The sequence below is a fragment of the Tatumella terrea genome (assembly GCF_039523755.1).
Taxonomy (GTDB): Bacteria; Pseudomonadota; Gammaproteobacteria; order Enterobacterales; family Enterobacteriaceae; genus Tatumella; species Tatumella terrea.
Genome location: NZ_BAAAFX010000010.1, coordinates 115344 through 173014, shown reverse-complemented (window position 1 = coordinate 173014; position 57671 = coordinate 115344). Strand labels below are relative to the sequence as shown.

Below are 57671 nucleotides of genomic sequence, written 5' to 3'. Positions count from 1 at the left end.
CCGCCAGAATAAACTGCCATTCCTGCGGGGTAAAAAAGGCGGGCTGATAATGGTTAAGGTCCGGCGCAGCCATCTCCGCGGCCTGTGCCGCGGTTAAGCCTTTCAGGACCAGTTCCGTCAGGGGCAGCGCCATCAGCGAGCCGAGCAGAAACTTGCGGCGGGTGGTATTTTTTTGCAAAAGCATAAGCGATGACTCTCACTGGCTCACGATTTTTATAAGCCTGCGCAGGCAGGCACCCGCCAGAGGTTTAAATAACAGCGCTGCTATCAACGCTATCAATGTCATCGACACAAAGAGTGCAACAGAGTCATCTTTCAGGGCTTTTCTGCGGCCGCCGGTCACAGAATGACCCGGTGACCGTGACAGCCGCTTTTTTTTAAGCGTAGACCGCCACCGAAGAAGATGCCATTTCCATGGTAAAAACAGGGGTATATTTTTCAGGCGTCTCTGACTATAGTTTGAGAAACACCGGCCCGCAGAGCCTTGTGACGGCTGCCTTTCCGGAACCGCCGGTGTGAAAGATAACACCGATTGGATCATCACCGCCGACAGTGAGATGATAAAAAACTCACGCTAACTCCAGAGATTAACATCGAATGACTGCACCTTTACTCATCGCCCGCACCCGGGAACTGACCCTGAACCTGCTTCCGGCCCTTGCCAACCGCCACGGACTGATCACCGGCGCGACGGGTACCGGAAAAACGGTCACCCTGCAGAAACTGGCGGAATCTTTTTCTGCTATCGGCGTCCCGGTTTTTATGGCCGATGTAAAAGGTGACCTCAGTGGGATAGCAAAAGCCGGTGTCAGCAGTGAAAAGCTCCAGGCCCGGCTGGATAACATCGGCGTCACCGACTGGCAGCCGCAGGACAACCCGGTGGTGCTGTGGGATATCTTCGGTGAACAAGGGCATCCGGTCCGCGCAACGGTATCGGATCTCGGGCCGTTGTTACTCGCCAGGCTGCTGAACCTGAATGAAATTCAGTCCGGCGTGTTACAGATCATCTTCCGGATTGCCGACGATCGCGGCATGTTATTGCTGGACTTCAAAGACCTGCGTTCGATGGTGCAGTACATCGGTGATAACGCAAAATCTTTCACCACCGAATACGGTAATATCAGCACGGCATCGGTCGGAGCCATCCAGCGTGGCCTGCTGGCCCTGGAACAACAGGGGGCGGAATATTTCTTTGGTGAGCCGATGCTGGATATACATGACTGGATGCGTACCGATGCAGAGGGACGCGGCATCATTAATATCCTCAGCGCCGAAAAGCTTTACCGGATGCCAAAACTGTATGCCACCAGCCTGCTGTGGATGCTGTCTGAACTGTATGAGCAGTTACCGGAAGTCGGGGATCCAGAGAAACCGAAGCTGGTATTTTTCTTTGATGAGGCCCATCTGCTGTTTGACGATGTCCCGGCGGTGCTGCTGGAAAAAATCCAGCAGGTAATGCGGCTTATCCGCTCCAAAGGGGTCGGCGTCTGGTTTGTGACCCAGAACCCGTCGGATATTCCGGAAACCGTACTGGGGCAGCTGGGTAACCGTGTGCAGCATGCCCTGCGCGCATTTACCCCGAAAGATCAGAAAGCCGTAAAAGCGGCGGCCACAACCATGCGCCCTAACCCGGCCTTTGATACCGAAGAGGCCATCCGTAACCTCGGCACCGGTGAAGCCCTGATCTCCTTCCTGGATGAAAAAGGCAGCCCGTCCGTCACCGAACGGGCGATGGTGATCGCGCCCGGTTCCCGGATGGGGCCGCTGACTGCCGACGAACGAAACGGCCTGATCAACCACTCTCCGTTGTACGGTAAATACGATGAGGTGGTAGACAGAGAATCTGCCTATGAACTACTGAAAAAAGGGGTACAGGCGGCAGGAGAGCAGAATGCTGCGCCAGCGGCAAAAGGCAGTGCTGCGGGTGAGGAAAATCCGGTCATCGACGGCCTGAAGAAAATTCTGTTCGGCTACACCGGGCCGCGTGGCGGTCAGCACGATGGTGTGGTTCAGACGATGGCAAAAACCGCCACCCGCCAGGTCACCAACCAGATCCTGCGTGGCGTGCTGGGCAGCCTGTTTGGCGGCAGAAAGTAACCCGCACAAAAAATATCCTCCGGCATCGCCGGAGGTTTTTCAAATGCGCCTGTCAGACGCTCTTACCAGCCGCGCCTGACAGGCACATCGCAATCTGAAATTTGCATTATGGATGACTTACGGCCCGTAAACGGGCTTCCCGGATAAGGGATCGACAACGGCTCTCCCATGTTATCCGCTGCGGGCTGGTGCCTGATATAGTCCTGTATCTTTGCTGTGTTCTTGCCTGCCGTGTCTGCGTAGTATCCCCGGCACCGGAACTCCCTGTTTCTGTACTTAAACTTAAAATCCCCGAACTGCTCATAAAGCATCAGGCTGCTTTTGACCTTCAGATAACCTATAACCCCGGATACGCTCATCTTTGGCGGGGTCTCCGGAAGCCTATGAATATGGTTAGTACAACCTTCTGCTTCCGGGCTATTCACATTTTTCCATTCACACAGCTTTCTTAAAATGCTCCGATTGCCCTTCGCCGTGCGCCATAAAAGGCCTGCCTTCGGTGGTTAGGTGCGAAAACGCTGTGATAGTTACAGTTCCATCGGGCAGGCGCTAAGCTTTTTTCGGCCCTCACCGGGACCCCCTTTTGATTTCCTGTTAAACCTTTGCCGTTGCCAGACCGCCAGATGTTTTAACAAATCAAAAGGGGTTTTTATCTGCGGCCCAACGCTGAAAGCGTTACGGAACCCCCGGCCTGAGCGGGGGTTTTCCGGATACAAAAAAAGGGGCCATCGATGGCCCCTCTGCTTTTCTGATTCTCAGCTGTGCTGGTAACGTCGGGTGAACGCCAGCGCAACACTGCTCATGACCGCCAGTACCATCAGATAGTACCCGGGGGCCATCGATGGCCCCCGCTGCTTTTCTGATTCTCAGCTGTGCTGATAACGTCGGGTGAACGCCAGCGCAACACTGCTCATGACCGCCAGTACCATCAGATAGTACCCGGGGGCCAGGCTGGTCCCGGTGGCACTGATCAGCAGGCTACAGATCAGCGGCGCAAAGCCCCCGAACACCGTCACCGCAATGTTATAGCTGATTGCCATCCCACTGGCCCGGGTGCTGACCGGGAACAGGTCGGCCATCATCGAAGGCACGGTCGCAAAATAGACCGACTTCAGCAATGCCAGCCAGCCCACCAGCAGGATCAGCATATTGGCATCCGGATGGTTCACCACCAGGCTGAAGGCCGGATAAATGGTGATCAGCAGCAAGACCAGCGATGTCCACATCAGCGGACGGCGTCCGGCTTTCTCTGCCCACAACCCGGCCAGCGGAGTGACAACGGTCAGGATCACCCCGGCCAGCAGGGTGGCGGTAAAGGCCGTTTTACCGGCCAGATGCAGGTTTTTGGTCGCATAGGTCGGTACGTAGTTCAGCATGTAGTTGATCCCGGTTGAGATCACCATCAGGCCGATCGCCAGCACTAACAGATGACGCTGGCTGCCCATCAGTTGCTTCAGCGGCGAATGGTCGTGCTGCTGACTGACAAAGCTTTCCGGCTCCTGCACGTGGCGACGGATATACCAGCCCACCGGCCCTATCAGCAGACCGAAGATAAACGGGATGCGCCAGCCCCATTGCTGAATTTCAGTTTCACTGAGCCACTGGGTCAGCCCCAGGCCGAAGGCCGAGGCCAGCAGCGTACTCGCCCCCTGGGTCGCGAACTGCCAGCTGGCAATAAAGGCTTTACGGTGCGGAAAATGCTCTACCAGAAACGCGGTCGAACTGCCGAACTCACCGCCGGCGGAAAACCCCTGGATCAGCCGCGCCAGCAGGATCAGTACCGGGGCCGCCAGTCCGATAGTGGCATAGCCCGGCATAAAGACAATCATCGCGCCGCCGAAGGTCATCAGCGTGATCGAGAGCATCAGGGCTTTTTTCCGGCCATGACGGTCCGCATACGCACCGAGCACAATCGCCCCCAGCGGGCGGATCAGGAACGAGACACCGAAGCTGCCAAAGGTCAGCAACAATGACACGGACGGGTTTTCGGTCGGGAAAAACGCATGGGCAATATAGCGGGCGAAAAAGCCATAGACCGCGATATCAAACCATTCCAGCGCATTACCGACACAGGTGGAGAACAGCGTTTTATACAGGTTGGGTGCCTGCCGGGCGGAGACTGAACTCATGATGCCTGCCCCTTCTGCTGGTAGGCCTTATGCGCGGCCACCAGCTGTTCGCCGTTTTCACCGAATTCCCACAGCAGGTGGGTCATCATGATCAGGCCTTCACGGGCGATGGATTTGAGCATATGTTCATCTGCCGCATGCTGACCGCAGGCCGGATACGAGTGCGGCATCCACAGCGTCGGCAGTTGCAGGATATTGGCAAACACATCGTTCGGTAAGGATCCGCCCAGGTTAGGCAGTAACGCCGGTTTTTTACCGCTGCTTTTCTGCATCGACGCCAGCGCCCAGCCCACTAGCGGATCTTCAGGATCCAGCCGGGTCGCCGGGCTGCCCCGTAACAGTTCTGCTTTTACATCCGCAAAACCCGCGGCCGCCAGGTGATTTTCCAGATGCTGCGCGATATTTTCCCAGTCGGTACCCACCACAAAGCGTAGCTGGCAGACCGCCGTGGCCTTCCCGGGGATGGCGTTCATCGGCCGCTGCGGATTACCGCTGGTCATCGCCAGCACTTCCAGCGTGTTCCAGCCGTACAGACGCTCGACCGGAGTCAGACCGGCTTCACCCCACTCAGGGTCGATCTGCGGGCTATCCGCACCCGGCCGGAGTTCAATTTCACTTAAGATTTTACGGACACTGTCCGTGATGGCCGGGGGTTTCAGCGCCGCAACCTGTAGCTGCCCGTGCTGATTCACCAGGCTGCCAATGGCATTACAAAGACGGGTCGCGGGGTTGGTCAGCAAGCCCCCCCAGTTACCGGAATGATAATCACGATCACGGGCATGCAGCGTAAGACGGACATTCACCGCCCCGCGGGAGCCGAGAAACAGCGTCGGGCTTTCCGCATCCAGCCTGGGTCCGTCAGACGCAATAAAGACATCGGCCCGTAACAGTTCGCGATGCTGTTCACACACTTCCGCCAGCCCCGGTGAACTGATCTCTTCCCCCATCTCAAACAGGAACTTACAGTTAAATCCCAGGCTGCCGCCACGCAGCGCATAAATCTGTTCCAGCGCCGCGATATTTACCGAGTGCTGACCTTTATTATCCGCACTGCCGCGGCCATACCAGCGGTCACCCTCTTCGGTCAGCGACCAGGGATCTAAACCGCTGCGCCAGTTTTCATCGTCACCGAACACCACATCGCCATGCCCGTAACACAGCACCACCGGCAGAGCGGGGTCTTCGATGCGCGTGGCCAGCAACATCGGACGTTCAGGGGCCTGCGGGTTCGCCAGCGGCGTCAGGGTAAAGCCCATCGCTTCCATCGCAGGGGTAATTTCCTGCGTCAGATAAGCGTGGATGGCCTCATCCCGATCGTCGCGCTGACTTTCGGAACGGATTGCCACCCGGCGTGCCAGAACACGTTTGAATTCCCCGCTGTCAAACCAGGCACTGGCGCTGGCTACTGCTTTTTCTGCTGTCATTTGTCTGTCCGCTTTTATTATGAGAATTATTTTATTGTTCAGACAATCTAAGCTACTCTCCACCTTTGCCACAATTATCAAAATATCAAACAAGCCTTGCTTTCACGGCAACGCTGAACTGCACAAAAAGACGGCATGCACCGTTATAAGGCAAGCTGATGTTAAGTACCGAACTGCGTTATTTCCTGGCCGTGGCCGAGAGTGGGTCATTAAGTGCCGCCAGCCGGCAACTGTTTGTGGCTACCTCCGCCATCAGCCGGCAGATACGGCGTCTGGAACGGGACGCGGGGGTGACCTTATTTGACAGGCATGCCCGGGGAATGGTGCTGAATGATGCCGGTAAACTCTTAGAGCACCGCCTGCGTCAGAGCCAGCGTGATATGGAAGTCACCCTGTCAGAGATAAAAGGGCTGACCGCCATCCGTCGCACGGCGATCCGTATCGCCTGTACCGAAGGGGTCGCCTTTGACCTGCTGCCGGCGATATGTTCACGGTTCCGGGAACACTACCCGTCGGTCAGTTTCTATCTGCAAACCGGGAATACCCGCCAGGTGTCCGAAAGTCTGCATCGCGGCGAGTGTGACCTGGCCCTGCAGTTTTGTCTGCATCCCGAGCGTGGGGTACAGATCGCCGGTAGCTGGCCCGCGCCGGTGCTGGTGGTGATGTCTGCCCGTCATCCGCTGGCCAGCCAGAACTTTCATCTGCAGGATCTGAGCAGCTATCCGGTGGCCCTGACGGATCAGACCACCACCGTGCGTCAGTTATTTGATCTTTCCTGTCAGATGAACGGCGTGTTTATTGAGCCGACACTGACCTGTAACAGTTTTGCGACCCTGTACCACTTTCTGCGCCAGACACCACTGGCCGTCACCCTGTGCAGCCGGTTTACCGTGCCATATGATCATCACGATCATCCGCTGGTGTTACGTCATCTGGAGATAAATCATCTCACCCAGCGCACCCTGCAGATCCATCTGTTACCGGGACGTCAGCAGTCCGCTGCGATCACCCTGTTTCTGGAGTTCCTGACCGCCCAATTACAGCAACGCAGTGATCATTTCAGTGAAGCGGAATAGATCTGCGGCACGATCCCGGCAGGAAAAATTCTGATCCGCTTGCTATGCTGAAGGCCGGCTGCCGTCAGCGACTGGCTCTCCCTCTTTTTTTATTTTTCAGGCAACTGTATGGATAAAATTTCCGCTCTGACCCGAACCAAACGGCTGGCACTCTGCCTGCTCACCCTGGTGAGCTGCGTATTTGTGGCGACCCTCTTTCTGCCGCAAACGCTGGCCGTACAGGCCATCAAATCGGTAGCAGAAGCGGCCATGGTCGGGGCGCTCGCCGACTGGTTTGCTGTGACCGCCCTGTTCCGCCGCATCCCGTTACCGTTTATCGGTCGCCATACCGCGATTATTCCGCGCAATAAACAACGGATCGCCGACAACCTGGGCCGGTTTGTCGAGGATAAATTCCTGTCCACCGACAGTATGATCACCCTGATCCGCCGTCACGATCCGGCGCAGAAAATGGCGCAGTGGCTCAGTGCACCGGACAATGCCGCCAGACTCAGCACCCTTATCCGCCAGCTGATTGCCGGGTTTCTGCGGGCGGGAAATGACCAGAATATCCGTCGCTTTCTGCAACAGGGGATCCACCGGGCCATTGAAACTGTCGATTTCCGTCAGGCCGCTGTTTTATTGCTGGAGAGCCTGACGCGGGAAAATCGCCATCAGGAACTGCTGGATACCCTGATCAAAAAAATCACAGAAATGCTGGCGAACCCGGAGTCACGGCAGTTTATTGCCGGACAAATCAGCCAGTGGTTCAGCAAAGAGTATCCGACGATGGCCAGGCTGGTGCCGGTAGAGTGGCTGGGCGAGAAAGGGGCCGGTAAGGTTACCGCGATGATCGATACCTTACTGCTGGATGTGGCGCAGGATCAGCACCACCAGCTGCGGGACAGCGCTAACCGGATGGTTATGCGGTTTATTGAGTCACTGAAAACCGATCCGCAAATGCAGGACCGGGCCGAACGGCTGAAAGTCTGGCTGAAAGAAGACGAAACCTTTAACCGCTATACCACAGGGCTATGGGATGACCTGCGTGACTGGCTGCAGCAGGATTTGTCCCGGGAGGATTCGGTAACCGGCGCACACCTGACCCGGGCCACGCTATGGTTTGGTCGTACCCTGGGCGATGACCCGCAATTACGGGCCTCCTTTACGCACCATCTGGAGCAGGCCATCGTTCAGGGTGGCCCGGACGTTGCGCGGTTCCTGACACGGCATATCAGCGATACGATCAAAAGCTGGGATGACCGCCAGTTGTCGGCCCAGATAGAGCAGAATATCGGCCGCGATTTACAGTTTATCCGTATTAATGGCACGCTGGTGGGCGGAGTATTAGGATTATTACTTTTTTTATTGTCACAACTCCCGCTGTTTATTCAGATAATACGTCATACCTTTTTCTGATCTGACGGAAAATATTTCCTGCTGATCATCTTCCGGCCGTTAAATGGCCGGAAGATTTCACTGCAGGGATATTTCACGGCCTGCTTCTCATAATAAAAATATTCTCAGCCACCGTGTCTGGACAAGGTCAGGTGAATCCGTTATAAACGCGGAAGGGTCAGGAAGACCCTGCAAATAATAAGGATATCCCCATTGAACAGACCCCTTTCAGTGACTCTTTTCTGTTGTTTTTCTCTCAGCCCGTTGCCGGGAAACGCCGGTGTCATGCGCGAAGATGTCCCGGTTCAGGAATATCGGGATTTTGCAGAAAATTCCGGGAAATACCGCCCCGGCGTGACCAACATTTCTGTTTTTAAAACAGATGGCAGCGTAGCCGGTGTTTTATCTTACCCGATGCCGGATTTTGCTGCAGTTAACTCGGCGGGATATGCCACCCTCATCTCTCCGTCTTATGTTACCGGCGTTCGACATAATAGCGGATATAAAACCGTTGATTTCGGAAATAATGCGAAATTTAAAACAATTTATAAATTAATTAACCGGAACAATTCAACAACCCATGACTTTCATGTCCCGCGATTAAATAAAGTAGTGACCGAAGCCGCTCCGCTGCCCACGGTCAAAGGCTCCACGCTGGCAGCGAATAAAGACCGTTATACCTGGTACACCCGGGTGGGAACCGGTACGCAGTATCAGGTCGATGCGGCCACCCAAACCCTGATCCGTCTCAGCGGCGCATATAAATGGAAAAGCGGTGGCACTATCCTGAACCCTTCCTTCGAAAGCTGGCGGTTACGCTGGTATAACCACTCACCCGATGACCCGGCCGTACAGCCTCTTGATTCCATGTCCAGAGCCGGAGACAGCGGCAGCCCGATGCTGGTTTACGATAATGTCGATAAAGTCTGGCGCCTGGCGGGTGTTCTGACCAGTGGTGCCGGTACCGCTCCCTATAATCTGCGCGGATATATTCTGTTTCTGCGTGATCAGGAAATTGCCGACGTGCTGCAGAAGAATACCGATCCGTCCGTGACTGATACGGCCGGGGCCGGCGATATTCTCTGGTCTGCCGATGCCCTTCGGCAGGGAGATACCCGGTGGGAATGGCACGGCACAGACAGCGTTATTCCGGCGGATGCCAGTAATGAGGCGCTGGATGCCTCCAAAGACCTCCGGTTTGAGGGCGCGGGCGGTACGATTGTCTTGCAGCAATCCGTCAATCACGGTGCGGCAAAGCTGCAGTTTTCCGGGAATTACCGGGTCGTCAGCCCGCAGGACGAAGACTATCGCTGGGTCGGCGGCGGTATTGAAGTCGATGAAGGCATGACCGTCGACTGGCAGGTGAACGGGCAGGCGGGCGATGTGCTGCATAAAATCGGGGCCGGGACACTACAGGTGAATGCCACCGGCGTTAACCCCGGAGAACTCAATACCGGTGACGGCACGGTTATCCTCAACCAGCAGGCCGACAGTCACGGACAGCGACAGGCATTTTCGAAAATCACGCTGGTCAGTGGCCGGCCGGTGGTGGTCCTCGGCAGCGCCGGGCAAGTCGACAGCGAAAATATCCAGTTCGGCTACCGGGGGGGCACGCTGGATATGAACGGACAATCGCTGACATTCAGCGAGATCAAACATAACGATGACGGTGCCCGTCTGCTGAATAATAATGCCGCGCAGGCCTCTGAGCTGATTCTGTCAGGTAATCAGCAGACGTTTTCCGGGTCCCTGGGATCTGCGGAGGCCGGTGGCCTGCTGAACCTGACCACCCGGGGAGAGTGGTTGCTCAGCGGCGGAGCCACACTGGGCACGCTGCAGGTCAGTAGCGGTGAACTGCAGTTATCCGGGCAGCAGGTGCTGCATGCGGGCGGTGTACGCTTTGCCGATGACTGGTTACCGCAACAGTACAGCGCAGAGCGCATTGATCTGGCTGCAAACAGTTCGCTGACACTGGCAGAGCACGCCACGGCAGAGGCCAGCCTGCGGGTGGCTGATCATGCCACGCTCCGCGTATTGGCGCGCAGCACGCTGAAAGGCAGCACCGTGCTGGACGGGCCTGACGCACAACTGATTGCCGATATCAGCCCGAATATCAGTACTGCCGGTGAAATGGCCTCGCGGATTGAGGCCAGCCTCAGTGGTGAGGGTTCTTTACTGAAAACCGGTGAGGGACGCCTGACCCTGGCCGGACACAGCGACAACCGTGGCGGGATCACGGTCAGCCAGGGCGAGCTGGAGGTGCTCTCCGGGGTGACCGGGGCACTGACACTGCAGTCAGGTACGCGGCTCACCGGGGCGGGCAGTTTCGCAGATGTCACGGGGGAGACGGATGTGACCTATTACCCCGGCCTGCACAATGCGTCCGGCGCCAGTTCAGTGATGAGGATGAACTCCCTGACGACCGGTACGAATAACCGGGTGATCCTCAGGGCAGGTGCTTCTCCAGCCGCCAGTGACCACTTACTTATTTCCGGTGACCTGAATGCGACTGAAGACGCCCCCCTGCTGCTCAGCATCCTCTCACCGGCTGGCTGGCAGGATACCGACAGCAACGGTAATCATCGCGCAGATAACAATGAAGGGATCACGGTGTTACAGGTCGGAGGCCGGTCCGATGAGAAACGCGTCAAACTGGCCGGAGAATACGTGGCAAGAGGTGCCTGGGCTTATGGCCTGTATGCATTTGCTCCCGGTAAGTCCGCTGTCAGTGAACGCTTACTTGAGGGGGAAGGCAACCAGTACTGGGATTATCGTTTGCAGAATATCCTGCTCGACAGTGACGGGAACACGGTGCCGGTCGCCCCGGAGCCGCTGCCTGTCCCGGAACCCACTCCTGACCCTGTCCCGGAACCTCAGCCCCAGCCTGAACCTGGTCCGTTACCGGTGCCTGACCCCGCTCCGGTGCCTGACCCCGCACCTGTTCCTGTGCCGGAACCTCTGCCGATCAGGCCCGCGACGACACCTCAGGTCCCCGTTTACATCTCTCTGCCAGGCGCATTTACCCGGCTGAGTGAAGATTTGCAGCAGATGTTTTCTGACAGCGTACGTGACCCCCGTTCGGCCTTTTTCCTGTACGGATACCATAGCAATGAGCGTTATCACTCGGCCGGGAATTTTGCGAACTACGGCTATGACTCCACCGGAAAGGCCAATGGCTGGATGATGGGCAGTCGCTGGTCCTCTCCGGAAGCCGGGCAACAGCAAATCACACTCGGGTTTGCCGTCAGTAAAGGCTCACTTTCTGTCAAACCCTCCGCGGCAGATGGCGACGGCCGCAGCAGTGCCGATACCTTCAGCATCAATACACTGCTCCGCTGGCAGAACGATAATGGCTGGCTGCTGGAAATCCCGCTCGCCTATACCCGCTTTCGCAGCCATGTCAGCACCGGGCTGCGGGGTGAAGTCGCGGCACCGGCCGCCGTTAGCTGGCTGACAGGGATAGATGCCGGTAAAGGCTGGCAGTACGGCCCTCACCGCCTGACGCCGAAACTGGGTATGCACTGGCAGCAACTGCGGATACGCTCATTTACCGATGGGGATAATGCCAGGGTCAGCTATCAACACCCGACGGCCCCTGATTTCAGTGCCGGGCTGGACTACCGGATGATGCTGGGTGGCGTGAGCCTGGGAGCCGATGCCCGTGTCATACTGCGGCCGGGCGCATCCCGTCAGGTTGCCATCAGTGACGGGCAGACGCGCAGTCTGTTCAGTACCGGCCGGGGTGGAGACAGCCTGCAACTGAATACCCATGCCGCCGTCAGTCTCACCGATCATCTGCGGATAACCACGCGGGTCGGTTATCAGAAACGACTGGAAAGAGAAGGTATCGATGACTGGAACATTGCCAGCGGCATGGAGTTTACGTTCTGATAGCGGGTTCAGTAAAGCTCCTTGCCCAGCTTGTCTTTGAGGATCCTGAATCGATATTTTGGTGTCCAGACTATGTGGTATTTGCAACGCCAATATACATGTGATGAACTCCTGTAAAGCCCCATGTTGGTTTGTCTCCTTTTACTTGTGGTGAGTAAGCAGAGATATTCCGGCATGGGCATTCTTCAGGCTATAGCCTTACAGGATCAATCACCACCTCCCTAGGAGGTGGTTTAGGGGTGACAATAAAAAAGGGGTCACCGGCAGGTGACCCCTTTTTTTACCCACATCAGCGCCGTTTAATCAGCAGATAGAGGCTGACAGAGAAGAAGGCGGCACTCGGCAAAATCGCCCCGAGGAACGGAGGCAAACCGTAGACCAGGCTTAACGGGCCGAAGATCTTATCCAGCACATAGAACAGGAAACCGAAACTTATCCCGGTGACCACTCGCGTCCCCATCGACACGCTACGCAGCGGACCAAAGATAAAGGATAACGCCATCAGCATCATGACCGCGACCGACAGTGGCTGAATCGCTTTACTCCACAGGTTCAGCTGATAACGTCCGGCTTTCTGACCACTCTGTTTCAGGTACTTGATGTAATCCGTCAGGCCACGGATCGATAATGAATCCGGGTCCAGCGCGACGACCCCCAGTTTTTCGGGCGTCAGGGTGGTTTTCCATACATCGCTGACCCGCTGAGAACCGGTAATCTGATTCGGGTCGGTAAGATTAGATTCATCCACCCGGGTCAGGTCCCACTGGCGTTCGCTCTTATCCCAGACGGCGCTGGCCGCATAGCGGACATCGGTCAGCCGGCGCTGGTCATTAAAGCGGTAAATGCTGACACCACTGAGTTCGCTTTCGTTGCGGATATGATCGATAAAGATAAAGTTATTACCGTCTTTAGCCCACAACCCGCCCTGAGTCGATAACAGGGACCCGCCGAGCATTTGCTGTGCGCGGTAATTGTGTGCCATCTGGTCACCGGCAGGGGCGACAAACTCACCGATAGCCATCGCCAGTAATACCAGCGGGATGGCCGTCTTCATTACCGAGTAAGCAATCTGCAACCGGGTAAATCCGGCGGCCTGCATCACCACCAGTTCACTGCGCTGAGCCAGATTCCCCAGCCCCAGCAGAGCCCCCAGCAGGGCCGCCATCGGGAAGAACAGTTCCAGGTCGGTAGGGACACCCAGCAGGGTGAAGTAACCGGCATCGAGTGCGGTGTAGGCCCCCTGGCCGGTTTTACGCAACTGTTCAACAAACTTGATGATGCCCGATAATGACACCAGCATGAACAGCGTCATCATGATGGTGTTAAAGATCGTTTTACCGATATAGCGGTCAAGAACTCCAAACATCAGGCTACCTCACTGCGGCTGAAACGCGCTCTGAACCGCCGCATAGGCAGCGTATCCCAAAGATTCAGCACAATCGCCAGCACGAAATATCCTGCGTTCACTGACCACATCCAGACCGCCGGGTCGAGGCGTCCCTTGGTGGCATTCGAGCGGAAAGAGCTCTGAACCAGGAAGAAGATCAGGTACAGCAGCATCGCCGGCAGCATGGAAAGTACCCGGCCCTGGCGAGGGTTAACCACGCTGAGCGGCACCACCATCAGCGCCATCACCAGTACCGAGAAAATCAGGGTCAGACGCCAGTTCAGCTCCGCCCGGAAGGCCGGGGTATGGTTATGCCACAGTGTCGACAGGGTGGCCTGATCTGAATCATTCGGGTCCAGGGTCGCTTCTTTATACCCCATCACCGCCTGGTACTGAGTAAAGTCCGTAATACGGAAATCACGGAGCATCGCGGTGCCTTCAAAGCGGGTCCCTTTATCCAGGATCACCGTCTGCGAACCGTCCGCTTTTTGTTCCATGTGCCCGTGATCGGCCAGCACCACGGAAGGCCGTGCATTGCCTTTCGGACGCAACTGGGCCAGGAAAACGTTACCGAACTGGTTGCCTTTCACGTTTTCGATAAACAACACCATATTGCCGTCGCTGGAGGTACGGAACTGCCCGGCGGCAAGCGCCGCGGCGCCCGGGTTAGCGCGGGCATTTTGTGTGACCTGATCCTGGTATCGGGCCGACCAGGGCCCCAGCCAGATGACGTTGACCGCGGCCATGGCCGAGGTGATCAGCATCAGGATCAGGGCGGCTTTGACCAGCACATCTTTGCCCAGACCACAGGCATGCATGACCGTGATTTCACTTTCCGTGTAGAGTCTCCCCAGCGTCATCAGGATCGCCAGGAATAAACTTAATGGTAAGATAAGCTGTGCCATCTCCGGCACACCTAACCCCAGCAGGGTAAGTACTAAATTTGTCGGGATATCACCGTCGACCGCCGCTCCGAGGATCCTGACCAGCTTCTGACAGAAGAAGATCAGTAACAGGACAAACAGAATGGCGAATTGACTTTTGAGCGTCTCCCGAACCAGATATCTAATGATAATCACGCTAAATACGCCTGTGAAAACTTGTCTTTTTGCAGGAAAGTCGATAGTTTCAACGCTTATTAGCCATTTTACTTCATCAATGGCTGCTATCGTGGCTAAAATTGTATGACCACCTTCTCAGGATACTGAGGCATCGTCCTCAGAATCTTAACTTATTATGACGCCAATCCACTGTTTGTCATGGCATAACTGTTTCATAATAAGAATAAGAGTTATACATTCTAGCGATAGCAAACGCTGTTGTCTTTAAGATTCAGGAGAATACATGGAGTTCAGTGTAAAAAGCGGTAGCCCGGAAAAACAACGCAGCGCCTGTATAGTTGTCGGGGTGTTTGAACCTCGTCGTTTGTCGCCGATTGCCGAGCAGCTGGATAAGATCAGCGATGGCTACATCAGCGCATTGCTGCGTCGTGGCGAACTGGAAGGAAAAGTGGGCCAGACCCTGTTACTGCACCATGTGCCGAACATTCTTTCTGAACGCATCCTGCTGATTGGTTGTGGTAAAGAGCGGGAACTGGACGAGCGTCAGTATAAGCAGATTATTCAGAAGACCATTAACACGCTGAATGACACCGGTTCGATGGAAGCCGTCTGCTTCCTGACCGAACTGCATGTCAAAAGCCGTAACAATTACTGGAAAGTCCGCCAGGCGGTGGAAACCGCAAAAGAGTCTCTGTACAGCTTTGATCAGCTGAAAAGCAACAAAGCCGAGCCTCGTCGCCCGTTACGTAAAATGGTGTTTAACGTCCCTACCCGTCGTGAACTGACCAGTGGTGAGCGTGCAATCCAGCATGGACTGGCAGTTTCTGCCGGGGTGAAAGCGGCCAAAGATCTCGGTAACATGCCGCCAAATATCTGTAACCCGGCCTACCTGGCCTCTCAGGCCCGGCAGCTGGCAGACGCGTACAGCCAGAACATCACCACCCGAGTCATCGGCGAACAGCAGATGAAAGAGCTGGGGATGAACGCTTATCTGGCGGTCGGTGCCGGTTCACAGAATGAATCGCTGATGTCGGTTATCGAATATAAAGGACACCCTGACGCCGATGCGCGACCGATTGTTCTGGTCGGTAAAGGACTGACCTTCGATGCCGGGGGCATCTCGCTCAAGCCTGCAGAAGGCATGGACGAAATGAAGTATGATATGTGCGGTGCCGCCACCGTTTACGGTGTGATGCGCATGGTCGCTGAGCTTAAACTGCCACTGAATGTGGTCGGCGTACTGGCCGGGTGTGAAAACATGCCTGACGGCCGTGCATTACGTCCGGGCGATGTCCTGACCACCATGTCCGGCCAGACGGTGGAAGTGCTGAACACCGATGCCGAAGGACGTCTGGTGCTGTGCGATACCCTGACCTATGTCGAGCGTTTTGATCCGGAAGTCGTGGTGGATGTTGCCACCCTGACCGGCGCATGTGTGATAGCATTAGGCCATCATATCAGCGGTCTGTTGTCTAACCATAACCCGCTGGCCCATGAGCTGATCAGCGCTTCCGAGCAGTCCGGTGACCGCGCATGGCGTCTGCCGATGAGCGATGAGTACCAGGATCAGCTGGAATCCAACTTCGCCGATATGGCGAACATCGGTGGCCGGCCGGGCGGAGCGATCACTGCCGGATGTTATCTGGCCCGCTTTACCCGTAAATATAACTGGGCGCACCTGGATATTGCAGGTACCGCATGGCGTTCAGGTAAAGCTAAAGGCGCAACCGGTCGTCCGGTACCTCTGCTGTCACAGTTCCTGCTGAACCGTGCCGGTCTGGGCACCGACGAGTAAGGTTGTGTACCGGCAGTCCCCGGCTGAACCGGGGACTGCCCTGCTGTCACCTTCACGGCAGAAACAGGATTACCCTGAGTGACCTTGGTCACTCTTTTTACTTCATGGAATACAGGCAATCGCATGAAAAATGCCACCTTTTACCTTCCCGGCCCCGATACACCTCACCAGACCCTGTCTGCGGTTGAAGCCCTGGCCTGTGAACTGGCCGCGGCGCGCTGGCGCGAGGGTAAACGTATTCTGGTGGCCTGTGAGAACGAAGCGCAGGCAGTCCGTCTGGACGAAGCGCTCTGGCAGCGACCTGCAGATTCCTTTGTGCCGCATAATCTGGCCGGTGAAGGGCCGCGTTACGGTGCGCCGGTTGAGCTGGCCTGGCCGGAAAAACGGGGCAATGCCTCCCGTGATCTGCTGATCACCCTGCTGCCGTGGTTTGCAGATTTTGCTACCGCTTTCCATGAAGTGATAGACTTTGTCCCTGATGAAGAATCTTTGAAGCAGCTGGCGCGTGACCGCTATAAAGCGTATCGCAGCGTCGGTTTCCAATTGAATACGGCAACCCTACCGGCGCCCAAAACGACATAGCAGAAATGGAAAAAACATATAATCCGCAAGAGATAGAACAGCCGCTTTACGATCACTGGGAAAAGCAAGGCTACTTCAAACCAAATGGTGATGAGAGCCAGGAAAGCTATTGCATCATGATCCCGCCGCCGAACGTCACCGGCAGCCTGCATATGGGTCACGCATTCCAGCAGACTATCATGGATACCATGGTCCGTTATCAGCGGATGCAGGGCAAAAACACCTTGTGGCAGGCAGGTACCGACCACGCCGGTATCGCGACCCAGATGGTGGTTGAGCGTAAAATTGCGGCCGAAGAAGGTAAAACCCGTCAGGACTACGGCCGTGATGCGTTTATCGATAAAATCTGGCAGTGGAAAGCCGAATCCGGCGGTACCATCACCCGTCAGATGCGCCGGCTGGGGAACTCTGTGGACTGGGAGCGCGAGCGCTTCACCATGGATGACGGGCTATCGAATGCGGTAAAAGAAGTCTTTGTCCGTCTGTATAAAGAAAATCTGATTTATCGTGGCAAACGTCTGGTGAACTGGGATCCGAAACTGCGTACCGCGATTTCAGACCTGGAAGTGGAAAACCGCGAGTCTAAAGGCTCGATGTGGCATATCCGCTACCCGCTGGCCGACGGTGCCACTACCGCCGAAGGTAAAGATTACCTTGTGGTTGCGACCACCCGTCCGGAAACCCTGCTGGGGGATACCGGCGTCGCCGTTAACCCTGAAGATCCGCGCTATAAAGACCTGATTGGCAAATACCTGGTATTACCGCTGATCAACCGCCGCATTCCAATCGTCGGTGATGAACATGCCGATATGGAAAAAGGCACCGGTTGCGTAAAAATCACTCCGGCCCACGATTTCAATGACTACGAAGTCGGTCGTCGCCACCAACTGCCGATGATCAACATTCTGACCTTTGATGGCGATATCCGCACTCAGGCGCAGGTGTATGATACTAACGGCGAAGAGAGCGACGTTTATGACGGCGCTATCCCTGCCGAATTTGCCGGCCTGGAACGTTTTGCCGCCCGTAAAGCCATTGTTGCTGCGGTGGAAGCGGCCGGTCTGCTGGAAGAAATTAAGCCTCATGATCTGACCGTGCCTTACGGTGACCGTGGTGGCGTGGTGATCGAACCGATGCTGACCGACCAGTGGTATGTGCGTACCGCCCCGCTGGCGAAAGTGGCGGTAGAAGCCGTCGAAAACGGTGAGATCCAGTTCGTTCCTAAGCAGTACGAGAATATGTATTTCTCATGGATGCGTGACATCCAGGACTGGTGTATCTCGCGTCAGTTATGGTGGGGTCACCGGATCCCGGCCTGGTACGATAACGACGGTAATGTCTACGTCGGTCGTACCGAAGCGGAAGTTCGTGCCGAAAATAACCTGCCGGAAGCGACGGAACTGCGTCAGGACGAAGATGTGCTGGATACCTGGTTCTCTTCAGGCCTGTGGACCTTCTCTACCCTGGGCTGGCCGGAAAACACGGAAGCGCTGCGTACCTTCCACCCGACCAGCGTGGTGGTCAGTGGCTTCGACATTATTTTCTTCTGGATTGCGCGCATGATCATGCTGACCATGCACTTTATGAAAGATGAAAATGGCAAGCCTCAGGTGCCGTTTAAAACGGTCTATATGACCGGGCTTATCCGTGATGACGAAGGACAGAAGATGTCCAAGTCGAAGGGGAACGTTATCGATCCACTGGATATGGTGGATGGAATTTCCCTGCCGGAGCTGATCGAAAAACGTACCGGCAACATGATGCAGCCGCAGCTGGCGGAAAAAATCCGTAAGCGTACCGAGAAGCAGTTCCCGGAGGGGATTGAGCCTTCAGGGACCGATGCTCTGCGTTTCACCCTGGCAGCACTGGCCTCGACCGGCCGTGATATCAACTGGGATATGAAGCGTCTTGAAGGCTATCGTAACTTCTGTAACAAGCTGTGGAACGCCAGCCGTTTCGTGCTGATGAACACGGAAGAGCAGGACTGCGGCTTTAACGGTGGCGAGAAAGTGCTGTCACTGGCTGACCGCTGGATCCTGAGCGAATTTAACCGTACCGTTAAAGCCTACCGCGAGGCACTGGACAGCTATCGTTTCGATATCGCCGCCAGCCTGCTGTATGACTTTACCTGGAACCAATTCTGCGACTGGTACCTGGAGCTGACCAAGCCGGTGATGAACAATGGCAGCGAAGCCGAGCTTCGCGGTACACGTCATACCCTGGTCACCGTACTGGAAGAATTACTGCGTCTGGCACATCCGATCATTCCGTTTATCACCGAGACCATCTGGCAACGTGTGAAGGTCCTGACCGGTAACAGCGATGACACCATCATGCTGCAGCCGTTCCCGGCCTGGGATGCGGATAAAGAAGATGCACAGGCACAGGCGGATATCGAGTGGATCAAACAAGCCATCGTCGCTGTCCGTAATATTCGTGCAGAGATGAATATTGCCCTGAGCAAGCCGCTGGATCTGTTATTACGTGGTGCCACCGAAGACGTGATCCGTCGTGTGGGCGAAAACCGTAACTTCCTGCAGCGTCTGGCCCGTCTGGAGAGCCTGACACTGTTGTCCGCCGGGGATAAAGGGCCGGTCTCGGTCACCAAACTGGTGGAAGGTGCAGAGTTGCTGATCCCGATGGCCGGTCTGGTCAACAAGGAAGCGGAACTGGAGCGTCTGGCAAAAGAGCAGACCAAAGTGGACGTGGAGATTGAAAAAATCAATGCGAAGCTGTCCAACGAAGGTTTTGTTGCCCGTGCCCCGGCCGCCGTTGTCGAAAAAGAGCGTGAGCGCTTAGCCGACCTGCAGCAAGCCAAAGCCAAACTGACCGAACAGCAGGCAGTGATCGCTGCGCTATAAGTCTGTTTAGCGACCTGAGAAAGCCGGGCTTGTCCCGGCTTTTTTGTGCCCGAAAGCCACGGATAAGCCCCGAAGACACAGGCCTTAACACACCCCGTCCGGCGCAGATCTGCGCTGTTCCTTCACTTATCACTTAGGCCTGATGGCCAGCGCGAATTCGCCACTGTCTTCGGTTTTAAAACAAAAGCATAATCCGCTTTACCGCGGATATCAGCACCGTTGTCAGGGCGACATCGCACCGCTGAGCGAGCGAATATGTCCAGGACGAGCCGCAGGGATGCGGCGAGAGGTCACGCTGAGCAGGAGCGAATCGTGACCGGTCCGTTAAGGACAAATGAGTGAGCGAAGGTACCGCGCCAGCGGCGGGCAGGCTTGTCGCCAGGCCCGGAGTGCAGAGGGCGCGGCCAGGCGCCCTTTGCCCGGTCGCCTGTGGCGGAAGCCAGGCAGCCCCCCTGATTAAAAGCGAACGGAACAGGCACGGACTGAAATAAATACAGCAGATAAACTCAATACCCACAGACCGGCGAAAAATAATTTTATTGGTGTTTCCGGGACCAACCCCCAGCGAATGACCGCGACATCGCACCGCTGAGCGAGCGAATATGTCCAGGACGAGCCGCAGGGACGCGGCGAGAGGTCACGCTGAGCAGGAGCGAATCGTGACCGGTCCGTTAAGGACAAATGAGTGAGCGAAGGTACCGCGCCAGCGGCGGGCAGGCTTGTCGCCAGGCCCGGAGTGCAGAGGGCGCGGCCCTGCGCCCTTTGCCCGGTCGCCTGTGGCGGAAGCCAGGCAGCCCCCCTGATTAAAAGCGAACGGAACAGGCACGGACTGAAATAAATACAGCAGATAAACTCAATACCCACAGACCGGCGAAAAATAATTTTATTGGTGTTTCCGGGACCAACCCCCGGCGAATGACCGCGACATCGCACCGCTGAGCGAGCGAATATGTCCAGGACGAGCCGCAGGGACGCGGCGAGAGGTCATGCTGAGCAGGAGCGAATCGTGACCGGTCCGTAAAGGACAAATGAGTGAGCGAAGGTACCGCGCCAGCGGCGGGCAGGCTTGTCGCAAGGCCCGGAGTGCAGAGGGCGCGGCCTGGCGCCCTTTGCCCGGTCGCCTGTGGCGGAAGCCAGGCAGCCCCCCTGATTAAAAGCGAACGGAACAGGCACGGACTGAAATAAATACAACAGATAAACTCAATACCCACAGACCGGCGAAAAATAATTTTATTGGTGTTTCCGGGACCAAACCCCGGCGAATGACCGCGACATCGCACCGCTGAGCGAACGAATATGTCCAGGACGAGCCGCAGGGATGCGGCGAGAGGTCATGCTGAGCAGGAGCGAATCGTGACCGGTCCGTCAAGGACAAATGAGTGAGCGAAGGTACCGCGCCAGCGGCGGGCAGGCTTGTCGCAAGGCCCGGAGTGCAGAGGGCGCGGCCAGGCGCCCTTTGCCCGGTCGCCCCCGGCGGGGCTAAGGCAGCCTGCCTTATTATAAAGCGAACGGAATACTCACGGTCTGATCATAAAAAAACGTATCCGGTTTTCCCCGGTCCCTCCCCCTGATAATAAAAAACCTGATCCGGTTTTCCCCGGATCCCCATTCAGCGACTTCCCCTTAACCTGCGGGGCAAGGTATCATCCCTGCCGATCCCGACACTCCGGAGAAAGGCCGACATGGACCCGCGAAAAATTATTGTTGAACTCTACCCCGAACTGACTCCGGAACTGCAGAAAGCCGCGGAGTTTGTCCTGGAACACAGTAGTGAGTTAGTGGTGCTGTCAATGCGCGCCTTCGCCGGGAATGCGGATGTTAAACCCGCTACCCTGCTGCGGCTGGCCCAACGCCTGGGCTACCAGGGCTGGGGCGAACTCAAATCCGCCTTTATACAATCGCTGGGACTGGCAGATGATAGTTATGCTTCCCGGGCCTCCGGATTGCAGGACAAAGCACAGCACCCGGCGCTGTATGATGAAGTCTTCTCTGCCTTCGGCACGAACCTGCAACAAACCCGGGAGAATAACCGGGAAGCGCTGGATCACGCCGTCACCCTGCTGGATAATGCCTCACAGGTCTATATCTGCGGGTTCCGCGCCAGTTTCTCTGTCGCCTGGTCACTGCATTATATTTATCGCCTCTTTCACCGGCACGTCTCGCTGATTGACGGGCTGGCGAATAATCAGGAGATGTTCACCCGCGAGATCGGTGCCGATGATGTGGTCGTGATCTGCGGATTTGCGCCTTATTCCCGCGAAACGCTGCAAATTATCGCTTACGCTCAGGCCGCAGGAGCCACCCTGATTGCGGTCACAGATTCGGCGGTTTCCCCGCTGGCGCAGGCGGCCGCCTGTACCCTGCTTTTTTCCTCCGGTAGCCCGTCCTTTTTCCCCTCCGTCGTTTCTGCCATGGGGCTTGCCGAATGCCTGATGGCGGCTCTGGTCGCCAGACACGGCGAAGACGCTATCCGTCGTATCGAGAGTGCTGAACGCTATCTGATTGATTCCGGGACCTATATTCTGCCCGGGAAATAGAACACGGCGCCAATGATTCATTTGAATCATTTATATATTGAATGATCCAAATGAATCTGAGACTATGATCCCTGTCCGGGGGGAGTTCCCCTGCTTATCGCCGTCACAGGATCACCATGAGCCATATTATTCACCGCAGTCTGAAGGTTACTCCCCCTGTTGCCGCCTCTGCACAAGGGGTGTGGATCACCGATCGTTCCGGAAAACGTTACCTTGATGCCAGCGGCGGAGCAGCAGTTTCCTGCCTGGGCCATGGTCATCCCGATGTACTGGCCGCCCTGCATCAGCAGATTGATACGCTGGCTTATGCACATACAGGATTTTTCACCAGCGATGCCGCAGAGCAACTGGCCGACCAGCTGGTGCGTACCGCGCCCGGCGATCTGAATTCTGTCTATTTCGTGTCCGGGGGATCCGAAGCGGTAGAGACGGCGCTGAAACTGGCCAGACAATATTGTGTGGAAACCGGACAGCCGGAAAAGACCACCTTTATCGGCCGTCGTCAGAGCTATCACGGGAATACGCTGGGTGCTCTGGCGGTCGGAGGCAATGAGTGGCGTCGTAAGCAATTTGCACCACTGCTGATGGATGTGGCGCGGGTCTCTGCCTGTAATGCCTACCGTGATCGTCTGCCGGATGAAAGTGAACAACAGTACACCGAACGCCTGCTCAACGAGCTGGAGCAGACCATTCTTGATACCGGTGCAGAAAAAATTATCGGTTTTGTCGCCGAAACCGTCAGCGGTGCCACGACCGGCGCCGTTCCGCCGACCCGGGGCTATTTCGCCGGGGTAAGAAAGCTCTGTGACAAATATGGTCTGCTGTATATCGCCGATGAAGTGATGTGCGGCATGGGCCGGACCGGTACATTGCACGCCTTTGAACAGGACGATGTGGTCCCGGATATCGTGACAGTGGCGAAAGGACTGGGCGGCGGCTATCAGCCGATTGGCGCGGTACTGGTCAGCGATAAAGTCATGGAGCCACTGCGTAACGGTAGCGGAATGTTCCAGCATGGTCATACCTATATCTGCCACCCAACTGCGGCGGCGGCGGCACTGGCAGTCCAGCAGGTGATCGAGCGGGATAACTTGTTGAGTCGTGTGCAACACCAGGGGAATTATTTACTGCAGCAATTACATGCCGAACTGGCCGGGCTGGACTTTGTCGGAGATACCCGCGGACGCGGATTATTCGCCGGCGTCGAGCTGGTCAGGGATAAAACAACAAAAACGGCATTCGATCCTGCCCATAAACTGCATGCTGCCATCAAAAGTGCCTGCCTGGAAAAAGGACTGATGGTCTACCCGATGGGCGGGACCATTGACGGACAGCAAGGGGACCATATCCTTATTGCTCCGCCTTTTATTATTGAGCCGTCGCAGCTCAATTTTGTGGTGGAGACACTGAAACAGGTCATCATCCGGGAAACCGCTAAAGCGGCGGGACAGTCATGAGGGCCCGGACTCATCGCCTGCCTGACCTGACCCCGGATGCGTGGACGCCCGGACAACGTCTGCTGGCAGAAGAAGTGATCAATGGCCCGCGGGGGGCATTGCTGCCCCCGTTTCAGGCATTACTGCGCAGCCCGGAACTGATGTCACATGTCCAGCATTTGGGCGAGTACCTGCGCTACCGGAGTGCCATCGGTCAACGGCTTTCCGAGCTGGCCATTCTGCTCACCGCCCGGCACTGGTCCCAGTCGGTAGAGTGGGAGATCCATGCGCCGATAGCAGAACAACAGGGCATTTCTGCGGCCGCTATTGTGGCGATCCGTCAGCAACAGCAGCCAGCCCCCGATGACTTAGCCGCCGATGAATGGCTGGTGTACCACTTCTGCCGGCAATTACATCAGCAGCAGGGAGTCAGTGACAGCCTGTGGCAGGAGGCAGTGAGCCATTTTGGTGAAACGGCCGTGATGGATCTGATTGGCGTCAATGGCTATTACTCTCTGCTCGCCATGGTGATGAACTGCGCCGGCACCCCCTCATCGTCAATGCCTGACGGTTTTTAGATATCCCCGGGGGCACCAAAAAGATCCCCCCTTCCAAAATGGGGCACCAAAAAGGTGCCTCCTGAACCTATAAGCTTATAAGAAAAAGTTATTACCGCTTTTTTCTGAAGAGCATCAGACGTTAACACCAGGGAAACATAAAAAAACAATAAAAATCATAATTTTACTGTTTACCTTCTTTTTTTGTCTGAAGGTAAAAATAGTGGCACACATATTGCTTTTATCACTGTGACTGACACACATCATCCGATCTATATAAAGGAATCGCTATGCTGAAAACAATAAATACTGTCGGGATTTCATTAGCCTTACTGGCCGGTGCATTCAGTTTCAATGCGATGGCAAAAGATAAGTTAACCGTCGGCGTGGATACGGCGTTCGTTCCGTTTGAATTTAAACAAGGCGATAAGTACGTCGGATTTGATATCGATTTGTGGAATGCCATTGCGAAAAAAATGGACGTCGATTACACCCTGCAACCGATGGACTTTGGTGGTCTGATCCCGGGCCTGCAGTCTCGTAATATCGATGTTGCGATGGCCGGTATCACCATTACGCCGGTTCGTGCTCAGGTGGTGGACTTCAGTTCCCCTTACTATAACGCTGATCTGCTGATGGCCGTGAAAAGCTCAGCGACCGGGATCACTAAATTCAGTGACCTGGCCGGGAAACGCGTAGGTCTGAAACAAGGGACTGCGGCAGCAACCTTTATGAAAGCGCACGTTAAAGCCGATTACGTTGAGTTCCCGAACATCGACAATGCCTACCTGGATCTGCAGGCCGGAAATATCGACGCCGTTGTTCACGACTCTCCTAACGTTCTTTATTACGTGAAAACTGCCGGTGACGGAAAAATTAAAGCGACCGGTGAAACCGACAGCGTGCTGCCACAGCAGTATGGTTTTGCTCTGCAGAAAAACAGCCCTTACACCGCCCGTGTCGATGCGGCGCTTAAAGCATTACGTGCTGATGGTACCTATAACAAAATCTATCTGAAATGGTTCGACAAAGAACCTAAGTAAGTTTTTGGGCCAGCACTGGCTGGCCCCGTTTTTTTTTACACAGTACGGGTAACACTATGAATTTTGACATCAGTTATGTCTGGCAAGCCGTGCCAATACTCTTGCAAGGGTTAAAGCTCACCCTCTTTATTTCTATTGTCGGCCTGATGGGCGGCTTTGTTATCGGCCTGGCTGCCGGTGTTTGTCGCGCACTGGGCGGCAGGGTGTCAAAAGCATTATCACTGGTTTTTGTCGAACTTATCCGCGGCACCCCCATTATGGTGCAGGTGATGTTTATTTACTTCGCCCTGCCGTTAGCGCTGCCGGTTCATATTGAACCGATCACCGCGGCTGTCGTCACGATTATGATTAACTCGGGCGCGTATATCGCTGAGATCACCCGTGGCGCGATTTTATCGATCAATAAAGGGTTTAAAGAAGCCGGACTGGCCATGGGACTCTCTTCCCGCGCCACCACATGGCATATCATTATGCCTCTGGCTCTGCGTCGTATGATCCCGGCGCTCGGTAACCAATGGATCATCAGTATTAAAGACACCTCACTGTTTATCGTGATTGGGGTGGCTGAACTGACCCGTCAGGGCCAGGAAATTATTGCCGGAAACTTCCGCGCACTCGAAGTATGGACAGCGGTAGCAGCACTTTATCTGATTGTGACTCTGTGTCTGAGCTTCCTGCTTAAAAGACTGGAAAAAAGGATGCATATCTTATGAGTATGGTTGAATTTCAAAATGTCTCGAAAAATTTTGGCTCAACACAGGTGCTGCACGATATCAATTTGAAGATTGATGCCGGCGAAGTGGTGGTGATCATTGGCCCGTCCGGATCCGGTAAATCAACGTTATTACGCTGTATCAACAAACTGGAAGAGATCTCTTCCGGCGCACTTATCGTCGCCGGGATGCATATGACCGATCCGCACGTGAATGAATGTGATATTCGTCGTGAAGCCGGTATGGTCTTCCAGCAGTTTCACCTGTTCCCGCACCTGACGGCACTGGAAAACGTGATGTTTGGCCCTCTTCGTGTCCGGCACAGCAGTAAGGCAGAAGCCCGTGAACAGGCGATGGCACTGCTGACGCGTGTCGGTCTGGCCAGTCGTGCGGATCACTACCCTTCTGAGCTTTCCGGCGGCCAGCAGCAACGTGTTGCCATCGCCAGAGCCCTGGCGGTGAAACCCCAGATGATGCTGTTTGATGAACCGACCTCGGCACTGGACCCGGAATTGCGTCATGAAGTGCTGCAGGTAATGCGTTCTCTGGCGGAAGAAGGGATGACCATGGTGATTGTGACCCATGAAATCGGCTTTGCCCGCGATGTGGCCTCACGTCTGATCTTTATCGACGGCGGCACGATTGCCGAAGACGGCGAGCCGGCAGAACTGATCGAAAGCGGTAAAGGTTGCGCGCGTTTGCAGGAATTCCTGCAGCACGTCTCCTAATCTTTCCGGACAGGCACCCGCTTATGAAAAAACTGACCTTCCGTGGCGATACCTTCGCTCTCGGAAAACAACTGGGCCAGGCCGGGCACGCGGCCTGGCACCAGGAACTGACGCTGACACCACTGTGGCAGACAGTGACAGCCCTGAAAGATTCCGCACAGGCAAAGGCCATGGCGGCGGCGGTAAAACAACACTATCCGGATATCTGGCTGGAAATCGAGGGGCTGGCTTGCGGGCTGGAGGCGGAGACTGACGAGGTCTTTGCCTGGAACTGTCGTGGTGATCTGGTACGTTCGACCTCAGATGGCTGCACTACCCTGGCCGGTCGTGATGCACAGGATGACATCATCGTTGCGCACAATGAAGATGGATTCCCGCAGTTACGCGATGCGTGTTTCCTGGCGGAGGTGATACCGGATCAGGGGGTATCCTACCTGAGTTTCGCCTATCCTGGCTCGCTCTGCGGACATACGTTTTCTGTAAACCAGTACGGGATTGTTAATACCGTTAATAATATCCGTGCGGTTGAGCGGCCTGAAGGGTTGCCTCGTCAGGTACTGGCCAGAGCGGCACTGAACGCTGCCAGCCTGGACCAGGCGGTGGCCGTACTGACGTCTCCGGGCCGGGCGGGTGCATTCCATCATACACTGGCCAGCGCCGGGGATTCACGGATCTTCAGTATTGAAGCAACCGGTACCGGGTGCAGTGTTCTGCCGTTAAAAGGCAGTGCCGGACATGCGAATCATCTGGTCCATCCGCAGCAACAGGCGGCTGAACAGGTGATCACCGACAGTTCTGCCGCGCGTCAGCAGGTGATTGAAGCATTACTGGCGACCGGTGAGACACTGTCAGCTGAGCGCAGCCTGATGATCCTTTCTGACCAGAGTCAGGAAGAACTCCCGGTTTACCGCCTGGCGGCGGATGACCCGGATCAGGAAAATACCCTGGCGACAGCATTGTTTGAAGTCAGTGATGAGGGCGTCAGCTGGTCTGTCTATGGTAAAGATCGTCAGCATGCGGCACTGGAAGGTAAGGTGTTACGCGGCTCAGCGACGGTCTGATACCCCGTGATCCTGTAAGAGGCTGCGATTGCAGCCTTTTTTATGGCCGGGGCACCGGTCCCGCCGATCTGTAACGCCCACCGTCCCTGGTTTTCACGCCGTCACCGGCCCGCATTCGCGGCATGAATTTTATCCGGCAAAGCATCGGTGCAGAGGGTAATTCAGACTCAACGATGATATCGGTCATTTCTGCCGGCAGGCACTATTCTCCCCGGAACGGGTTACCCCGCACCGCAGTTATCCCCTGCCGGTCTGCATATTCGCTTTCTGAACACTGTCTTGCTAAGCACTCGCTTTCTGAATACTTGCTCTCTAAGCATGACACTTCTGAGCACCGGAGAAGGGTTATCGCCAGATAGCTGGATCCGCCAGGCGTGGATGTATCGTCAGTGACTTGCCGGAGAAGTGCTGAGGAAAGTTTCGCAGTAAAAGGGATGCTTCGGGGAGACAGAGAGGCGGCTACCAGTGCGGTGGTTACCAGACTGATCCGCAGTTATCCCCTGCCGGTCTGCATATTCGCTTTCTGAACACTGTCTTGCTAAGCACTCGCTTTCTGAATACTTGCTCTCTGTGCATGACACTTCTGAGCACCGGAGAAGGGTTATCGCCAGATAGCTGGATCCGCCGGACGTGGATGTATCGTCAGTGACTTGCCGGAGAAATACTGAGGAAAGTTTCGCAGTAAAAGGGATGCTTCGGGGAGACAGAGAGGCGGCTACCAGGCTGCCGGTGGGCAGCCCGTGGTTGCAGGACAGAGGCTTATTTATTCAGTTCCGCCGTCATATGCACACAGTTTTTAGTGGTCGCTTCGGTAATCCGGTAAGAGTCACCGCTCTTATGGGCCTGCGCCGCGATTTGTGCTTCAGCATCATCCAGTGTCCCGGCGGTTGCGGTGATCGTCTGAGCAAAGCTACCGAAAGAAATCAGAGAGAGTGTGGCAACTGCAACGAAAGTTTTGATGGAGTTCATAAGGATTACCTTCATTCATTTTCAGGGTAAGGGCCGGTATGGCCCCGATGCGATGCATGATAGACCGGCAGAAGGACGCTTAAAAGCTGAACGATTTGCTGATCTTATTCAAATAAAATGAAGGTGTTTCGCGAGAACCATAAAAGGCCGGCAGGCCATCAGTGGCTTTTCCCCGCGCCGGGCGCACGTCAGACCAGGATCAACGGACCGCTATGGAAACGCAATTCACTGTCGGCGTCAGTGATCAGCCGGGCTTCCGTTTCACCGATCGTCCGGATGCGGTCCGTAATATCATAGGGCGAGATCTGCCAGGCCAGTGCGAGGTAATCCTGAAAGTGACGGGCTTCGGAACGCAGCAGTGAACGGTAAAAGCTGGCCAGTCCGGGTTCCAGATAAGGAGCCAGTGCATAAAAGCGTTCGCAGGAGCGCGCTTCGATATAGGCGCCGCAGATAAGTTTATCGATCAGCGTGTCGGGTTCATGCGTGGTCACTTCACGCAATAATCCCTTCGCGTAGCGACTGGCGGTGATTTTATGATATTCGATCCCCCGGGACTGCATGATCTCCAGTACCTGATAAAAGTGATGTAATTCTTCTTTAATTAACAACACCATTTTATCAATCAGGTCATCAGCGCCGGGAAAAGCGTCATGCCGGGTAATGTTTTTCCCCAGGTGACGATGGGCATGAATGAAATCACTGTCCGGATGTTCACGATAGACAAAATCCTCGTACGGGGCCAGCCAGCGCATCAGTGTTTCCGCGCCGGGTTTATCGGCAACGTATTTACGGATAAGCCACGCGGCGGTCTGGGCCGCTTTCAGTTCACAGGTCAGGTGATCGGTCAATAACAGTGGCAGGTTTTCCGGCCTGGACGCTTCATCAATCCAGGCCTGCGGGGTCCGGCAATGTAAAAACTGTAACAGAGGTTCAACGAGGGCGGCGTAGTTCATGGTTCAGTGACTTTGAAAATCAGGGCGAATAAAACGCCCTGGCCTCACGGAGCCGTCAGACCAGGGGGAAATGCCGTCAGAAGCGATCGGTTAGTGACGGACGGGAGAATCCTCTGCGGAAGTCTCTTCGTCATCGCCATCTTCATCTTCTTCGTCTTCAGCATCCGGATCTTCGAAGTAGGTGCCCCAGCCATCATAATCAACGTTATATTTTCCTGCGACTTTGACCAGCTGTTCGATCTGGGCATTGATCAGCTCATCCTTCAGTGCAATTTCACTGATGATATCCACACACATCACGGTGGTGCCATCTTCCAGCTCCAGTTCTTCCGGGTCTGTCACTTCGTAGCCCAGTTTGAACGCATCAACGGCGGCTTTTTCCAGTGCGTCAAAGCTGTCGCAGGATAAATGATGTTCTACGGTATAGAGCGCATCCGGATCACTGCCATCTTCCAGTAATTCTTCAATAATTTCGCGTGTTTCTTCACGCTGTTCTTCCATAAATGCTTCGAATGTCATAGGGAATTCCTCAGTACGTTCAGGGGTAATATTCCCCGGATAGACGGGCATTTTCCCACAGCATCCCGCGTGGCACTACACTAAAGCACACGATTCCTGAAAATAAGGTTGAAAATGAATATTCATACATATAGATTGAATATTAATTCATTGTATTAATCGCCACCCGGAGTGATGTATGAGTAAGCTGTATCAACGCCATTTCCTGAGATTGCTGGATTTTACCCCTGCCGAACTGAATGAACTGGTGCAACTGGCCGCCCGCCTGAAGCAGGACAAAAAACAGGGCAAAGAGTCCCCGTCTCTGCAAGGCAAAAATATCGCGCTCATCTTCGAAAAAGATTCGACCCGTACCCGTTGCTCTTTCGAAGTTGCCGCATACGATCAGGGAGCCCGTGTCACCTGGCTGGGTGCCAGCGGTAACCAGATTGGCCATAAAGAATCGATTAAAGATACTGCCCGTGTACTGGGCCGCATGTATGACGGCATCCAGTATCGCGGGTATGAGCAGGAGATTGTCGAAACGCTGGCGGAATACGCAGGCGTACCGGTATGGAACGGACTGACCACCGAATTTCACCCGACCCAGTTACTTGCCGATCTGCTGACGATGCAGGAACACCTGCCAGGCAAAGCCTGGACAGAGATGACGCTGGTGTACGTCGGTGATGCCCGTAACAATATGGGGAACAGTATGCTGGAAGCGGCAGCGCTGACCGGTCTGGACCTGCGCCTGGTGGCCCCTAAAGCCTGCTGGCCGGAAGAGGCCCTGGTCGAGGAGTGCCGGCATGCTGCACAAAAGACCGGCGGTAAAATCACGCTGACAGAATCTATCGAAGACGGGGTCAAAGGCGCTGACTTTATCTATACCGATGTCTGGGTGTCGATGGGCGAAGCCAAAGAGACCTGGGCCGAACGGATCGCCCTGCTGCGTCCTTATCAGGTTAATGCACAGATGCTGTCGCTGACCGGTAATCCTGAGGTCAAATTCCTGCACTGCCTGCCTGCGTTCCATGATGATCAGACCAGTATGGGTAAACAAATGGCGGAACAATACGGCTTCAGTTCAGGCATCGAAGTCACTAACGATGTTTTCGAATCAGAGCACAGCATTGTCTTTGACCAGGCGGAAAACCGGATGCATACCATCAAAGCGGTGATGGTTGCCACTCTGGGCCGGCAATAACCCGCTGCACAGACGGACAACGGGATTTCACGGGGTCCGTTCCTTTTTCTTTTCTGCTGACGTCAGCTCCGCATAATTATTTTCCGCTTCTCTTTTTTTTACTCAACATTCCGGGAAAACTATTCATTCCCTCTGCATAATCTGAATTTAACCCACGATTCCGGCGCGGATAACGGATTGTTTATGAAAAAAATAATTTAAAACTCCCCCTGCGATCGTAAATATAAAAAAATAATTTCTCCCCGGGAAAAGGAATAACTATCCGGCATCATCTCCCTCCGGCATAAATAATTACCACCCAGAATGGGTTATTATTCATTTACAATAAATAAACCCATAGTATTCATAGTGATAAAAAATCACTACCCCCCCCAACCCATTCCCTGCAGAATATTAAAATCGATATCTTTCACTGTTTAATGAATATAATTTCACTTTATAAAAACAGAAAAAAACCTGATTAATGACGTTAATCATAAATATGTTCACCACTATTCGGCAGATGTTTTTATTTGATTTTCATCACATCCCCTCCTTCTCTTCCTGATTATTTTTGAAATGTTTTCAGTATCAGCGCCGGATAATTTCGTCCGGTCAGGCTGGAATATTTCCACCGGGAAGGAGTGTTTATGAAAAGGCATTATGTCGGTTCAGAGATTGGTACATTACGCAGTGTTTTGCTGCATCGTCCGAACCTTAGCCTGCAACGGCTGACGCCGGAAAATTGCCAGGATCTATTATTCGATGATGTGTTAGACGTCGAACGGGCAGGAAAAGAACATGACCGCTTTGCCGGGGTCCTGCGGGAACAGGGGGTGGAAGTGTTACTTCTGTCCGATTTACTGACGCGGACCCTGGATGTCCCTGAGGCAAAACGCTGGTTATTACAGCAACAGATTTCGGATCACCGCCTGGGCCCGGGCTTTGCTTCAGATATCCGTGACTGGCTGGGTCAGATGTCTCACCGGGAGCTTGCCCGCCATCTGACCGGGGGACTGACCCGGGATGAAGTCCCGCCGGAAATCAGCAGTATTACCGGCCGCAGCAGCCAGCCGGATGACTTTATTACGCGCCCCCTGCCCAACCACCTGTTTACCCGCGATACCTCGTGCTGGATTTATCAGGGGGTCAGCATTAACCCGATGGCAAAAATTGCCAGACAACGTGAAACCCATAATCTGCGGGCGATCTATCGCTGGCACCCGGCGTTTGCGGGCGGTGATTTTATTAAATATTACGGTGACGAAGATCGTAACTATGACCATGCCACGCTGGAAGGGGGCGATGTGCTGGTCGCAGGCCGGGGCAGTGTTCTTATCGGCCTCTCAGAACGGACCACGGCTCAGGGAATAGAATTCCTCGCTCTCTCACTCTTTCGCCATCATCAGGCAAAACGTGTGGTCGTTATGGAGCTGCCAAGACAACGCTCCTGTATGCATCTCGACACAGTAATGACCCATCTGGATATCGATACGTTCTCCATCTATCCGCAAATCATTAATACCGAAATGCCTTGCTGGATCTTAACGCCGGACGGTAAAGGCGGCTTAATCCGCACTGCAGAAAAAAATTACCTGACCGCGCTGGAGCAAGCACTGGAGATCGATCAGGTACGGGTGATCACCACCGGCGGCGACCGTTTTGAAGCCGAACGGGAACAGTGGAACGATGCCAACAATGTTCTCACCCTGCGGCCGGGTGTGGTCGTCAGCTACGAGCGTAATTTACGGACCAATGAAAAATATGACCAGGCCGGGATCACTGTGCTGCCGATTGCCGGTGATGAACTCGGGCGTGGCCGTGGCGGCGCCAGATGTATGAGCTGTCCGCTGGAAAGGGACGGGATCTGAAGGCTAAGGAGAAAAACAGATGGAGAAAAAACCAGTTCTGGTCGTGGCTCTGGGTGGTAATGCACTCCTCAAACGGGGCGAACCACTGGAAGCCAGTATTCAGCAGCAAAATATTCTGATTGCTGCCGGTGTCATTGCCCGTCTGACCGATGAGTGGCGGGTGGTTCTGGTTCACGGTAACGGGCCACAGGTCGGCCTGCTGGCGTTACAGAATGCGGCTTATCCCGACGTCGCGCCTTATCCGCTGGATATTCTGGTCGCGGAAAGTCAGGGGATGGTGGGCTATATGCTGCAACAGGCATTGCGGAATGAATTGCCCTCTCAGGAAGTCACGACTCTGCTGACCCGGGTGACCGTAGACCCCGCCGATCCGGCGTTTCAGGATCCGTGTAAGTACATTGGTCCGGTCTACACCGCCGCACAGGCCACTGACCTGGCGGCTGAAAAGGGCTGGATCATGAAGAAAGACGGGACCGGTTTTCGCCGCGTCGTGCCTTCTCCCGCGCCGCTGGCGATTTCGGAAAGCGCAGCCATTAACACCTTACTGCTGCATGATCATCTGGTTATCTGTAATGGTGGCGGAGGGATTCCTGTGGTGCAGACCGGGCAGACCATGACGGGGTGCGAAGCCGTGATCGATAAAGATCTTTCTGCCGCCCTGCTCGCCCGTCAGTTGCAGGCCGATGCACTGCTGATCCTGACCGATGCTGATGCCGTTTACCAGAACTGGGGAACACCGTCTCAGGAGGCTATCGGTCAGGTTACCGTCAGTGCGCTGGCAGGCACCTCATTTGATGCCGGTTCCATGGGGCCGAAAGTGGACGCCTGCTGTCAGTTTGTCAGGACAAGTGGTGGCCATGCCGGCATCGGTTCCCTGCAGGACGGTAGCCGCATCCTCTGCGGACAGAAAGGCACGCTGATCATTCCGGGCTAGTCCCCCGCATGATCCCCTGCTGTCTGCCTCCGTCCGGCAGGCAGTATTCCCCTGAAAATAAGGATATTCACTATGTCAGTCTCACTGAAAAACCGCCACTTCCTGAAACTGCTGGATTATAGCGCCGATGAAATTCATTACCTGCTGACGCTGGCCCGTCAGCTTAAACATGACAAACGGTGTGGCCAGGAACGCCCCCGGCTGAGCGGTAAAAATATCGCGCTGATCTTCGAAAAGAGTTCCACCCGTACCCGCTGTGCTTTTGAAGTCGCGGCTTTTGACCAGGGGGCGCAGGTTACTTATCTGGGGCCTTCCGGATCGCAGATTGGTCACAAAGAATCGATGAAAGATACGGCCCGGGTGCTGGGGCGCATGTATGACGGTATCGAGTACCGCGGGTTTGGGCAGAAGATAGTCGAAGAACTGGCAGAGAATGCCGGTGTACCGGTCTGGAACGGCCTGACCAATGAGTTTCATCCCACCCAGATCCTGGCGGATTTAATGACCATGCTGGAGCATGCGCCTGACCGCCCGCTTAACTCTTTACGGTTTGCTTATCTGGGCGATGCCCGTAACAACATGGGCAATTCCCTGATGGCCGGTGCGGCCATTATGGGAATGGATATCCGTCTGGTCGCTCCGCGGGCTTTCTTGCCGGACGACGCACTGGTCAGCCAGTGTCGTGAAATTGCAGCCACCAGCGGAGCCCGCATCACCCTTACCGAATCCGTGGCTGAAGGTGTGAAAGATGTCGATTTCCTCTACACCGATGTCTGGGTATCGATGGGCGAACCGAAAGAGGCCTGGGCGGAACGTGTCAGCCTGATGACGCCTTATCAGGTCAATCAGCAGGTCGTTGACGCCACCGGCAATCCGCAGGTGAAATTTATGCACTGTCTGCCCGCTTTCCATAACGAACAAACCACCGTCGGCCGGGAAATCGAGGAGACTTTCGGGCTGAAAGGGCTGGAAGTCAGCGAAGAGGTGTTTGAATCTGCCCGGTCGATTGTTTTCGATGAAGCAGAAAACCGGATGCATACGATTAAGGCCGTGATGGTCGCAACTCTGGCCGACTAACTGACCGCATGCAGGTACGGCTTGTCTGGCGTGCCTGCAGGGAGAGTGAGATGAAAAGTTTTAAATTTCCTTCTGCATATACCATTCTGTTCGGGCTGATTGTGGTGGTTGCTGCACTGAGCTGGATAATCCCCGCCGGTCAGTACCAGATGGTGATGAATGCCCGTCTGGGTCAGGAAGTGCCGATCGCCGGAACCTATCATACCGTCGCGTCCAACCCTCAGGGGATCAGCGATATTTTACTGGCCCCCATCGACGGGCTATGGGATCACAAAACCGGCGAAGCCGGTGCCATCGATGTTGCACTCTTTATTCTGATTATTGGTGGCTTCCTGGGGGTCACCAATAAAACCGGCGCGATTGATGCCGGCATCCAGCGGGTGATGTTACGGCTAAAGGGCAAAGAAGAGCGGATGATCCCTATTCTGATGGGGTTGTTCGCGCTGGGTGGCACCATTTACGGGATGTCGGAAGAATCTCTGCCGTTTTATTCCCTGCTGGTGCCGGTGATGATGGTGGCCGGTTTTGATCCCCTGGTCGCCGCAGCCACCGTATTACTGGGAGCCGGCATCGGGACCCTGGGGTCCACCATCAACCCGTTTGCTACCGTTATCGCTTCGAACGCCGCAGGGATCCCTTTCACCGACGGGATTATGCTGCGGGTGATGATGCTGGTTTGCGGCTGGCTGTTGTGTGTATGGTGGGTGCGCCGCTATGCCCTCAGGGTCCGCAGAGACCCGGGACTTTCCATCGTGGCCGATAAGGCTGACGAGAACCGTCGTTACTTTCTGTCTCAGCAGACCGGAGAGATTCTGGAATTCACCCTGAGACGGAAAATCATTCTGCTGCTGTTCGCCGTTGCATTTGTGATTATGATTTACGGCGTGGCGGTACAGGGCTGGTGGATGGGCGAAATTTCCGCCATGTTCCTCGCGGCGGCCATTCTTGTTGCCCTGGTCGCAGGTATGAGTGAAGAAACCTTTACCACCACTTTTATCGACGGGTCCCGCGATCTGCTCGGGGTCGCGCTGATTATCGGTATCGCCCGTGGCATTGTCGTGGTCATGGATAATGGCATGATCACCCATACCCTGCTGAATGCGGCTGAACATATGGTCAGCGGATTACCGGCGGTTATTTTTATCAACGTCACCTGGTTTATTGAAGTGCTGCTGTCCTTCCTGGTGCCATCGTCTTCCGGATTGGCGGTACTCAGTATGCCGGTACTGGCTCCGCTGGCCGACTTTGCCGGTACCGGCCGCGAACTCGTGGTCAGTGCCTATCAGTCGGCTTCCGGGCTGGTTAATCTGATCACACCGACCTCCGCGGTAGTGATGGGCGGGCTGGCAATTGCCAGAGTGCCTTATGTACGTTTCCTGAAGTGGATAGCGCCGCTGCTGCTGATACTTGTGATACTGAATATAGTCCTGCTCAGTGTCTCTGCGTTACTATAACTGACAGAGGTGCCCTGATGCCGCCGCCGGTCAGGGCCCTGTCACTGCAGCCCGTACCCGGCCAGTGACCATCCTCGCCTGACAATGGAGATGTCATTATGCCTGTTCTCACCCCCGCCAGTCAGAAAGAACTCAGACAACTGGCCCTCTGCCAGCGGCTGATTATGCAAAACAGTTATCTTTCCCAGGAAGCCCTGCGCCGTGACCTGAAACGTAACGGCTATGCCCTGATAAGCCAGTCAACCGTGTCCCGTTTACTGAAACTCCTCGGTGCTATCAAAATCCGTAATGGCCGTGGGCAGCGGATCTATACCCTTAATCCTCTGTTGCAGTTAGCACCGCGCGCCAGCAGAACCATTGCAGAGATGGTGATCGATATTGTCTGCAACAACGAATTTATACTGATCCACACGGCCGCAGGTTATGGCCGCGCCGTCGCCCGCATCCTCGATTGCCAGGATCTGGCCCCGGTGATGGGCGTGGTGGCCGGCAGCGATAATGTCTGGATTGCGCCCCGGCAGTGCAGGCAGATCTCTGCGCTTTACCAGGAAATCTGTACCCTGCTGAAGGTTCCCTGAATCACCGCTACCGGCCGCGCATTTTATGCCGGCTTCTCTTGTCAGGAATTCTGTGGCCGGTATAATGCGCGAAAATTTTCCGGGAAATCGCATGCCACAGATCATCACACAACATGAGATCCGTACCTGCCCGACCGCAGGCGGCAGCCCTTTTTTTTCCCGCATCACTGTCTATTTCATAAAAAAAGCCCCTGTTTCAGGGGCTTTTTTTTGCCTGTCATCCGCTCGTGCCGAGGATATTACTTATGGCTAACCCCCTCTATCGAAAGAATATTATCTCAATTAATGACCTGAACCGTGATGAACTGGAGCTGGTTTTAGCCACTGCTGCACGGCTGAAGGCTTCGCCACAACCTGAGCTGTTAAAGCACAAGGTGATTGCCAGCTGTTTTTTTGAAGCGTCGACACGTACCCGTCTCTCTTTTGAAACGGCGATCCACCGGCTGGGGGCTTCTGTGGTCGGCTTTTCTGACGGCGGTAATACTTCGCTGGGCAAAAAAGGTGAAACACTGGCCGATACGATTTCGGTGATCAGCACCTATGTGGATGCCATCGTCATGCGCCATCCACAGGAAGGTGCCGCCCGGCTGGCCACCGAATTTGCCGGTGATATTCCGGTGCTGAATGCCGGCGACGGTGCAAACCAGCACCCGACCCAGACATTACTCGACCTGTTCACCATCAGTGAAACCCAGCAGCGGCTGGATAACCTGAATATTGCTATGGTGGGTGACCTGAAATATGGGCGGACCGTTCATTCCCTGACCCAGGCCCTGGCCAAATTCAGCAATAACCGCTTCTTCTTTATTGCGCCGGAAGCTCTGACCATGCCTGCGTACATTACTGACCTGCTCGACGAAAAGGGCATCAGCTGGTCGCGCCACGCTTCCATTGAAGAAGTGACCCCGCAGACAGATATTTTATATATGACCCGGGTCCAGAAAGAGCGTCTGGACCCTTCCGAATATGCCAACGTAAAAGCCCAGTTTATCCTGCGGGCGGCCGACCTGACCGGCGCCCGTGAAACGATGAAGGTGCTGCATCCTTTGCCCCGCGTGGATGAAATTGATACCGACGTCGATTCGACCCCCTATGCCTGGTACTTCCGCCAGGCCGGGAATGGTATCTATGCCCGCCAGGCATTACTGGCTCTGGTGTTAAATGAAGAACTCACTGCATAACGGGGGAACAGACAGATGACTCAGGATAATAAATTACAGGTTGAAGCCATCAAATGTGGCACCGTCATTGACCATATTCCGGCCCGTGTCGGCTTCCGGTTACTCTCGCTGTTCCGCCTGACAGAAACCGATCAGCGTATTACCATTGGCCTTAACCTGCCTTCCGGCGAAATGCAGCAGAAAGACCTGATTAAAATCGAAAATACCTTTCTGACAGAAGAACAGATCAACCAGCTGGCGCTCTATGCCCCGCATGCCACCGTTAACCGTATCGACAATTATGACGTGGTCGCCAAAAGAGTGCCGGAATTACCTGAGCGGATAGAGCGGGTTCTGAGCTGTCCGAACAGTAACTGCATCAGTCATAACGAACCGGTCAGCTCCTCTTTTACGGTGCGTCAGCGCCCACAGGACATCATGCTGACCTGCAAATACTGTGAAAAAGAATTTGCCCGTCATGTCGTGATGGGACACTGGTAATCACCATTCACCCTTTTATAATGGGGACGCATCCGCCTGAGGGCTGAGTCGTCCTCGTATATTCATTAAGGAGAAGTTATGTCCCGCGTCATCAGTACCGAAAATGCACCGGCTGCTATCGGCCCGTATGTACAGGCTGTCGATCTCGGCAATATGATCATTACTTCCGGCCAGATCCCGGTTGATCCGAAAACCGGTGAGGTTCCTGAGGATGTTACCGCTCAGACCCGCCAGTCTCTGGCAAACGTGAAAGCCATTATTGAAGAAGCCGGGCTGACCGTGGGCGATATCGTAAAAACCACCGTCTTCGTCAAAGACTTAAACGATTTCACCACCGTTAATGCCGCCTATGAAGCCTTCTTTACTGAGAATCAGTCCGGCTTTCCTGCGCGCTCGTGCGTGGAAGTCGCTCGTCTGCCTAAAGACGTAAAAATCGAAATTGAAGCGATCGCCGTTCGTCGCTGATACCAATAGCGGCTCCTCCGGGAGCCGTTTCCGCACGTAATTGCCCGCCGTTATCCCCCCAGCGACCGTTCCGTCCCCCGGTTTTGCCTTTTTCCGCTTCTTTGTTCTGAATCAAATTTCGATCACTTATTTCGCTGAAAATACCACATATAGTATCTAGAATTACTTGCAGCACAATATATGGGTGATTCTGATGAATACTATCGTTGTAAAACGGGACGGTTGTAAAGTGCCCTTCTGCCGTCAACGCATTATGAATGCTATCGGGGCCGCAGCCAGTGCCGCCGGAGTGACCGATGCCGCGTATTGTGAGCAGATGACCGGCCAGGTCTGCGCGGCGTTACGGCAGAACCACGAGCTGGACATCGGTCGGATACAGCAAGTGGTAGAAGATACGCTGATGACCGGCCCATGGCCGGATGTGGCCCGCTGCTATATTGAATATCGTCATGACAGAGACACCCGCCGTGAACAGCGCAGTCAGCTCTACCGGGAGATCCGCGGGTTAATTGAACAGACCAACACCTCTCTGCTGAACGAAAATGCCAATAAAGACAGTAAAGTGATCCCGACGCAGCGGGACTTACTGGCAGGGATCGTCGCCAGACACTATGCACGGCAACATATTCTGCCGGCACCGATCATGCAGGCGCATGATCGCGGAGACATCCATTATCACGATCTGGATTACTCCCCGTTTTTCCCGATGTTCAACTGCATGCTGATTGACCTGGAAGGGATGCTGACCCGGGGATTTAAAATGGGGAATGCCGATATTGCCCCGCCCAAATCCATTGCCACGGCAACCGCCGTCACCGCACAAATCATCGCTCAGGTCGCCAGCCATATCTATGGCGGTACCACGATTAATCGTATCGATGAAGTGCTCGCGCCCTATGTGGAAGCCAGCCTGCAACGTCACCGGGATACGGGCCGGGAATGGCAGGTTGCCGATGTTGAAGCCTATGCTGAGGCCAGGACACGTAAAGAGTGTTATGACGCGTTTCAGGCACTGGAATATGAAGTGAATACCCTACACACCGCAAACGGCCAGACGCCGTTTGTGACTTTCGGTTTCGGACTGGGGACATCTGCTGCCTCCCGCATGATCCAGACGGCGATTTTACAGAACCGCCTCGCCGGGCTGGGCAGTAATCGTAAAACCGCGGTGTTCCCGAAACTGGTGTTTGCCATCCGCGACGGGATCAACCATCGGCCCGGAGACTGTAACTACGATATTAAACAGCTGGCGCTGGAATGTGCCAGCCAGCGGATGTACCCGGATATCCTGAATTACGATCAGGTGGTAAAAATTACCGGATCCTTTAAGACGCCGATGGGTTGCCGGAGTTTTCTGGGCGTTTATGAGGAAGAAGGCCGGCAGATCCACGAAGGACGAAACAATATTGGTGTGGTCAGCCTGAATCTCCCGCGGATCGCCCTGCAGGCGGCAGGCGATGAGACGCGCTTCTGGTCACTGCTCGACGAACGGCTGGAGATCGCCCGGCAGGCGTTACTGACCCGTATCAGCCGGCTGGAGAATACCTGTGCCCGGGTTGCACCGATACTTTATATGGAAGGGGCCTGTGGTGTCCGCCTCAATGCGGATGACAAGGTCGGCCCGATCTTCCGTCACGGCCGGGCCTCGATCTCCCTGGGATTCATCGGCCTGCATGAAACGATTAACGCCCTGAAAGGTCAGCAGCAGCATCTGTTTGATTCCGCAGAGTTACAGCAGACAGCGCTGGCGATAGTCAGCCGGTTACGCGCGGCGACCGACCGCTGGAAGGCCGAAACCGGGTACGGGTTCAGTCTTTACAGCACACCGAGTGAAAATCTGTGTGATCGTTTCTGCCGGCTGGATACTGCTGAGTTCGGTGTCATCCCGGGGGTCACCGATAAGGGCTATTACACCAACAGTTTTCATCTGGATGTGGAAAAGGCCGCCAGCCCTTACGATAAAATTGATTTTGAAGCCCCCTATCCGGCCCTCTCTGACGGCGGTTTCATCTGCTATGGGGAGTATCCCAACCTGCGCCATAACCTGAAAGCCCTGGAAGATGTCTGGGACTACAGCTATTCCCGAATCCCTTATTACGGCACCAATACCCCGATCGATGAATGTTATACCTGCGGTTTTAAAGGCGAGTTTAGCTGTACCAGTAAAGGATTTACCTGTCCGCAATGCGGCAATCATGATCCGGCCAGAGTGTCGGTCACCCGGCGGGTGTGCGGTTACCTGGGCAGTCCCGATGCCCGCCCCTTTAATCACGGAAAACAGGAAGAAGTCAGACGCCGGGTAAAACATATGCCCGACGGACTGGCCTGACCCCGCCATGAATTATCATCGCTACTATCCGCTGGATGTGGTCAACGGACCGGGGACCCGCTGTACCCTGTTTGTCGCGGGCTGTGAACATCATTGCCGGGGATGCTATAACCAGTCCACATGGCGGGTGGATTCCGGACAACCGTTTACCCGGCAGGAGGAGGACAGGATCATCACGGACCTTAACGACACGCGTATCCCCCGTCAGGGATTGTCCTTATCCGGCGGCGATCCGCTCCACCCGGCCAATGTCACTGCCGTGTTGCAACTGGTAAGGCGCGTGGTCAGTGAATGTCCGGAAAAAGATATCTGGCTATGGACCGGATACTCTTTTCAATGGCTGACCGCCGCCCAGCGCGAAGTTACACGGCACATTCATGTGCTGGTGGATGGTCCCTTCGTAGAATCTGAAAAAGATCTGTCGCTCAAATGGCGCGGCAGCCGGAATCAGCGGATCTGGTATCTGCGTCAGGCACGGTAACCCTGACGGTCCGGAGCTCTCCGGGCCGTCAGCGGAGCTTTCAGCGTACACTTTCCCGGCGAGCCAGGGGCTTTCCGGCACGGGAACGGGAGTTCAGGTAATTACCGCACGGGATTTCGACATATTTATGCAGTAACCAGCCACAGAACACACTGGCAATGATTGCAAGTAACAGTAACAGTAAGGCTGTCGGGGTAGTAAATTTCTCTCCGCCGGTCCAGCGTTTAAGCAACATCAGAAGGGTAAAGTGGATCATATAAAACCCGAAGGAGATATCGCCCAGCCATTGCATCACCGGCCAGTTCAGAAATGAGGTCTTACCGTTTATATCGCCGACCGTCAGAGATCCCAGTAATAAGACCAGCGGGAGTAACATCACGAGGTTAAAACTGAACTGAAAAGGAACATATAAATCAATAATATAGCCAATAACCACCAGCGAAAAACTGACGCCGGTACTGATGCGGATAAAATAGCCTTCAAGAATAATTCGGGACAGTACCAGGCCAATCACGAATTCAAATATCCGGGTGATTGGCAATGTGTAGGAAAGCCAGAACTGGGTTTCACCGATAGGAAACGGCCAGCCGGAGAGCAGCGGTTCATTATGTGTAAAGTAATAGATAACGAACTGGCTGATAATCATCCCGGCATAACAGAGAAAAACCGTGGTCCAGAGTTTGTCTGCCGGCAGTGCTTTTACCCAGCGGAATACGATCGGGAAAAGAAAATAAAACAGAACAATGGCACCGAGGAACCAGCTGGGGGTATTCCCGCCGATATAATTTTCCACCCTCGGGATCCAGGCCTGCACCAGCAGGAAATTAGGCCCCCAGATATCCGGGCGATGAATACTGACCACGCCACAAACCAGCGCGATCACCATCACGACCACATTCATCGGATAGATTTTTGCCAGCCGCCGACGGTAAAAGCGTAGCGGATGATCGACCGGCCGGGATGACCAGCCCATCACAAAACCGCTGAGAATAAAAAACAGGGAAACGCTGACCCAGCCGGAAATACTAAAGATAAAGGAATACAGGTCACTGACACGCGGGCTGGCAAAGGGTGCCATTATAGCCCCGAGTGAAGAGTGGAAAAAAAATACCCCGATAGCCGCGATAAAGCGGATACCGTTCAGGGAAGTCAGATTGGGCAACATACCCTTTTCGTTACGCTGAACAATATGGTGCGCGGTCGATGGATGAGATGGTTGTATCGGTGATGTGTCATTGTGCATATATCCCCCGTGTAAAACAGAAACCGTTAGCTAACACGCTAATTTTAATAAATTAAATTAATGTGTATGGTGGACTGGTTATCTCATGCAGGTGAGGAGCTTTAACGCGTTTATCTGACAGTGATTCCCTGTGATGGCTCCGTAATATTCACGGCGGAACGGATATTCACTTTTCTGCTGCCGGCCTTCACTATGATCCGTCAGGGCCGTTAATTGCAAGCGAAATTGATTAAATAAATTAACATTTAATATGAATATTTTTTATTTATCACCCCGGGCAGGTATTCAGCTCACCGGGCATTAACGCCGGATCAAGGCAGGCATCAGCCCGTGAAAAGGGCGGTCGGCGGGAGGGAATGGCGTCCTGCGGACGCCGAAAAAGGGATTCAGGAGGTGCGGGACCAGTGGATTTTTTTCCCGAAGCCCAGCGTATTATCGGTCATCTTCAGTTCATCCAGCCGGATTTCCCATAACGGGGCTTTCATCGCGCGGGCAATCGGAAAGTGTTGCTGATAGCAGGCCAGTGCCTGCTTCTCCCGCTCCCCTTCCGGCTGGAATATCTCTCCGGCATACTGGATGCCCTGGATCTTCATCACCGTGCTGGCGGGCGTGGTCACCGTACCTGCAACGCGGGCGTTAAGGCGCATTAACTCACCGTGACGGGTGGTCTCCTCTGTCATCAGCCAGAACGCAATGCCGGTTTCATCCAGAACATAAAAGCAATTGGCTGCCCATAAGGTGTCACCGCTACCGGTACAAAGCGTCAGCACATGGTGTTTTTTCAGATAGTTAAGACAGTGGTTCAGGTCCGACATAGACATCCTCTGATGATCAAATCATGACATTCTCAGACATTGCACGCTACACTGCCCGCTCTTCACCGAACAGGATAATGATCAGGATGGAAAATCGCTGGTTTTTGTACATGGTACAAACAGCCTCCGGTGCGTTGTACACCGGGATTACGACCGACGTCGCACGGCGATTTTTACAACATCAGCGCGGTACAGGTGCGAGGGCGTTACGGGGCAAAGGTCCGCTGACGCTGGTATTTCAGAGCCCTGCCGGAGACCGGTCACAGGCATCAAAGCTGGAATACCAGGTGAAGCAACGGACCCGGGCGGATAAGCTGTTACTGGTCAGTGACCAGCCTGCCGATCTGCCCTGCTGGCTTACCCGTCACCCGTAAAAGGGTGTGGAAAGCTGTAATTCGCCGGCTTCATCCCCGACCGGGTCGTTCGCCAGCGGGTAAATAAGCAACGTCTGCTGCCGGTTATCGGCCGGCGACTGATAATGCAGTTTTTCACTTGGCCGGAACCCGACCTGTGTCAGACAGGCCAGGCTTTCTCTGGCGAGAACGGCACCATAACCAAACTCATTCAGGGTATCCAGGGCCTCCCGGACCAGTTGTTCATCCAGTGCCTGTGACCGGCAGGCGGCATCGATAGCCAGCGGGGAAAGTACCACCCAGCCTTTATCTTCTCCTGCCAGCGTGACCGGGCTGAATGCCGCATATCCCAGAATCTGGCCTTCATCATCGGTCGCCACCATTCCCAGAGTCAGTAACCCCTGCTCACGTAGCTGTCTGACCCGCTCCGCTTCCTGCTCGGAGCCGAAGCAGTTTTTTAATAAACGGTCGATGCCTGGCGCATCAATACCAATTTCAGTCCGGATTAGCATGAGTTCTCTTCGCGCACCGTTATTACGCTGGCGTCCTGTGTCATTCCTGCTTCTGTAAATGCAGCCAGATGCTGCAACCCTTTAAGTAGTATCGGTGGCATCGCGTCGGGTTCGATAGCATCCATCAGGTTTTTTACTGCCAAGCCTAATTCTGTATCGCCTTCCACCACCAGCCGACGCTGAAAGAATAACATATCCGGGTCTTTCCGGCCTGCCGCGAGTAAAATCAAATCGTTGGTATCCGCGCGAAACCAGACATCGGCCTCCTGCCCGTCGGTGATCATGATCCGCTGGTTTTCCAGTGTCATCACCCACTTCAGCCGCAGGTCACGGATCTCGATCCCCAGCCGGCGCTGCTGCAGAAAGTCAATCTCGCCGGCCGCGATCAGCTGCTGATATTGCCAGTTAATCAGTTGTCGTAACAGGACCTTTTTACAGGAGAAAGGCACCCGTCCCAGAGGCCAGGCCAGGAGCTTCGGCATTTCACTGACCAGATGATGATGTAATCGCTGCAGCATATTTTTCCTTAAATCGATGACAGGGAGACTGCGGCTATTTTAACTGTCGCTGCGACGATTTTTGTGATTAACCCGCCATACACTGCCCTGCATCAACTTTTCGGTGGATAAATTTTTCTACACTTTTATCCCTGATATTTACAGGGAGAACACTATGGAACTGTTGTGCCCGGCGGGGAATTTACCTGCGTTGAAAGCCGCTGCTGATAACGGGGCGGATGCGGTCTATGTCGGCCTGAAAGATGATACTAATGCCCGCCATTTTACCGGGCTTAATTTCACCCCTGTCCGGCTGAAAGAAGCGGCCCGGTATCTGCACCAGCGAAAGAAAAAGCTGCATGTTGCGGTCAACACGTTCGCCCACCCTGAAGGCTTCGCTCGCTGGAAACAGGCGATTGATATCGCCGCAGACAGCGGTGCGGATGCACTGATCCTCGCCGACCCTGCCTTGCTCGATTACGCCTGTACCCGCCACCCGACCCTGGAGCGACACTTATCGGTTCAGGCGTCGGCCACCAATACCGAAGCCATTCTCTTCTATCAACGAGAGTTCGCGGTTCATCGTGTGGTCTTGCCGCGCGTGCTGTCTTTACACCAGGTCCGGCAACTGGCGCGCGAAACCACCGTCCCGCTCGAAGTCTTTGCCTTCGGAAGCCTGTGTATTATGGCTGAAGGGCGTTGCTATCTGTCCTCATGGATGACCGGTGAATCCCCGAACACCGCTGGCGCCTGCTCGCCGGCCAGATTTGTGCGCTGGCAAACCACGACGCAAGGCATGGAGGCCAGGCTCAACGAAGTGCTGATCGATTGTTATCCGCCGCACGAAAATGCAGGCTATCCCACCCTCTGCAAAGGACGCTATCAGGTCGGGGGGCAGTGTTACCACGTACTGGAAGAACCCACGAGTCTGAATACGCTGGCCCTGCTGCCGGAACTGCAAAAGATGGGGATTGTCTCGGTGAAAATTGAAGGGCGACAGCGCAGCCCCGCCTATGTCAGGCAGGTAGCGAGCGTCTGGCGGCAGGCCATCGATCACTGCCGGACATCGCCGGCGACCTTTAATGTTGACCCGCGCTGGATGCAGCAACTGGGAGAGCTTGCGGAAGGTACGCAAACCACTCTGGGTGCACTGCACCGCCAATGGCAATAGGAAACGATCATGAAATATTCGCTCGGGCCGGTGCTGTGGTACTGGCCGACAGAAAAACTGAATACCTTTTACCGGCAGGCCGCCGGCAGTGATGCGGACATTATCTATCTGGGGGAAACGGTCTGCAGTAAACGCCGTGCGACGTCATTTGCGCAATGGATGGAAATGGCAAGGCCCCTGGCAGCCGCAGGAAAACAGGTCGTTCTCAGTACGCTGGCCTTATTACAGTCGCCGTCTGAGCTGAAAGAGCTGAGACGCTATGTGGATAACGGTGAATTCATGGTGGAAGCCTGTGATATGGGCACCGTGAATCTGGCCGCTACCCACCGGTTACCCTTTGTCGCTGGTCCGGCACTGAACATCTATAACGCTGCCAGCCTGAAGATACTGCTAAAACAGGGCATGGTGCGCTGGTGTATGCCGGTAGAACTTTCCCGCGACTGGCTGACCGCATTACTGGAAGCGTGTGAGCGTGACGGCTTCCGGGATCGGTTTGAAGTGGAGGTTTTCGGTTACGGTCATCTGCCGCTGGCCCTGTCGGCACGCTGCTTTACGGCGCGTTCAGAAAATCGTGATAAAGACCATTGTGAAACTTGCTGTCTGCGCTATCCGCAGGGTCGTGAAGTACTGTCACGGGAAGGACAGCCGGTCTTTGTACTGAATGGTATCCAGACCCTCAGCAGTTATTGCTACCATCTGGGCAATGAGCAATCCGCCATGCAGTCGCTGGTCGATGTGCTGCGGATATCGCCTCAGGATACAGAGACTCCGGCCTTAATCCACGAATTTCGCCGTAATCAGCAGGCAGAGATGCCGTTCACGCTGGATAAACGGACTCACTGTAATGGCTACTGGCATAATATCGAGGGGATGGCACTGGAGACGAGCATCGGGGCACAATCCGCGTAGGTATTCGCCACCGAAAGACGCTACATTCAGGGGGATGCTTTCAGCATCGCCCTGCTGGCGACTGCCAGGTGCTTCGGTATGATAAAGGTATACTTATGTCCTGTCTCAAACCCTTTAAGCTCTCTGTATTAGATCTCGCCCCGGTGCCGGCGCAGTCCTCCGTGCAGGCTGCCTTCAGCAACTCACTGGCATTAGTGAAATATGCGGAATCCGCGGGATTTCACCGCTACTGGCTGGCCGAACACCATAATATGACCGGCATTGCCAGTGCGGCCACCTCAGTACTGATTGGATATCTGGCGGCCAACACCACACATCTGCGGCTGGGATCAGGCGGTGTGATGCTCCCTAACCATTCCCCGCTGGTGATAGCTGAACAGTTCGGAACCCTGGCAACACTCTACCCCGGACGAATTGATCTCGGGATAGGCCGGGCGCCCGGGTCAGACCAGCGCACCATGATGGCCTTACGCCGGCATCTGTCGGGCAGCCATGAAGAAAGTTTCCCGCAGGATATTGAACAGCTTATCCGCTGGTTTGATGCGCCGGCAGGCAGCCATTTTGACGTCCAGCCGGTGCCGGGTGTCGGGTTACAGATTCCGGTATGGTTATTAGGCTCCAGCCTCTATAGCGCACAACTTGCTGCGCAGCTGGGCCTGCCCTTTGCTTTTGCCTCGCATTTCGCCCCGGATATGCTCGCCGACGCGCTCACGCTGTACCGTGAAAAATTCAGGCCGTCCTCACGACTGGCTGAACCGTATGTGATTATCGGGGTGAATGTGATTGCCGCGGAAAGTAAGGCCAGAGCACGCTTCCTGTTTACCTCCCAGCAACAGCAGTTTATTAACCTGCGCCGCGGTATGCCAGGCCCTCTGCCTGAGCCGGTAGAAACCATGGATCCGCTGTGGTCTCCGGCAGAAAAATATGGCGTGGAGCGGGCATTAGGGATGTCGCTGGTCGGCGATCAGCAGTCGGTGGCGCAGGGAATGGCTGCCTTACAGCAGCAATATCAGGCCGATGAGATCATCGTTAACGGTCAGATTTTTGACCCTGATTCCAGAATTTATTCCTTCTCTCTGGCGATGGCGGCGGCACAGTCACTGATGCAGTAATGCAGTGATGCAGTAATGCAGTGATGCAGTAATGATGTGATGCAGTAATGATGTGATGCAGTAATGATGTGATGCAGTAATGATGTGATGCAGTAATGATGTGATGTGATGTGATGTGATGTGATCCGGTCAGGCAGTCAGGCAGTCAGGCAGTCAGGCAGTCAGGCAGTCAGGCAGTCAGGCAGTCAGGCAGTCAGGCAGTCAGGCAGTCAGGCAGTCAGGCAGTCAGGCAGTCAGGCAGTCAGTCAGGCAGTCAGGCAGTCAGGCAGTCAGGCAGTCAGGCAGAGATTTTCGGACACCGTTAAAAAAAAAGCGAGGGGATAATCCCCTCGCTTTTTTTATTCAGCATGGCGGGCAAATTCAGAGTGCTCTCCTTATCTGCCCGTCCTGCGGATTAGTACTCGCGACGACGCGGAGCCGGTGCTGCACCGTCTTCACGACGCGGACCACGGCCTTCACGGTTACCGCTGAAAGAACCACGGCCACCTTCACGACGGTCTGAGAAACGACGTCCGCCGCCCTCACGACCACCTTCACGACCGCCGTCACGGCCACCACGACGTGGTTCACGGGACTGTGGCTGTGCATCACCAATCAGTTGCATATTCATCGGTTTGTTCAGAATACGCGTCTTGGTGAAGTGCTGCAGGATTTCACCCGGCATACCTTTCGGTAATTCGATCGTTGAGTGAGTACCGAACAGTTTGATGTTACCAATGTAACGGCTGCTGATATCACCTTCGTTGGCGATAGCACCAACAATGTGACGTACTTCAACACCATCATCACGGCCAACTTCAATGCGGTACATCTGCATATCACCCACATCACGACGTTCGCGACGCGGACGGTCACCGCCATCACGTTCACGGTTACCACGACGATCGTCACGGCCACCACGGTCGCTACGCTCATCACGGTCACGGAATTCGCGACGCGCAGGACGAGGTGCATCAGCAGGAACGATCAGCGGACGTTCGCCCTGAGCCATTTTCAGCAGTGCTGCGGCCAGAGTTTCCATATCCAGATCTTCCTGAGGAGATAATTTCTCCAGCAGTGCACGGTACTGATCCAGATCGCTGCTTTCCAGCTGCTGCTGAACACGTTCAGCAAATTTCGCCTGACGACGGGTACTCAGCAGTTCCGCATTCGGCAGTTCAACTTCAGGGATAGTCAGCTTCATGGTGCGTTCGATGTTACGCAGCAGACGACGCTCGCGGTTCTCTACGAACAACAGCGCACGACCGGTACGACCTGCACGACCGGTACGGCCGATACGGTGAACGTAAGATTCAGCATCCAGCGGGATATCATAGTTAACGACCAGGCTGATACGCTCAACATCCAGACCACGTGCAGCAACGTCTGTCGCAATCAGGATATCCAGGCGACCATCTTTCAGGCGCTCCAGGGTCTGCTCACGCAGTGACTGGTTCATATCACCGTTCAGGGCAGCACTGCTGTAGCCGTTACGCTCCAGCGTTTCTGCGACTTCCAGCGTGGCATTCTTGGTACGAACGAAGATGATTGCCGCATCGAAATCTTCGGCTTCCAGAAAACGAACCAGAGCATCACTCTTACGGCCATAAGCAGTCCAGTAAGACTGGCTGATATCAGGGCGCGTGGTAACGCTTGACTGGATACGGACTTCCTGTGGATCTTTCATAAAGCGACGTGTGATGCGACGAATCGCTTCAGGCATCGTCGCAGAGAACAGCGCAGTCTGATGGCCTTCAGGGATCTGAGCCATAATCGTTTCTACGTCTTCGATGAAGCCCATGCGCAGCATTTCGTCAGCTTCATCCAGTACCAGACCACGCAGGTTGGAAAGATCCAGGGTACCGCGTTTCAGGTGGTCCAGCAGACGGCCAGGAGTACCCACAACAATCTGTGGTCCCTGACGCAGGGCGCGCAGCTGAACGTCATAACGCTGACCACCGTACAGGGCCAGGACGTTTACACCGCGCATGTGTTTGGAAAATTCATTACAGGCTTCGCCTACCTGTACCGCCAGCTCACGCGTTGGCGCCAGCACCAGGATCTGAGGTGCTTTCAGGGCAGGATCAATGTTGTTCAGCAATGGCAGAGAGAATGCCGCTGTTTTACCACTGCCGGTCTGAGCCATACCCAGGACATCACGACCTGCCAGCAGGTGTGGAATACAGGCCGCCTGGATTGGCGATGGTTTAACGTATCCCATGTCATTCAGCGCAGACAGGATAGATTCGTTAAGGCCCAGATCGGAAAAAGTGGTTTGAATATCAGTCATGTAGTACACGTGCCTCTTAGATTACGGCGGCCAGTCTACATAACTCGTCATGAAAACTTTCAGTTATTTTCATTGAAAAGTGTGAACCGGCTCAAATTAGAAGTTTTTGACGAATAAAACACCCCTCACCCCGAAGGATGACAGGAAATAAAAAAAGGGTGTCAATTTTCGTCAGCTATTGCTGGTCAGATTCTGATAGGTCGTCTTGTGCCTGGCCAAGTTCTGCCAGTTCCAACAATGCATATCGGTGTTCAACAAAGTTATTCACATTGTTGGCAACCGCCAGTTTGAACAACGCTTCTGCGTTGTCCTTCTCCCCCAGACTTAGGTAGTACTTACCTAAATAGAAGTTGGTTTCACTGAGATGTTCAGCGAGCGAGGTGTTATCCGTTGCATCTGCCTGTAGTCGTTGCATCAGTGTTTTCTCACTGATATCGCCCAGGTAGAACTCGACAATATTCCATCCCCATTGATCTTTATTCGCAGAGTCATAACGCTGTCTGAGCGCGACTTTCGCTTTTTTAGCATCTATCTCACGTTCTGCGAGATAGAGCCAAAGCGCACGAAACGGATCATTAGGATCGTCTTGATAAAACGCCAGCAGATCATCTTGCGCTAACTTGTATCGTCCACCGTAGTAGAGGGCGATACCTCGATTTAAATGCGCATAATTGTAAGTTGGATCAAGCTCTAGTACAGAATCAAACGCTTCATAGGCAGAATCAAAATTACCTGCCTGCGTTAAATATATGCCGAGATAGTTAAACACTTCCGGCATATCTGGTCTTATAGACAACGCATGGGAAAAATCGTTCCGTGCGAGTGCCCGCAAACCAAGACTATCATACAACACTCCGCGCTCATATAAAAGCTGTGCGCGTTCATCATCTGTAAGGGCACGACTGGCAAGTATTTGTTCCATCCTTGCCAGAATCACTTCCTGTTGCAATGTGGGTTGCAAAGGGACGGCAAGAACTTCATTCTGACGCCAGTTGTCAGAGCTGCTGCATCCTGCAAGCACTAAAGCTGCTGCAACAAAACCCCAGCGCAAATAAGGCTTCATTATCCCACTCCCGAATACAAACATTAGGATGAATATCCTTTCATCCGCCTGCCGTGCAAAGGAATCCTGCCCTCGCGATAACATCAATCCTTCTCCCTGAATACTCAGAGAGAAGGATAATCATCGGACGATTAACCAGCGTCAGCCGGGTTCGCCGCGGTATTTTCTTCTGCCTGTGGTTTTTCAACCGCTTCTTTGATGCTCAGGCGGACACGACCCTGACGGTCGACTTCCAGTACCTTGACCGGTACTTCCTGACCCATCTGCAGATAGTCTGTCACTTTCTCAACACGCTTGTCAGCGATCTGAGAAATATGTACCAGACCTTCTTTACCGCCACCGATCGCAACGAAAGCACCGAAATCGACGATACGGGTCACTTTACCGTTATAGATACGACCCACTTCGATTTCTGCGGTGATTTCTTCGATACGACGAATCGCTTCTTTCGCTTTATCGCCGTCCGTTGCTGCGATTTTCACGGTACCATCATCTTCGATTTCGATGGTGGTGCCGGTCTCTTCGGTCAGAGCACGGATCACAGAGCCACCTTTACCGATGACATCTTTGATCTTATCCGGGTTAATACGGATAGTGTGAATACGCGGAGCGAATTCAGAAATTTCAACACGAGCCGTGCTGATAGCCTGTTCCATGGTGCCCAGGATGTGCAGACGCGCACCCTTAGCCTGGTTCAGTGCAACCTGCATAATTTCGCGGGTGATACCTTCAATCTTGATATCCATCTGCAGTGCAGTCACACCTTCACGGCTACCGGCAACTTTAAAGTCCATATCGCCCAGGTGGTCTTCGTCACCCAGGATATCGGACAGTACCACGTAACGATCACCTTCTTTCACCAGACCCATCGCAATACCGGCAACGGCTGCTTTGATAGGAACGCCGGCGTCCATCAGTGCCAGAGAAGCACCACAGACAGAAGCCATTGAAGATGAACCGTTTGATTCGGTGATTTCAGAAACAACACGTACGGTGTACGGGAAGGCATCCTGTTTTGGCATCACAGCCAGAACACCACGCTTCGCCAGACGACCGTGACCGATTTCACGACGCTTAGGCGAACCGACCATTCCTGTCTCACCGACAGAATATGGAGGGAAGTTGTAGTGGAACAGGAAGCTGTCGGTCTTCTCACCCATCAGCTCGTCCAGGTTCTGTGCATCACGCGCGGTACCCAGGGTCGCGGTCACCAGCGCCTGAGTTTCACCACGGGTAAACAGCGCAGAGCCATGAGTACGTGGCAGAACACCGGTACGGACATCCAGACCACGAACCATATCTTTTTCACGGCCATCGATACGTGGTTCACCGTTCAGGATACGAACACGTACAACGTCTTTCTCAATGGCGTGCAGCAGATCACTGATTTCGCCTTCATCCAGCGTTTCGTCTTCTGCCAGCAATGCGGCAGTGGTTTCGCTCTTGATCAGGTTAACCTGCTCGTAACGTTCCTGCTTCTCAGTGATGCGGTAAGCATCGCTCAGACGGCTTTCAGCCAGCGCAGCGATACGCGCATTCAGCGATTCGTTCGCCGGCTCTGGCTGCCAGTCCCAGCGAGGTTTGCCCGCTTCAGCCACCAGAGATTTAATGTTTTCGATAACAACCTGCTGCTGCTCGTGACCGAACACGACCGCACCCAGCATCTGCTCTTCGCTCAGGATGTCCGCTTCTGATTCAACCATCAGTACGGCATTCTCAGTCCCTGCAACGACCAGATCCAGACGGGATTCAGCCATTTCATCACGGGTCGGGTTCAGAACGTACTGGTCATTGATATAACCTACACGTGCCGCACCGATTGGGCCGTTGAAAGGAACGCCTGACAGAGACAGTGCAGCAGAAGCACCAATCATGGCAACGATATCCGGGCTCACCTGTGGGTTAACGGAAACCACGGTCGCAATGACCTGGACTTCGTTAACAAAACCTTCAGGGAACAGCGGACGTACCGGACGGTCGATCAGACGAGCGATCAGGGTTTCACCTTCACTCGGACGACCTTCACGACGGAAGAAACTTCCCGGGATACGACCGGCAGCGTAAGTACGCTCCTGGTAGTTCACGGTTAACGGGAAAAAGTCCTGACCTGGCTTCGCTTTTTTCTGACCAACGACGGTCACGAAGACACAAGTGTCATCAATGCTAGCCATTACAGCACCGCTCGCCTGGCGAGCCATCATTCCGGTTTCCAGAGTGACGGTATGCTGGCCATACTGGAATTTACGTACAATCGGATTCAGCAAAATTTAGATCCTTTAATTTTTTATCAGACGCCACGTTCGGGCGGTCTGAGTCTTGGTTTTGATCTTTTGTGCATCCTCGCGACTAATGACAAAGCTCTCGTCCCGGTGCTCAGGGCGGATAAGGTTTCTCATTAGCCGCGCGAATCGTGCAAATAAAGATCACTCACAGTAACAATACATGAGTTTTAACAGAAATACTGCCGGTCACCCAAAAAAAGGGGCCATAAAGGCCCCCTTTTCGCGAAACTCGCTCAAATTTTTCCGCCGGAAACAGAATGATACCGAGGCATAGTTCTGACCCTGGAAAAATTCGTCAGACTTAGCGACGCAGACCCAGGCTTTCGATCAGGCTGGTGTAGCGTGCAACATCTTTACGCTTCAGGTAATCCAGCAGCTTACGACGCTGGGAAACCATACGCAGCAGACCGCGACGGCTGTGGTGATCTTTTTTGTGCTCAGAGAAGTGACCCTGCAGGTGATTGATCTGAGCAGTCAGCAGAGCAACCTGAACTTCAGTTGAACCGCTGTCATTAGTACCACGACCGTATTTAGCAACGATCTCTGCTTTAGCTTCTACGCTTAGAGACATAATAAACTCCAGTATATGTTTGATTTCAGGTCGCCGATCTCTAATTCAGCTTCCCACTTTAAAGCCGCGCCATTCTACTCTGCGGCAGAGATGAGTGCAAATAACTCAGTCGAAATTTTCAACGACCAGCCGGCGCGGTGCAACACGGCCCTGGTCGTCAATTTCTGCCATGCCGATGAACTTTTTAGCCTCACCTTCACTGACACGCACCAGCCCGTCAGAAGGCGCACCGGCTATCTGCACCGGCTGTCCCAGTTTAAACCAGTGACTGACGGATTCCGGCAGGTTAACCAGCGGATAATCCGCGGCCGGGCTGTCCATTGGCATCAGTAATTCATCCAGCGGCGCGGTATCGACCTGCCCCTGCTCATCCGGCGTTGCCAGAGCCTGTAGCTGCTCCAGGGTCACCATGTTCTCCATCGGATAACGGGCGACCTGCACGCGACGCAGCATAATGACATGCGCCCCGCAGCCCAGCTTTTCACCCAAATCATCGATAATGGTCCGGATGTAAGTGCCTTTCGAGCAATGGATTTCCAGCTCCAGTTCATCACCGTCATGACGGATAAACTGTAACTCGTACACCGTGATCGGACGCGGTTCGCGTTCGACGGTGATCCCCTGGCGGGCATATTCGTACAGCGGGCGTCCCTGGTGCTTCAGTGCAGAAAACATCGAAGGAACTTGCTGCGTCTCCCCGCGAAAACTTTCCAGCGCCTGAGCGAGTTCCTCTGCCGTGAAAGTCACAGGACGCTCTTCCACCACGTTACCATCGGCATCAGACGTATCTGTCCGCTGGCCCAGTCGGGCAATCACCCGATAACGCTTATCGGAGTCCAGCAGATAACGGGAAAACTTAGTCGCTTCCCCCAGGCAGATGGGTAACATCCCTGTTGCCAGAGGATCAAGCGCACCGGTGTGCCCGGCGCGATTGGCGTTATAAATACGTTTTACTTTCTGCAGCAGGTCATTGGAGGAAATACCGGTGGGCTTATCCAGCAACAGTACCCCGTGTATATCACGACCACGGCGACGGGGACGGCCCATCAGTCCTCCTTGCTCTCTTCTGCAGTATTACCACGACGTTCATTGTCATTTTTGACGACGCTGGAGACCAGGTTAGACATCCGCATCCCTTCAACCAGGGAGTTGTCGTAGAAGAATGTCAGTTCAGGCACGATACGCAGACGCATGGCTTTGCCGAGCAGTGTCCGGATAAAGCCGGACGCATCCTGCAGGGCTTTTACGCCGGTTTTTACTGCATCTTCATCTTTATCATTCAGGAAGGTCACGAAGACTTTGGCGTAGGCCAGATCCCGGGAGACTTCGACACTGGAAACAGTGACCATCATCCCGAGACGTGGATCTTTGATTTCACGCTGAATGATCAGGGCAATTTCTTTTTGCAGTTCCTGAGCCACACGCTGAGAACGACCGAATTCTTTTGCCATAATATTTTGCTCCTCTCAAATAATTCGGGAGGCCAGCGGCCTCCCAAATCGTCGTAATCCGATAACGATTAATCGATGGTCCGTTTGATCTCGATGATTTCAAACACTTCGATAGCATCGCCGGCGCGAACATCATTATAGTTCTTCACACCGATACCACATTCCATACCGTTACGGACTTCGTTAACGTCATCTTTGAAGCGGCGCAGAGATTCCAGCTCACCTTCGTAGATAACCACGTTGTCACGCAGAACACGGATTGGGTTGTGACGTTTCACGATACCTTCGGTCACCATACAACCGGCAATCGCACCAAATTTCGGTGATTTGAAGACATCACGGACTTCAGCCAGGCCGATAATCTGCTGTTTGTATTCAGGGGCCAGCATACCGCTCATCGCGGCTTTAACTTCGTCAATCAGATGATAGATGACGGAGTAGTAACGCAGGTCCAGACTTTCAGCATCGATAACACGACGGGCTGACGCATCGGCACGGACGTTGAAGCCCAGGACGATAGCGTTAGACGCTGCGGCAAGCGTAGCATCCGTTTCGGTGATACCACCGACACCGGAACCGACAATCTTCACTTTCACTTCGTCGGTAGACAGTTTCAGTAAAGAGTCAGAGATAGCTTCCACAGAACCCTGTACGTCGGCTTTCAGAACGATGTTCAGTTCAGAAACATCACCTTCGCTCATGTTCGCAAACATGTTTTCCAGTTTAGATTTCTGCTGACGAGCCAGTTTCACTTCACGGAATTTGCCCTGACGGTACAGTGCAACTTCACGGGCTTTCTTCTCGTCACGTACCACTGTCGCTTCATCACCGGCTGCAGGCACACCTGACAGACCCAGGATTTCTACAGGGATAGACGGACCGGCTTCCAGGACTTCCTGACCCAGTTCGTTACGCATGGCACGAACACGGCCATATTCGAAGCCGCACAGGACGATATCGCCTTTGTTCAGCGTACCTTCACGGACCAGGATGGTCGCGACAGGGCCACGTCCTTTGTCCAGGAAAGATTCGATGACAACACCGCTTGCCATGCCACTGCGTATTGCGTTCAGTTCCAGCACTTCCGCCTGCAGCAGGATAGCCTGCAGCAGATCGTCAACACCGGTACCGGCTTTCGCAGAAACGTTGACGAACATGTTTTCGCCGCCCCACTCTTCCGGAATGATTCCGTACTGAGTCAGTTCGTTCTTA

Annotated in this window: 49 protein-coding genes and 2 pseudogenes (2 of these 51 cut by a window edge); 29 read left to right on the top strand and 22 right to left on the bottom strand. The window is 54.4% G+C overall.

What is annotated here, in order from left to right; all coding sequences use genetic code 11:
• A protein-coding gene (locus ABD035_RS05985; protein WP_212713683.1) for a gluconate 2-dehydrogenase subunit 3 family protein crosses the window boundary here: on the bottom strand, positions 1 to 184 show its 5' portion. 545 nt of this gene lie to the left of the window's left edge; 184 of the gene's 729 nt are visible here — the first part of the coding sequence; it begins with the start codon at positions 182 to 184; its stop codon lies beyond the left edge, outside the window.
• A 413-nt stretch (positions 185 to 597) separates the two neighbouring features.
• On the opposite strand from ABD035_RS05985, the gene ABD035_RS05980 reads away from it, so the two are divergent.
• A complete protein-coding gene (locus tag ABD035_RS05980; protein WP_343868506.1) occupies positions 598 to 2097 on the top strand; it encodes a helicase HerA-like C-terminal domain-containing protein in 1500 nt (499 codons plus the stop codon).
• 62 nt (positions 2098 to 2159) lie between these two features.
• Here the strand turns inward: ABD035_RS05980 and tnpA are convergent.
• From tnpA to ABD035_RS05965, 3 genes and pseudogenes are all read right to left on the bottom strand, one after another.
• Positions 2160 to 2668: pseudogene (gene tnpA, locus ABD035_RS05975) on the bottom strand (IS200/IS605 family transposase).
• A 295-nt stretch (positions 2669 to 2963) separates the two neighbouring features.
• Positions 2964 to 4226, bottom strand: coding sequence for an MFS transporter (locus tag ABD035_RS05970; RefSeq protein ID WP_343868504.1), 1263 nt, complete (start codon positions 4224 to 4226; stop codon positions 2964 to 2966).
• A complete protein-coding gene (locus tag ABD035_RS05965) occupies positions 4223 to 5650 on the bottom strand; it encodes a M20 family metallopeptidase (RefSeq protein ID WP_343868502.1) in 1428 nt (475 codons plus the stop codon). Before ABD035_RS05965 ends, ABD035_RS05970 begins: the two co-directional genes overlap by 4 nt.
• Positions 5651 to 5808: 158 nt before the next feature.
• On the opposite strand from ABD035_RS05965, the gene ABD035_RS05960 reads away from it, so the two are divergent.
• From ABD035_RS05960 to ABD035_RS05950, 3 genes are all read left to right on the top strand, one after another.
• Positions 5809 to 6726, top strand: coding sequence for a LysR family transcriptional regulator (locus ABD035_RS05960; protein ID WP_343868500.1), 918 nt, complete (start codon positions 5809 to 5811; stop codon positions 6724 to 6726).
• Between the two features lie 108 nt (positions 6727 to 6834).
• Positions 6835 to 8124: a DUF445 domain-containing protein gene (locus ABD035_RS05955; protein ID WP_343868497.1), complete on the top strand. Its 1290-nt coding sequence runs from the start codon at positions 6835 to 6837 to the stop codon at positions 8122 to 8124.
• Positions 8125 to 8388: 264 nt separating this feature from the next.
• Complete coding sequence (locus tag ABD035_RS05950; protein WP_343868495.1) at positions 8389 to 11994, top strand: S6 family peptidase; 3606 nt, start codon at positions 8389 to 8391, stop codon at positions 11992 to 11994.
• 11 nt (positions 11995 to 12005) lie between these two features.
• Here the strand turns inward: ABD035_RS05950 and ABD035_RS05945 are convergent.
• The 3 genes and pseudogenes from ABD035_RS05945 to lptF all read right to left on the bottom strand — a co-directional run.
• A pseudogene (locus ABD035_RS05945) lies at positions 12006 to 12119 on the bottom strand (transposase); the annotation flags it as partial.
• A 164-nt stretch (positions 12120 to 12283) separates the two neighbouring features.
• Positions 12284 to 13360, bottom strand: coding sequence for an LPS export ABC transporter permease LptG (gene lptG / locus ABD035_RS05940; protein ID WP_212713676.1), 1077 nt, complete (start codon positions 13358 to 13360; stop codon positions 12284 to 12286).
• The gene (gene lptF, locus ABD035_RS05935) at positions 13360 to 14460 is read right to left on the bottom strand and encodes an LPS export ABC transporter permease LptF (protein WP_212713675.1); all 1101 of its coding nucleotides are present in this window, start codon (positions 14458 to 14460) and stop codon (positions 13360 to 13362) included. Before lptF ends, lptG begins: the two co-directional genes overlap by 1 nt.
• Before the next feature lie 265 nt (positions 14461 to 14725).
• Between lptF and pepA the strand changes: the two genes are divergently transcribed.
• The 10 genes from pepA to ABD035_RS05885 all read left to right on the top strand — a co-directional run bounded on the left by pepA (position 14726) and on the right by ABD035_RS05885 (position 27755).
• Entirely contained in the window at positions 14726 to 16237 is a 1512-nt protein-coding gene (gene pepA, locus ABD035_RS05930) for a leucyl aminopeptidase (protein WP_212713674.1), read from the top strand.
• Positions 16238 to 16360: 123 nt separating this feature from the next.
• Entirely contained in the window at positions 16361 to 16819 is a 459-nt protein-coding gene (locus ABD035_RS05925) for a DNA polymerase III subunit chi (protein WP_212713673.1), read from the top strand.
• Between the two features lie 5 nt (positions 16820 to 16824).
• Entirely contained in the window at positions 16825 to 19680 is a 2856-nt protein-coding gene (locus ABD035_RS05920) for a valine--tRNA ligase (protein ID WP_212713672.1), read from the top strand.
• A 1682-nt stretch (positions 19681 to 21362) separates the two neighbouring features.
• Entirely contained in the window at positions 21363 to 22217 is an 855-nt protein-coding gene (locus ABD035_RS05915) for a MurR/RpiR family transcriptional regulator (RefSeq protein ID WP_343868491.1), read from the top strand.
• Positions 22218 to 22333: 116 nt separating this feature from the next.
• Entirely contained in the window at positions 22334 to 23674 is a 1341-nt protein-coding gene (locus ABD035_RS05910) for an aspartate aminotransferase family protein (protein ID WP_343868489.1), read from the top strand.
• Positions 23671 to 24231 carry a carboxymuconolactone decarboxylase family protein gene (locus ABD035_RS05905; RefSeq protein ID WP_343868487.1) on the top strand — a complete coding sequence of 187 codons (561 nt, stop codon included), beginning with the start codon at positions 23671 to 23673 and terminating at the stop codon, positions 24229 to 24231. Before ABD035_RS05910 ends, ABD035_RS05905 begins: the two co-directional genes overlap by 4 nt.
• Positions 24232 to 24500: 269 nt before the next feature.
• Complete coding sequence (gene glnH, locus ABD035_RS05900) at positions 24501 to 25253, top strand: glutamine ABC transporter substrate-binding protein GlnH (protein WP_371813139.1); 753 nt, start codon at positions 24501 to 24503, stop codon at positions 25251 to 25253.
• 56 nt (positions 25254 to 25309) lie between these two features.
• On the top strand, positions 25310 to 25966 hold the full coding sequence (glnP, locus tag ABD035_RS05895) for a glutamine ABC transporter permease GlnP (RefSeq protein WP_025903898.1): 657 nt from the start codon (positions 25310 to 25312) through the stop codon (positions 25964 to 25966).
• 2 nt (positions 25967 to 25968) lie between these two features.
• A complete protein-coding gene (glnQ, locus tag ABD035_RS05890; protein WP_343868756.1) occupies positions 25969 to 26694 on the top strand; it encodes a glutamine ABC transporter ATP-binding protein GlnQ in 726 nt (241 codons plus the stop codon).
• 23 nt (positions 26695 to 26717) lie between these two features.
• Positions 26718 to 27755, top strand: a complete 1038-nt coding sequence (locus ABD035_RS05885) for a C45 family autoproteolytic acyltransferase/hydrolase (RefSeq protein ID WP_343868484.1) — start codon at positions 26718 to 26720, stop codon at positions 27753 to 27755.
• 759 nt (positions 27756 to 28514) lie between these two features.
• On the opposite strand, the gene ABD035_RS05880 is transcribed toward ABD035_RS05885, so the two are convergent.
• From ABD035_RS05880 to rraB, 3 genes are all read right to left on the bottom strand, one after another.
• The gene (locus tag ABD035_RS05880; protein WP_343868482.1) at positions 28515 to 28724 is read right to left on the bottom strand and encodes a YdgH/BhsA/McbA-like domain containing protein; all 210 of its coding nucleotides are present in this window, start codon (positions 28722 to 28724) and stop codon (positions 28515 to 28517) included.
• A gap of 188 nt (positions 28725 to 28912) precedes the next feature.
• Positions 28913 to 29677 carry a tRNA isopentenyl-2-thiomethyl-A-37 hydroxylase MiaE gene (miaE, locus tag ABD035_RS05875; protein WP_343868480.1) on the bottom strand — a complete coding sequence of 255 codons (765 nt, stop codon included), beginning with the start codon at positions 29675 to 29677 and terminating at the stop codon, positions 28913 to 28915.
• Positions 29678 to 29767: 90 nt separating this feature from the next.
• Positions 29768 to 30196 carry a ribonuclease E inhibitor RraB gene (rraB, locus tag ABD035_RS05870; protein ID WP_212714687.1) on the bottom strand — a complete coding sequence of 143 codons (429 nt, stop codon included), beginning with the start codon at positions 30194 to 30196 and terminating at the stop codon, positions 29768 to 29770.
• Between the two features lie 178 nt (positions 30197 to 30374).
• Between rraB and argF (ABD035_RS05865) the strand changes: the two genes are divergently transcribed.
• From argF (ABD035_RS05865) to nrdG, 11 genes are all read left to right on the top strand, one after another.
• Positions 30375 to 31382, top strand: coding sequence for an ornithine carbamoyltransferase (gene argF / locus ABD035_RS05865; protein ID WP_343868478.1), 1008 nt, complete (start codon positions 30375 to 30377; stop codon positions 31380 to 31382).
• Positions 31383 to 32011: 629 nt separating this feature from the next.
• Positions 32012 to 33232 (top strand): arginine deiminase, encoded by a 1221-nt coding sequence (gene arcA, locus ABD035_RS05860; protein WP_343868476.1) that lies wholly within the window; start codon positions 32012 to 32014, stop codon positions 33230 to 33232.
• A 19-nt stretch (positions 33233 to 33251) separates the two neighbouring features.
• Entirely contained in the window at positions 33252 to 34166 is a 915-nt protein-coding gene (gene arcC / locus ABD035_RS05855) for a carbamate kinase (protein WP_343868473.1), read from the top strand.
• Positions 34167 to 34238: 72 nt separating this feature from the next.
• On the top strand, positions 34239 to 35243 hold the full coding sequence (gene argF / locus ABD035_RS05850) for an ornithine carbamoyltransferase (RefSeq protein WP_343868471.1): 1005 nt from the start codon (positions 34239 to 34241) through the stop codon (positions 35241 to 35243).
• A gap of 50 nt (positions 35244 to 35293) precedes the next feature.
• Positions 35294 to 36697 carry a YfcC family protein gene (locus tag ABD035_RS05845; protein WP_343868469.1) on the top strand — a complete coding sequence of 468 codons (1404 nt, stop codon included), beginning with the start codon at positions 35294 to 35296 and terminating at the stop codon, positions 36695 to 36697.
• A 98-nt stretch (positions 36698 to 36795) separates the two neighbouring features.
• A complete protein-coding gene (locus tag ABD035_RS05840) occupies positions 36796 to 37275 on the top strand; it encodes an arginine repressor (RefSeq protein WP_212714681.1) in 480 nt (159 codons plus the stop codon).
• Between the two features lie 245 nt (positions 37276 to 37520).
• Entirely contained in the window at positions 37521 to 38456 is a 936-nt protein-coding gene (gene pyrB / locus ABD035_RS05835; RefSeq protein ID WP_343868466.1) for an aspartate carbamoyltransferase, read from the top strand.
• Positions 38457 to 38471: 15 nt separating this feature from the next.
• The gene (gene pyrI / locus ABD035_RS05830) at positions 38472 to 38936 is read left to right on the top strand and encodes an aspartate carbamoyltransferase regulatory subunit (protein WP_212714679.1); all 465 of its coding nucleotides are present in this window, start codon (positions 38472 to 38474) and stop codon (positions 38934 to 38936) included.
• 78 nt (positions 38937 to 39014) lie between these two features.
• On the top strand, positions 39015 to 39401 hold the full coding sequence (ridA, locus tag ABD035_RS05825) for a 2-iminobutanoate/2-iminopropanoate deaminase (RefSeq protein ID WP_212714678.1): 387 nt from the start codon (positions 39015 to 39017) through the stop codon (positions 39399 to 39401).
• Between the two features lie 193 nt (positions 39402 to 39594).
• Positions 39595 to 41730: an anaerobic ribonucleoside-triphosphate reductase gene (gene nrdD / locus ABD035_RS05820; protein ID WP_343868463.1), complete on the top strand. Its 2136-nt coding sequence runs from the start codon at positions 39595 to 39597 to the stop codon at positions 41728 to 41730.
• Positions 41731 to 41737: 7 nt separating this feature from the next.
• The gene (gene nrdG, locus ABD035_RS05815) at positions 41738 to 42211 is read left to right on the top strand and encodes an anaerobic ribonucleoside-triphosphate reductase-activating protein (protein WP_212714676.1); all 474 of its coding nucleotides are present in this window, start codon (positions 41738 to 41740) and stop codon (positions 42209 to 42211) included.
• A gap of 40 nt (positions 42212 to 42251) precedes the next feature.
• Here nrdG and ABD035_RS05810 read toward each other — a convergent pair whose 3' ends face one another.
• Positions 42252 to 43454 carry an acyltransferase family protein gene (locus ABD035_RS05810; RefSeq protein WP_343868460.1) on the bottom strand — a complete coding sequence of 401 codons (1203 nt, stop codon included), beginning with the start codon at positions 43452 to 43454 and terminating at the stop codon, positions 42252 to 42254.
• A 386-nt stretch (positions 43455 to 43840) separates the two neighbouring features.
• On the bottom strand, positions 43841 to 44269 hold the full coding sequence (locus ABD035_RS05805; protein ID WP_343868458.1) for a YhbP family protein: 429 nt from the start codon (positions 44267 to 44269) through the stop codon (positions 43841 to 43843).
• A gap of 86 nt (positions 44270 to 44355) precedes the next feature.
• Here ABD035_RS05805 and ABD035_RS05800 point away from each other — a divergent pair, with 86 nt between their 5' ends.
• On the top strand, positions 44356 to 44643 hold the full coding sequence (locus ABD035_RS05800) for a GIY-YIG nuclease family protein (RefSeq protein ID WP_343868754.1): 288 nt from the start codon (positions 44356 to 44358) through the stop codon (positions 44641 to 44643).
• Here the strand turns inward: ABD035_RS05800 and ABD035_RS05795 are convergent.
• Both ABD035_RS05795 and ubiT read right to left on the bottom strand, forming a co-directional pair.
• On the bottom strand, positions 44634 to 45134 hold the full coding sequence (locus ABD035_RS05795; RefSeq protein ID WP_212714673.1) for a GNAT family N-acetyltransferase: 501 nt from the start codon (positions 45132 to 45134) through the stop codon (positions 44634 to 44636). The genes ABD035_RS05800 and ABD035_RS05795 overlap by 10 nt on opposite strands.
• Complete coding sequence (gene ubiT, locus ABD035_RS05790) at positions 45128 to 45652, bottom strand: ubiquinone anaerobic biosynthesis accessory factor UbiT (protein ID WP_343868454.1); 525 nt, start codon at positions 45650 to 45652, stop codon at positions 45128 to 45130. The genes ABD035_RS05795 and ubiT overlap by 7 nt, the downstream gene beginning before the upstream one ends.
• 154 nt (positions 45653 to 45806) lie before the next feature.
• Between ubiT and ubiU the strand changes: the two genes are divergently transcribed.
• The 3 genes from ubiU to ABD035_RS05775 all read left to right on the top strand — a co-directional run bounded on the left by ubiU (position 45807) and on the right by ABD035_RS05775 (position 48823).
• A complete protein-coding gene (gene ubiU, locus ABD035_RS05785) occupies positions 45807 to 46802 on the top strand; it encodes a ubiquinone anaerobic biosynthesis protein UbiU (RefSeq protein ID WP_343868451.1) in 996 nt (331 codons plus the stop codon).
• Positions 46803 to 46811: 9 nt separating this feature from the next.
• Entirely contained in the window at positions 46812 to 47711 is a 900-nt protein-coding gene (locus ABD035_RS05780; protein ID WP_343868448.1) for a U32 family peptidase, read from the top strand.
• Between the two features lie 95 nt (positions 47712 to 47806).
• Entirely contained in the window at positions 47807 to 48823 is a 1017-nt protein-coding gene (locus tag ABD035_RS05775; RefSeq protein ID WP_343868446.1) for a luciferase-like monooxygenase, read from the top strand.
• A gap of 394 nt (positions 48824 to 49217) precedes the next feature.
• Here ABD035_RS05775 and ABD035_RS05770 read toward each other — a convergent pair whose 3' ends face one another.
• From ABD035_RS05770 to infB, 8 genes are all read right to left on the bottom strand, one after another.
• Complete coding sequence (locus ABD035_RS05770; protein ID WP_343868444.1) at positions 49218 to 51092, bottom strand: DEAD/DEAH family ATP-dependent RNA helicase; 1875 nt, start codon at positions 51090 to 51092, stop codon at positions 49218 to 49220.
• Positions 51093 to 51108: 16 nt separating this feature from the next.
• Positions 51109 to 51165 (bottom strand): protein YrbN, encoded by a 57-nt coding sequence (gene yrbN, locus ABD035_RS17625; protein WP_111678723.1) that lies wholly within the window; start codon positions 51163 to 51165, stop codon positions 51109 to 51111.
• Between the two features lie 102 nt (positions 51166 to 51267).
• On the bottom strand, positions 51268 to 52155 hold the full coding sequence (gene nlpI, locus ABD035_RS05765) for a lipoprotein NlpI (protein WP_212714667.1): 888 nt from the start codon (positions 52153 to 52155) through the stop codon (positions 51268 to 51270).
• Between the two features lie 131 nt (positions 52156 to 52286).
• Entirely contained in the window at positions 52287 to 54419 is a 2133-nt protein-coding gene (gene pnp, locus ABD035_RS05760; protein WP_212714666.1) for a polyribonucleotide nucleotidyltransferase, read from the bottom strand.
• A gap of 319 nt (positions 54420 to 54738) precedes the next feature.
• Complete coding sequence (gene rpsO / locus ABD035_RS05755; protein ID WP_025903869.1) at positions 54739 to 55008, bottom strand: 30S ribosomal protein S15; 270 nt, start codon at positions 55006 to 55008, stop codon at positions 54739 to 54741.
• A gap of 105 nt (positions 55009 to 55113) precedes the next feature.
• Positions 55114 to 56055, bottom strand: a complete 942-nt coding sequence (truB, locus tag ABD035_RS05750; RefSeq protein ID WP_343868440.1) for a tRNA pseudouridine(55) synthase TruB — start codon at positions 56053 to 56055, stop codon at positions 55114 to 55116.
• Positions 56055 to 56459, bottom strand: coding sequence for a 30S ribosome-binding factor RbfA (rbfA, locus tag ABD035_RS05745; RefSeq protein ID WP_212714664.1), 405 nt, complete (start codon positions 56457 to 56459; stop codon positions 56055 to 56057). The genes truB and rbfA overlap by 1 nt, the downstream gene beginning before the upstream one ends.
• 68 nt (positions 56460 to 56527) lie before the next feature.
• Positions 56528 to 57671: the 3' end of a translation initiation factor IF-2 gene (gene infB / locus ABD035_RS05740; RefSeq protein ID WP_343868437.1), read on the bottom strand. Its footprint extends 1553 nt past the window's final position; only the last 1144 of its 2697 coding nucleotides appear in the window; the start codon falls outside the window, past its right edge — the gene reads right to left on this strand; the stop codon is at positions 56528 to 56530.

Excerpts from the sequence above, each read along its gene's own strand:
- pyrB (WP_343868466.1), top strand. The coding sequence starts at position 37,521 with ATGGCTAACCCCCTCTATCGAAAGAATATTATCTCAATTAATGACCTG.
- pyrI (WP_212714679.1), top strand. The coding sequence starts at position 38,472 with ATGACTCAGGATAATAAATTACAGGTTGAAGCCATCAAATGTGGCACC.
- glnP (WP_025903898.1), top strand. The coding sequence starts at position 25,310 with ATGAATTTTGACATCAGTTATGTCTGGCAAGCCGTGCCAATACTCTTG.
- ABD035_RS05920 (WP_212713672.1), top strand. The coding sequence starts at position 16,825 with ATGGAAAAAACATATAATCCGCAAGAGATAGAACAGCCGCTTTACGAT.
- ABD035_RS05915 (WP_343868491.1), top strand. The coding sequence starts at position 21,363 with ATGGACCCGCGAAAAATTATTGTTGAACTCTACCCCGAACTGACTCCG.
- ubiU (WP_343868451.1), top strand. The coding sequence starts at position 45,807 with ATGGAACTGTTGTGCCCGGCGGGGAATTTACCTGCGTTGAAAGCCGCT.
- lptG (WP_212713676.1), bottom strand. The coding sequence starts at position 13,360 with ATGTTTGGAGTTCTTGACCGCTATATCGGTAAAACGATCTTTAACACC.
- ABD035_RS05970 (WP_343868504.1), bottom strand. The coding sequence starts at position 4,226 with ATGAGTTCAGTCTCCGCCCGGCAGGCACCCAACCTGTATAAAACGCTG.
- glnH (WP_371813139.1), top strand. The coding sequence starts at position 24,501 with ATGCTGAAAACAATAAATACTGTCGGGATTTCATTAGCCTTACTGGCC.
- ABD035_RS05805 (WP_343868458.1), bottom strand. The coding sequence starts at position 44,269 with ATGTCGGACCTGAACCACTGTCTTAACTATCTGAAAAAACACCATGTG.
- rpsO (WP_025903869.1), bottom strand. The coding sequence starts at position 55,008 with ATGTCTCTAAGCGTAGAAGCTAAAGCAGAGATCGTTGCTAAATACGGT.
- rbfA (WP_212714664.1), bottom strand. The coding sequence starts at position 56,459 with ATGGCAAAAGAATTCGGTCGTTCTCAGCGTGTGGCTCAGGAACTGCAA.
- ridA (WP_212714678.1), top strand. The coding sequence starts at position 39,015 with ATGTCCCGCGTCATCAGTACCGAAAATGCACCGGCTGCTATCGGCCCG.
- pepA (WP_212713674.1), top strand. The coding sequence starts at position 14,726 with ATGGAGTTCAGTGTAAAAAGCGGTAGCCCGGAAAAACAACGCAGCGCC.
- ABD035_RS05950 (WP_343868495.1), top strand. The coding sequence starts at position 8,389 with ATGCGCGAAGATGTCCCGGTTCAGGAATATCGGGATTTTGCAGAAAAT.
- ABD035_RS05775 (WP_343868446.1), top strand. The coding sequence starts at position 47,807 with ATGTCCTGTCTCAAACCCTTTAAGCTCTCTGTATTAGATCTCGCCCCG.
- ABD035_RS05885 (WP_343868484.1), top strand. The coding sequence starts at position 26,718 with ATGAAAAAACTGACCTTCCGTGGCGATACCTTCGCTCTCGGAAAACAA.
- ABD035_RS05795 (WP_212714673.1), bottom strand. The coding sequence starts at position 45,134 with ATGCTAATCCGGACTGAAATTGGTATTGATGCGCCAGGCATCGACCGT.
- ABD035_RS05910 (WP_343868489.1), top strand. The coding sequence starts at position 22,334 with ATGAGCCATATTATTCACCGCAGTCTGAAGGTTACTCCCCCTGTTGCC.
- ABD035_RS05925 (WP_212713673.1), top strand. The coding sequence starts at position 16,361 with ATGAAAAATGCCACCTTTTACCTTCCCGGCCCCGATACACCTCACCAG.
- ABD035_RS05965 (WP_343868502.1), bottom strand. The coding sequence starts at position 5,650 with ATGACAGCAGAAAAAGCAGTAGCCAGCGCCAGTGCCTGGTTTGACAGC.
- argF (WP_343868478.1), top strand. The coding sequence starts at position 30,375 with ATGAGTAAGCTGTATCAACGCCATTTCCTGAGATTGCTGGATTTTACC.
- truB (WP_343868440.1), bottom strand. The coding sequence starts at position 56,055 with ATGGGCCGTCCCCGTCGCCGTGGTCGTGATATACACGGGGTACTGTTG.
- arcC (WP_343868473.1), top strand. The coding sequence starts at position 33,252 with ATGGAGAAAAAACCAGTTCTGGTCGTGGCTCTGGGTGGTAATGCACTC.
- ABD035_RS05780 (WP_343868448.1), top strand. The coding sequence starts at position 46,812 with ATGAAATATTCGCTCGGGCCGGTGCTGTGGTACTGGCCGACAGAAAAA.
- ABD035_RS05845 (WP_343868469.1), top strand. The coding sequence starts at position 35,294 with ATGAAAAGTTTTAAATTTCCTTCTGCATATACCATTCTGTTCGGGCTG.
- ABD035_RS05905 (WP_343868487.1), top strand. The coding sequence starts at position 23,671 with ATGAGGGCCCGGACTCATCGCCTGCCTGACCTGACCCCGGATGCGTGG.
- ubiT (WP_343868454.1), bottom strand. The coding sequence starts at position 45,652 with ATGCTGCAGCGATTACATCATCATCTGGTCAGTGAAATGCCGAAGCTC.
- rraB (WP_212714687.1), bottom strand. The coding sequence starts at position 30,196 with ATGACATTCGAAGCATTTATGGAAGAACAGCGTGAAGAAACACGCGAA.
- ABD035_RS05840 (WP_212714681.1), top strand. The coding sequence starts at position 36,796 with ATGCCTGTTCTCACCCCCGCCAGTCAGAAAGAACTCAGACAACTGGCC.
- arcA (WP_343868476.1), top strand. The coding sequence starts at position 32,012 with ATGAAAAGGCATTATGTCGGTTCAGAGATTGGTACATTACGCAGTGTT.
- ABD035_RS05955 (WP_343868497.1), top strand. The coding sequence starts at position 6,835 with ATGGATAAAATTTCCGCTCTGACCCGAACCAAACGGCTGGCACTCTGC.
- ABD035_RS05880 (WP_343868482.1), bottom strand. The coding sequence starts at position 28,724 with ATGAACTCCATCAAAACTTTCGTTGCAGTTGCCACACTCTCTCTGATT.
- miaE (WP_343868480.1), bottom strand. The coding sequence starts at position 29,677 with ATGAACTACGCCGCCCTCGTTGAACCTCTGTTACAGTTTTTACATTGC.
- ABD035_RS05810 (WP_343868460.1), bottom strand. The coding sequence starts at position 43,454 with ATGCACAATGACACATCACCGATACAACCATCTCATCCATCGACCGCG.
- nlpI (WP_212714667.1), bottom strand. The coding sequence starts at position 52,155 with ATGAAGCCTTATTTGCGCTGGGGTTTTGTTGCAGCAGCTTTAGTGCTT.
- ABD035_RS05800 (WP_343868754.1), top strand. The coding sequence starts at position 44,356 with ATGGAAAATCGCTGGTTTTTGTACATGGTACAAACAGCCTCCGGTGCG.
- ABD035_RS05770 (WP_343868444.1), bottom strand. The coding sequence starts at position 51,092 with ATGACTGATATTCAAACCACTTTTTCCGATCTGGGCCTTAACGAATCT.
- glnQ (WP_343868756.1), top strand. The coding sequence starts at position 25,969 with ATGGTTGAATTTCAAAATGTCTCGAAAAATTTTGGCTCAACACAGGTG.
- ABD035_RS05960 (WP_343868500.1), top strand. The coding sequence starts at position 5,809 with ATGTTAAGTACCGAACTGCGTTATTTCCTGGCCGTGGCCGAGAGTGGG.
- ABD035_RS05980 (WP_343868506.1), top strand. The coding sequence starts at position 598 with ATGACTGCACCTTTACTCATCGCCCGCACCCGGGAACTGACCCTGAAC.
- nrdG (WP_212714676.1), top strand. The coding sequence starts at position 41,738 with ATGAATTATCATCGCTACTATCCGCTGGATGTGGTCAACGGACCGGGG.
- nrdD (WP_343868463.1), top strand. The coding sequence starts at position 39,595 with ATGAATACTATCGTTGTAAAACGGGACGGTTGTAAAGTGCCCTTCTGC.
- argF (WP_343868471.1), top strand. The coding sequence starts at position 34,239 with ATGTCAGTCTCACTGAAAAACCGCCACTTCCTGAAACTGCTGGATTAT.